Annotated in this window: 52 protein-coding genes (1 of these 52 running past the window's edge); 27 read left to right on the top strand and 25 right to left on the bottom strand. The window is 57.7% G+C overall.

Annotated elements, in window-relative coordinates:
* The 6 genes from BCY88_RS29205 to BCY88_RS29180 form a co-directional block, all read left to right on the top strand.
* A protein-coding gene (locus tag BCY88_RS29205; protein WP_259461545.1) for a recombinase family protein crosses the window boundary here: on the top strand, window positions 1-1,280 show its 3' portion. The gene continues 310 nt to the left of window position 1, outside the view; only the last 1,280 of its 1,590 coding nucleotides appear in the window; its start codon lies beyond the left edge, outside the window; the stop codon is at window positions 1,278-1,280.
* A complete protein-coding gene (locus BCY88_RS39630; protein ID WP_147408568.1) occupies window positions 1,277-1,615 on the top strand; it encodes a hypothetical protein in 339 nt (112 codons plus the stop codon). The genes BCY88_RS29205 and BCY88_RS39630 overlap by 4 nt, the downstream gene beginning before the upstream one ends.
* Window positions 1,615-2,238, top strand: coding sequence for a plasmid partitioning protein RepB C-terminal domain-containing protein (locus BCY88_RS40815; RefSeq protein ID WP_120347637.1), 624 nt, complete (start codon window positions 1,615-1,617; stop codon window positions 2,236-2,238). Before BCY88_RS39630 ends, BCY88_RS40815 begins: the two co-directional genes overlap by 1 nt.
* A gap of 795 nt (window positions 2,239-3,033) precedes the next feature.
* Window positions 3,034-4,701, top strand: a complete 1,668-nt coding sequence (locus BCY88_RS29190) for a recombinase family protein (RefSeq protein WP_120347635.1) — start codon at window positions 3,034-3,036, stop codon at window positions 4,699-4,701.
* The gene (locus BCY88_RS29185) at window positions 4,595-5,506 is read left to right on the top strand and encodes a plasmid partitioning protein RepB C-terminal domain-containing protein (protein ID WP_120347634.1); all 912 of its coding nucleotides are present in this window, start codon (window positions 4,595-4,597) and stop codon (window positions 5,504-5,506) included. Before BCY88_RS29190 ends, BCY88_RS29185 begins: the two co-directional genes overlap by 107 nt.
* Window positions 5,494-6,468 (top strand): plasmid partitioning protein RepB C-terminal domain-containing protein, encoded by a 975-nt coding sequence (locus tag BCY88_RS29180; protein ID WP_120347633.1) that lies wholly within the window; start codon window positions 5,494-5,496, stop codon window positions 6,466-6,468. The genes BCY88_RS29185 and BCY88_RS29180 overlap by 13 nt, the downstream gene beginning before the upstream one ends.
* A gap of 249 nt (window positions 6,469-6,717) precedes the next feature.
* Here BCY88_RS29180 and BCY88_RS29175 read toward each other — a convergent pair whose 3' ends face one another.
* The 3 genes from BCY88_RS29175 to BCY88_RS29160 all read right to left on the bottom strand — a co-directional run bounded on the left by BCY88_RS29175 (window position 6,718) and on the right by BCY88_RS29160 (window position 9,403).
* A complete protein-coding gene (locus BCY88_RS29175) occupies window positions 6,718-7,050 on the bottom strand; it encodes an H-NS histone family protein (protein WP_120347632.1) in 333 nt (110 codons plus the stop codon).
* A gap of 1,047 nt (window positions 7,051-8,097) precedes the next feature.
* Window positions 8,098-8,754 carry a hypothetical protein gene (locus BCY88_RS29165; protein WP_120347630.1) on the bottom strand — a complete coding sequence of 219 codons (657 nt, stop codon included), beginning with the start codon at window positions 8,752-8,754 and terminating at the stop codon, window positions 8,098-8,100.
* A gap of 160 nt (window positions 8,755-8,914) precedes the next feature.
* A complete protein-coding gene (locus BCY88_RS29160) occupies window positions 8,915-9,403 on the bottom strand; it encodes a hypothetical protein (protein WP_120347629.1) in 489 nt (162 codons plus the stop codon).
* 454 nt (window positions 9,404-9,857) lie between these two features.
* Between BCY88_RS29160 and BCY88_RS29155 the strand changes: the two genes are divergently transcribed.
* Window positions 9,858-12,719: a UvrD-helicase domain-containing protein gene (locus BCY88_RS29155; protein WP_120347628.1), complete on the top strand. Its 2,862-nt coding sequence runs from the start codon at window positions 9,858-9,860 to the stop codon at window positions 12,717-12,719.
* Window positions 12,720-13,117: 398 nt separating this feature from the next.
* On the opposite strand, the gene BCY88_RS29150 is transcribed toward BCY88_RS29155, so the two are convergent.
* The 5 genes from BCY88_RS29150 to BCY88_RS29135 form a co-directional block, all read right to left on the bottom strand.
* Window positions 13,118-14,662 carry a hypothetical protein gene (locus tag BCY88_RS29150; RefSeq protein ID WP_120347627.1) on the bottom strand — a complete coding sequence of 515 codons (1,545 nt, stop codon included), beginning with the start codon at window positions 14,660-14,662 and terminating at the stop codon, window positions 13,118-13,120.
* 54 nt (window positions 14,663-14,716) lie between these two features.
* Window positions 14,717-14,860, bottom strand: coding sequence for a hypothetical protein (locus BCY88_RS39965; protein ID WP_183081483.1), 144 nt, complete (start codon window positions 14,858-14,860; stop codon window positions 14,717-14,719).
* 290 nt (window positions 14,861-15,150) lie between these two features.
* Entirely contained in the window at window positions 15,151-16,218 is a 1,068-nt protein-coding gene (locus BCY88_RS29145) for a phosphorylase family protein (RefSeq protein ID WP_120347626.1), read from the bottom strand.
* A 58-nt stretch (window positions 16,219-16,276) separates the two neighbouring features.
* Entirely contained in the window at window positions 16,277-17,419 is a 1,143-nt protein-coding gene (locus tag BCY88_RS29140) for a porin (protein ID WP_120347625.1), read from the bottom strand.
* Between the two features lie 156 nt (window positions 17,420-17,575).
* Window positions 17,576-18,940 (bottom strand): sugar porter family MFS transporter, encoded by a 1,365-nt coding sequence (locus tag BCY88_RS29135; RefSeq protein ID WP_120347624.1) that lies wholly within the window; start codon window positions 18,938-18,940, stop codon window positions 17,576-17,578.
* A 608-nt stretch (window positions 18,941-19,548) separates the two neighbouring features.
* Between BCY88_RS29135 and BCY88_RS29130 the strand changes: the two genes are divergently transcribed.
* From BCY88_RS29130 to BCY88_RS29105, 6 genes are all read left to right on the top strand, one after another.
* Window positions 19,549-20,538 carry a LysR family transcriptional regulator gene (locus BCY88_RS29130; RefSeq protein ID WP_183081481.1) on the top strand — a complete coding sequence of 330 codons (990 nt, stop codon included), beginning with the start codon at window positions 19,549-19,551 and terminating at the stop codon, window positions 20,536-20,538.
* A gap of 493 nt (window positions 20,539-21,031) precedes the next feature.
* Window positions 21,032-22,507: a sulfatase family protein gene (locus BCY88_RS29125; protein WP_120347622.1), complete on the top strand. Its 1,476-nt coding sequence runs from the start codon at window positions 21,032-21,034 to the stop codon at window positions 22,505-22,507.
* 71 nt (window positions 22,508-22,578) lie between these two features.
* Window positions 22,579-23,226 (top strand): RraA family protein, encoded by a 648-nt coding sequence (locus tag BCY88_RS29120; RefSeq protein ID WP_120347621.1) that lies wholly within the window; start codon window positions 22,579-22,581, stop codon window positions 23,224-23,226.
* 239 nt (window positions 23,227-23,465) lie between these two features.
* Window positions 23,466-24,968 carry an aldehyde dehydrogenase (NADP(+)) gene (locus BCY88_RS29115; protein WP_120347620.1) on the top strand — a complete coding sequence of 501 codons (1,503 nt, stop codon included), beginning with the start codon at window positions 23,466-23,468 and terminating at the stop codon, window positions 24,966-24,968.
* Window positions 24,965-25,705 (top strand): dienelactone hydrolase family protein, encoded by a 741-nt coding sequence (locus tag BCY88_RS29110; protein ID WP_120347619.1) that lies wholly within the window; start codon window positions 24,965-24,967, stop codon window positions 25,703-25,705. Before BCY88_RS29115 ends, BCY88_RS29110 begins: the two co-directional genes overlap by 4 nt.
* A gap of 128 nt (window positions 25,706-25,833) precedes the next feature.
* Window positions 25,834-26,592 carry an SDR family NAD(P)-dependent oxidoreductase gene (locus BCY88_RS29105; protein WP_120347618.1) on the top strand — a complete coding sequence of 253 codons (759 nt, stop codon included), beginning with the start codon at window positions 25,834-25,836 and terminating at the stop codon, window positions 26,590-26,592.
* A gap of 67 nt (window positions 26,593-26,659) precedes the next feature.
* On the opposite strand, the gene BCY88_RS29100 is transcribed toward BCY88_RS29105, so the two are convergent.
* The 5 genes from BCY88_RS29100 to BCY88_RS39960 all read right to left on the bottom strand — a co-directional run bounded on the left by BCY88_RS29100 (window position 26,660) and on the right by BCY88_RS39960 (window position 32,368).
* Window positions 26,660-27,403, bottom strand: coding sequence for a GntR family transcriptional regulator (locus BCY88_RS29100; RefSeq protein ID WP_183081480.1), 744 nt, complete (start codon window positions 27,401-27,403; stop codon window positions 26,660-26,662).
* Between the two features lie 341 nt (window positions 27,404-27,744).
* Window positions 27,745-29,481 carry a ClcB-like voltage-gated chloride channel protein gene (locus BCY88_RS29095; protein WP_120347656.1) on the bottom strand — a complete coding sequence of 579 codons (1,737 nt, stop codon included), beginning with the start codon at window positions 29,479-29,481 and terminating at the stop codon, window positions 27,745-27,747.
* 230 nt (window positions 29,482-29,711) lie between these two features.
* A complete protein-coding gene (locus tag BCY88_RS29090; RefSeq protein ID WP_120347616.1) occupies window positions 29,712-30,881 on the bottom strand; it encodes an enolase C-terminal domain-like protein in 1,170 nt (389 codons plus the stop codon).
* A gap of 1,129 nt (window positions 30,882-32,010) precedes the next feature.
* On the bottom strand, window positions 32,011-32,223 hold the full coding sequence (locus tag BCY88_RS29075) for a helix-turn-helix domain-containing protein (RefSeq protein ID WP_120347613.1): 213 nt from the start codon (window positions 32,221-32,223) through the stop codon (window positions 32,011-32,013).
* 1 nt (window position 32,224) lies between these two features.
* Window positions 32,225-32,368 (bottom strand): hypothetical protein, encoded by a 144-nt coding sequence (locus BCY88_RS39960; protein WP_183081479.1) that lies wholly within the window; start codon window positions 32,366-32,368, stop codon window positions 32,225-32,227.
* A gap of 164 nt (window positions 32,369-32,532) precedes the next feature.
* On the opposite strand from BCY88_RS39960, the gene BCY88_RS29070 reads away from it, so the two are divergent.
* Window positions 32,533-32,724, top strand: a complete 192-nt coding sequence (locus BCY88_RS29070) for a hypothetical protein (protein WP_120347612.1) — start codon at window positions 32,533-32,535, stop codon at window positions 32,722-32,724.
* 59 nt (window positions 32,725-32,783) lie between these two features.
* Here BCY88_RS29070 and BCY88_RS29065 read toward each other — a convergent pair whose 3' ends face one another.
* The 6 genes from BCY88_RS29065 to BCY88_RS40725 all read right to left on the bottom strand — a co-directional run bounded on the left by BCY88_RS29065 (window position 32,784) and on the right by BCY88_RS40725 (window position 35,885).
* Window positions 32,784-33,521, bottom strand: coding sequence for an SIR2 family NAD-dependent protein deacylase (locus BCY88_RS29065; RefSeq protein ID WP_120347655.1), 738 nt, complete (start codon window positions 33,519-33,521; stop codon window positions 32,784-32,786).
* 118 nt (window positions 33,522-33,639) lie between these two features.
* Window positions 33,640-34,065: a putative phosphothreonine lyase domain-containing protein gene (locus BCY88_RS29060; RefSeq protein WP_120347611.1), complete on the bottom strand. Its 426-nt coding sequence runs from the start codon at window positions 34,063-34,065 to the stop codon at window positions 33,640-33,642.
* Between the two features lie 143 nt (window positions 34,066-34,208).
* A complete protein-coding gene (locus BCY88_RS29055) occupies window positions 34,209-34,406 on the bottom strand; it encodes an excisionase family DNA-binding protein (RefSeq protein WP_183081478.1) in 198 nt (65 codons plus the stop codon).
* Window positions 34,407-34,540: 134 nt separating this feature from the next.
* Window positions 34,541-34,924: a hypothetical protein gene (locus BCY88_RS40475; RefSeq protein WP_259461544.1), complete on the bottom strand. Its 384-nt coding sequence runs from the start codon at window positions 34,922-34,924 to the stop codon at window positions 34,541-34,543.
* Window positions 34,925-34,974: 50 nt separating this feature from the next.
* Entirely contained in the window at window positions 34,975-35,511 is a 537-nt protein-coding gene (locus BCY88_RS29045; protein WP_147408567.1) for a hypothetical protein, read from the bottom strand.
* Window positions 35,512-35,618: 107 nt separating this feature from the next.
* On the bottom strand, window positions 35,619-35,885 hold the full coding sequence (locus BCY88_RS40725) for a BPSL0761 family protein (RefSeq protein ID WP_120347608.1): 267 nt from the start codon (window positions 35,883-35,885) through the stop codon (window positions 35,619-35,621).
* A gap of 215 nt (window positions 35,886-36,100) precedes the next feature.
* Here BCY88_RS40725 and BCY88_RS39625 point away from each other — a divergent pair, with 215 nt between their 5' ends.
* Complete coding sequence (locus tag BCY88_RS39625) at window positions 36,101-36,316, top strand: hypothetical protein (RefSeq protein ID WP_147408566.1); 216 nt, start codon at window positions 36,101-36,103, stop codon at window positions 36,314-36,316.
* Window positions 36,317-36,323: 7 nt separating this feature from the next.
* Here BCY88_RS39625 and BCY88_RS29035 read toward each other — a convergent pair whose 3' ends face one another.
* Entirely contained in the window at window positions 36,324-36,839 is a 516-nt protein-coding gene (locus BCY88_RS29035) for a DUF6471 domain-containing protein (RefSeq protein WP_147408565.1), read from the bottom strand.
* A 71-nt stretch (window positions 36,840-36,910) separates the two neighbouring features.
* Between BCY88_RS29035 and BCY88_RS29030 the strand changes: the two genes are divergently transcribed.
* The 8 genes from BCY88_RS29030 to BCY88_RS28995 all read left to right on the top strand — a co-directional run bounded on the left by BCY88_RS29030 (window position 36,911) and on the right by BCY88_RS28995 (window position 48,362).
* Entirely contained in the window at window positions 36,911-37,189 is a 279-nt protein-coding gene (locus tag BCY88_RS29030; protein WP_147408564.1) for a hypothetical protein, read from the top strand.
* Window positions 37,190-37,737: 548 nt separating this feature from the next.
* A complete protein-coding gene (locus BCY88_RS29025; protein ID WP_120347605.1) occupies window positions 37,738-39,144 on the top strand; it encodes a hypothetical protein in 1,407 nt (468 codons plus the stop codon).
* An 806-nt stretch (window positions 39,145-39,950) separates the two neighbouring features.
* Window positions 39,951-40,559, top strand: coding sequence for a TnsD family Tn7-like transposition protein (locus tag BCY88_RS39955; RefSeq protein WP_183081477.1), 609 nt, complete (start codon window positions 39,951-39,953; stop codon window positions 40,557-40,559).
* Window positions 40,560-40,581: 22 nt separating this feature from the next.
* Entirely contained in the window at window positions 40,582-42,189 is a 1,608-nt protein-coding gene (locus tag BCY88_RS29015; protein ID WP_120347603.1) for a hypothetical protein, read from the top strand.
* Window positions 42,190-42,201: 12 nt separating this feature from the next.
* A complete protein-coding gene (locus BCY88_RS29010) occupies window positions 42,202-43,185 on the top strand; it encodes a PDDEXK family nuclease (protein WP_120347602.1) in 984 nt (327 codons plus the stop codon).
* A 52-nt stretch (window positions 43,186-43,237) separates the two neighbouring features.
* A complete protein-coding gene (locus BCY88_RS29005) occupies window positions 43,238-45,652 on the top strand; it encodes a hypothetical protein (RefSeq protein WP_120347601.1) in 2,415 nt (804 codons plus the stop codon).
* Window positions 45,653-45,898: 246 nt separating this feature from the next.
* Window positions 45,899-47,521 (top strand): hypothetical protein, encoded by a 1,623-nt coding sequence (locus tag BCY88_RS29000; protein WP_120347600.1) that lies wholly within the window; start codon window positions 45,899-45,901, stop codon window positions 47,519-47,521.
* A gap of 325 nt (window positions 47,522-47,846) precedes the next feature.
* On the top strand, window positions 47,847-48,362 hold the full coding sequence (locus BCY88_RS28995; protein ID WP_120347599.1) for a hypothetical protein: 516 nt from the start codon (window positions 47,847-47,849) through the stop codon (window positions 48,360-48,362).
* A 3-nt stretch (window positions 48,363-48,365) separates the two neighbouring features.
* Here the strand turns inward: BCY88_RS28995 and BCY88_RS28990 are convergent, their stop codons facing one another.
* Window positions 48,366-49,247 (bottom strand): LysR substrate-binding domain-containing protein, encoded by an 882-nt coding sequence (locus BCY88_RS28990; RefSeq protein ID WP_120347598.1) that lies wholly within the window; start codon window positions 49,245-49,247, stop codon window positions 48,366-48,368.
* A gap of 108 nt (window positions 49,248-49,355) precedes the next feature.
* Here BCY88_RS28990 and BCY88_RS28985 point away from each other — a divergent pair, with 108 nt between their 5' ends.
* Window positions 49,356-50,603 carry an MFS transporter gene (locus BCY88_RS28985; protein ID WP_120347597.1) on the top strand — a complete coding sequence of 416 codons (1,248 nt, stop codon included), beginning with the start codon at window positions 49,356-49,358 and terminating at the stop codon, window positions 50,601-50,603.
* A 76-nt stretch (window positions 50,604-50,679) separates the two neighbouring features.
* Here BCY88_RS28985 and BCY88_RS28980 read toward each other — a convergent pair whose 3' ends face one another.
* From BCY88_RS28980 to BCY88_RS28955, 4 genes are all read right to left on the bottom strand, one after another.
* Window positions 50,680-51,363 carry a hypothetical protein gene (locus tag BCY88_RS28980; RefSeq protein ID WP_259461543.1) on the bottom strand — a complete coding sequence of 228 codons (684 nt, stop codon included), beginning with the start codon at window positions 51,361-51,363 and terminating at the stop codon, window positions 50,680-50,682.
* Window positions 51,364-52,249: 886 nt separating this feature from the next.
* Window positions 52,250-52,843, bottom strand: a complete 594-nt coding sequence (locus BCY88_RS28965) for a hypothetical protein (protein WP_120347596.1) — start codon at window positions 52,841-52,843, stop codon at window positions 52,250-52,252.
* A 105-nt stretch (window positions 52,844-52,948) separates the two neighbouring features.
* Window positions 52,949-53,209 carry a DUF6723 family protein gene (locus BCY88_RS28960; RefSeq protein ID WP_120347651.1) on the bottom strand — a complete coding sequence of 87 codons (261 nt, stop codon included), beginning with the start codon at window positions 53,207-53,209 and terminating at the stop codon, window positions 52,949-52,951.
* A gap of 195 nt (window positions 53,210-53,404) precedes the next feature.
* Entirely contained in the window at window positions 53,405-54,055 is a 651-nt protein-coding gene (locus tag BCY88_RS28955; protein ID WP_120347595.1) for a glutathione S-transferase family protein, read from the bottom strand.
* Between the two features lie 102 nt (window positions 54,056-54,157).
* Between BCY88_RS28955 and BCY88_RS28950 the strand changes: the two genes are divergently transcribed.
* From BCY88_RS28950 to BCY88_RS28940, 3 genes are all read left to right on the top strand, one after another.
* Complete coding sequence (locus BCY88_RS28950; RefSeq protein WP_259461542.1) at window positions 54,158-55,141, top strand: helix-turn-helix transcriptional regulator; 984 nt, start codon at window positions 54,158-54,160, stop codon at window positions 55,139-55,141.
* Between the two features lie 127 nt (window positions 55,142-55,268).
* The gene (locus tag BCY88_RS28945; RefSeq protein WP_120347594.1) at window positions 55,269-56,498 is read left to right on the top strand and encodes an alkaline phosphatase family protein; all 1,230 of its coding nucleotides are present in this window, start codon (window positions 55,269-55,271) and stop codon (window positions 56,496-56,498) included.
* Between the two features lie 8 nt (window positions 56,499-56,506).
* Window positions 56,507-57,671: cytochrome-c peroxidase (locus tag BCY88_RS28940; protein WP_120347593.1), on the top strand; the 1,165-nt coding region annotated here is incomplete at its 3' end.

Raw genomic sequence — 57,671 nt, 5'->3', positions numbered from 1 at the left:
CCGCATTCTATGAATATTCCTGCCGGCGTGCGGGGGTCGATGTTGTATATGTTGCCGAACCTTTCGAGAACGACGCAAGCCCGGCGACGTCGGTTCTAAAGGCGCTGAAGCGGGCGATGGCCGCAGAGTTCAGTCGCGAGATGTCCCGCAAGGTTTTCCTGGGGCACTGCCTCAATGTTGAGCGCGGTTTTCATACGGGCGGTCCTCCCGGCTACGGATTACACCGCGTCCTTCTCGACTCAGACCGTCACATTCGGCACTCCCTCGACAGGTACGAATACAAGAGTGTTCAAACTGACCGTGTCATCATCGCGCCAGCGCCCGGAGGCGAAGCAGCGTTAGTTAGAAAAGTCTTCGAGTGGTACGCAACGCAGCCAATTTCCGCGACCGCAATAGCGCGGCGTCTCAATGACTTCGGGATTGCTAATGGCTTCGGGCGACCGTGGCAAGGCCAAAACATCCTGAGCATCCTCCGCAACGAAGCGTACATTGGCACCAACGTCTACAGCCGGACCACTTCAAAATTGGCCAGCCCATGGAAGCGGGTTCCAGAGCAGGACTGGATTCGCGTTCCAGGCGCGTTCGAGGCTGTGGTCGACAAACGCGTCTTCACCGCCGTTCAGCAGAAAATGGAACGAGCCCGGCGTAGGCCCACGAGAGACGAGATTGCCGACGGTCTGCGCAAAGTCATCAAACGAGCCGGCAAACTCAGCCAGGCGATGCTAAGGCATTACCGTAGCGCGCCGTCCGTCGAGCAGGTAATGCATGAGTTTGGAAGCCTGAACGATGCATACAGGGCAATAGGCTATGCGCCGAATCTGGACCCCGCCCGCTCGGAAAACCGCTCTGTCGAGCGCCGCATGGAAAAGCGGGTCGCTGATGTAACCATCGATGTTTTGCAAAGTCTGGGCCACGAGGTGCGATATGAAAAGCACACGGATGCGATGTGTATCGACGGCTCGTTGAGATTGAAGCTTGCTGTTCGCAGCCCTTGGCTTATTGGCGGTCACATGCCTTACTGGGTCGCGCGCTGGCCTGATTGCTTCCCTATAGATTTTCTTATATACGGCCGAATAGAGCGCGCGAGTTCGGAACTGCTCGACTTCCACATCTTCCCGCGTGGAAGTCTCGCTCCCGGGGCATACACGGTAGTCCACCGGCACGGCCAGGCACATTTCAAAGCCTATGTGCATCCGAATCTGACACCCTTGCTTGACCTCGTTGAGAGCGTCCCCCTTGAAGTATTGGTGAGCACGACATCCTGTGGGAGATTCTCTTGATGCGCCCACTTCGACCAGGCACCACCTCCTCTGGAATTAATCCAAACCCGCACGGGGAGAACGGTGAATCAAAGCCAGCAGAGCTCCAACTTGAACGTCGTCGTGCCGGCAGAAAAACGACACCAGAGGAAAAGGCCAAAGACGTTCTCAAGCTGGAACGTGCGCGGCAGCGGACTGTCATCAGACATATGCAGGCCACGCACGGCGAGATAGCTCTGACGACAAAGGTCCTGCTGGAGCTGCTGTCGGACCCGGCCTTCGTTGCGCTGTTACGCGACGAGGGGTTTACCTCGATGCCGAAGCTCCTTCGTCAAAGGCTCATGGAGCGACGCTGATGACGCAAGCCCGACCTGCTAGGTTCATACACCGCACAAACGCGGCCCAAGCCGAGTGTGAGAGACCGCCAGAGATTTGTGCCGAAGCGTTCGCCCTGGTCGTCAGGCAAACGCTTCCGAAACGGACAGTTGCAGCGCTCGCAAGGATGACGCCGGCGCGCCAGGTTGCAACTGCCCGGACGATGGTCGCAGTAGACAACCTCAGCGGAGATTTCGCTCGAGCCCTACTGGCGGCGACGCCATCAAGTGAGAGGGCCGATGATGCGCGGGGCCGACAGTCACACCCGGATTGCGCAGGCCGACTGGCCAGGATGGAACAGGGGCTCGTTCAGATACAACTCGAAGCGGCAGAGCTGCGCTCCCACTACTACGACGACCTGTTTCACCTGGCACTTGCAGCCAGTTACGTGCGAGGCTGGATGCGGAACGAAGTGGTTACAGCCTGGCTCTACTCGCACCACCAGGAGTTCGCCATTGTGCTCGACCGCCTGGCGAAGACGGCAGACTTTGCAATCGAGGCAGGGCGCCCAATGCGGCTTCCTTACTCCCCAGCTGCTAGCCCCGCAATATCGCGCAAAGGCAAATCAGGTAGACGTCCACCGGCAGGCATCCAGACCCGTTAAGACCACCGCGTACCAACAAGGTAGGTCAAGCAGTGCTGGTAGATGTTCCGCGCTGTTTCCGAACGGAAGTCCAACCTCAAGTTCTCACAAAACAGCGTGGTAACCATCTGCCGCGAAAAGACGGGCAATGGTGCCGTCTCTAGTTGTCGGGCCAGTTCCAGGGCGCGACTCGACAGCATGACTCGCTGCATAACGTCAGCGCCACCACCGTTAGTGTTTAACCACAAGATTGTGGACTCCACGACGTGGCCATGCGAAAGCCAGTCACCCGTCAGTTGCTTCGCCAGTAGGTGCGACGAAACGAGATAGGCCAGTAGTTCGGCTCGCGCCCGTAGGTCAAGGTTAAGGGGATTCGTCACGCTTTAACGCAATCAGTGGACTCATGGTGATGATACAGCGGTCATGGCCAGCGGCAGCCGCCCCGGTGGTGACTGGTTCGTGCAGCGGCAAAGAACAACGAGTCTTGTTCGCCCGGTGCCGACCAGTGCGGCCAAAGGAACGCAACCTGCATGTCATGGGTTTGACGTGCAGAATTATGAAATCACGTTCTCGTTCTTTTCTCCTGTCGCAGGCTACCAACCTTCCAGCCAGGTGCAACTTCATGTCTGTAACCACATACGCGACAGGCGCATTGGGGCATGACCGGCACGCGAATTTTCTTTTAGCGTTCTCATGGGGCACTGGTGGGTCTTGCGGTTGAGACCCTAACTCAACGTTGGAGCACCGGCATTTATCTTCCTTGACTTGGGCCACCACAGGCCTATCACTAATTACCACGCAAGACGGGAGACGGGAATGCCGCAAGCGGATGGACTATTAACCTCCCTTGCTGGCAGGCTCGCGGCGCAGTATGTGCGGATGTCTACGGACTACCAGCAGTACTCAACCGAGAACCAGAAGCTGGCCATCGCTGAGTTCGCCGCAATACAGGGAATATCCATCATCGCCACCTACGAGGATTCAGGAAAAAGCGGTGTGACACTTAAAGGCAGGCCTGCTCTGCTTCAGCTACTTCAGGATGCACAGGCTCCTACTCATGCCTTCAGCCTGGTGCTTGTGTACGACGTCAGCCGTTGGGGCCGCTTTCAGGACACCGATGAGAGTGCACACTACGAATACCTGTGCCGGCAGGCCGGCGTACAGGTTGTGTATTGCGCAGAAATCTTCTCGTACGACGGCGGCGCTGTGGCTACCTTGATGAAAACGCTCAAGCGCGCGATGGCCGGAGAATACAGTCGTGAGTTGTCCCGCAAGGTTTTCATGGGCCAATACAAACTTGCTGAGCGAGGTTTCTGGCAAGGTGCGGCTCCGGGATATGGCCTGCAACGCGTACTGGTCGACTCCGATGGGAATGTCAAAGGTCCTCTGCACCATCGGGAGCACAAAAGCATCCAGACAGACAGAGTTATCGTGATGCCCGGTGACGAGCACGAAGTGGCGCTTGTTCGCCGCATCTACGATTGGTACGTTTGTCAGGGCGTGGGGTGCAGGCGTATTGCGGACCGGCTAAACACATTCGGAATCTGCAATGCTTACGGTCGTCCGTGGAATCCACAGAACATCACCGGAATTCTGAGCGGTGAAAAGTATGCGGGGACCAATGTCTACGCCAGGACATCCAAGAAACTCAATGCGAACTGGCATAGGAATCCCCCTTCCGAGTGGGCTCGTTCAGAAGGTGCATTTCCCCCACTCGTGGACCGCGCGGTGTTCGACGCTGCTGAGAGAATCCGGACGAATCGGACACAGAACCTCAGTGACGACGAGATTCTGAAAAGACTGAGCAACTTCGTACGCTCCGCTGATGTAGTAAGCGCCAAGGAAATCGACAAGGTCCAGACACTGCCAGCAGGAAAGACTTATTCCGTACGATTCGGCTGCATCAAGAACGCGTACGCACTAGTCGGATACGAGCCACGCCATCAGTTGGGCGGCGCTGAAGTCTATCGGGCTGCACGAGCGGCCCAGCGGGAATGCATTGGAAAGATTACCGCGGCCCTGACGGTTCTCGGCCATCGCGTGGAAATTTCCGCGGACGAAACTACCATTCGGGTAGACGATGAACTGGTCATCAGATTCACCGTTCGTCCGATTCTTCATTACGACCGCCGTGGCCCACGCTGGCGAGTTCGCTGGCCAACCTACGCGTCGCCTGACCTTCTCGTCGTACTGAGGTTGGACTCCGCGTTTGAAACTCCAATCGATTTTTATATTTTCCCGCGGGGCAGTCTGGTGCCCGGTTACGATTTCTCGCTGTCCATCCGCAACGGCAGTAGCGAACCTTTCGACATGTTCCGGTTCCCGGACGAGAGGATTCTGCTTGAACTGACGGCGCGGAATCGCATGGAGGCATTCGATGGAAGCCAATCCCCTCATTCCAATCGCAGATGTCAAGATTCATCAGATTCGAGTGCTCAATCCCCGGACCCGCAGCAGGCGTCAGAAGCAGGCACTTATCGATAGCATTGCGGCGGTGGGACTAAAGAAACCGATAACCGTAAGCCGTCGGGCGGGCTCCGACGATACGGCTGTGTTTGACCTGGTCTGCGGCCAGGGACGACTCGAAGCGGTGCAGGCTCTCGGTCATGACACCATCCCCGCACATGTTGTCGACAGTGCCGAGGACGAGTGTCTCGTCATGAGCCTCGTCGAAAATATCGCGAGGCGAAATCATTCCACAATGGAGTTACTCAGGGACATTCAGAGCCTCAGGACAGCCGGGTACACGGACAGCCTCATTGCAGAGAAAGTAGGCTTGTCTGTTGCTTATCTGGAAAGCCTGATGTTTCTCCTCGACCGCGGGGAAGAGCGGCTTATAACAGCCGTCGAGGCCGGAAGCATCCCCATAGCTATCGCCATGCAAATCGCTCGGGCCGATGACACAGAGGTGCAATCTGCACTGGTTGATGCTTACGAAGATGGTACTTTGAAAGGGCGACAGCTTACGGTAGTCCGTAAGCTGCTTGAACGCCGCGGCCGGTCAGGAGGCAAGTTGCTACCTGTTTTTAAGGGCCCCAGCGCTCCGCGGCCCCGTGAACTGGCTCCCGAGCAGCTACGTCGTCTGTATATGCGGGAAAGTGACCGGCAAAGAGTGCTTGCAAAGAAAGTCGAGGTTACCCACGCGCAGTTGCTGTTCATTGTTCATGCCCTGCGTCAGCTGATGCGCGAAGAAGGTTTCATCGGCCTTCTTGAACGGGAGGGGCTCGCAACACTTCCTCGCGTGCTCGACCAGCGTATAAGGGCGGAGGCACAACCATGGTCCAGTTAACAGGGCAGCCCCTCAGGGCCGCATTTGAGCGCCAGCCGATAATGCTTCAACTGGATGCGTTGGTTTCATCACGGCCCCTGCCGCACAATGTCATATCGAGCAGGAAGTTCCTGCAGATTCTGGCTTCCATCGCCGCCGTTGGTCTTGTCGAACCAGTATTTGTGGCGCGCATTGCAGATGACGAAGGCAGGTTCCGGATTCTCGATGGTCGTTTACGAGTGGAAGCTGTTCGTCGCCTCAATTCCACAGAGGTCTTGTGTCTTGTCGCGACTGATGACGAGGCGTACACGTACAACAAGCATATAGGCCGGCTGACATCGGCGCAGGACGCACGCATGATTGCCAAAGCAATCGAACGTGGCGTTGCACGGGAGCGGATTGCCACGGTACTGGGCATCGACATCAACACTGTGAAGCGCCGGGCGGAACTGCTGGACGGAATATCCGGCGAGGCCGCGACCCTGCTCGCAGACAAAGCCTGTCCGGCGACGACCTTCAATGCCCTGAAACGAATGAAGCCGTTACGGCAGTTACAGGCGGTGGAGCTTATGTGCGGGCAGGGAAATTTCACTTCAGCTTTCGCACGCGCCATCGTGGCTGCGACACCGCCAGAGCAACTTGAACAGAGTTCCGGTACCCGAAGAAAGTCGGAAAACGAGGTGATGACACAGCTCGCCAAACTCGAACGCGAACTGGCCACGCTTCAGGACACGGTGGCTCAAACCGATGAGAGATACGGTATAGAGCACCTGCATCTCGCGGTATCAGCTGCGTATGTGGCAACGCTTGTGAACAATGAGCATGTGTCTTGCTGGCTGAACGAGCGGCATCCCGACTTCGCAGCGCAGTTCGAGGCTATTAGCAAGGACACGCGCGATGCCCGCTCCGTGTCTAACTCAAGCGGCCCGAGGTCCAAGAGTTTCCGGCGCGTCGGTGGAAATACTGCTCAACCACCTCGCTAAACCGGATTGCGCCTGAGTTGAAGCTTCTTCAAACGCAGCGGCGTGCAGTCGCTGCGGTGCATCGCGCCCAGCATGCAGTTCAACCTTGGCGCCGATGGTGCCAGCGGCCTCAATTATGTCGAGAAGCGCTGCCATTGCGCGGCCACACCCTTCATCGATAACACGACTAGCTTCGTAACGCTCTACAGCCGATTTTCTGTTGAAACCGCTCATCAGTGGACTCCGTTCATGCCCTGTACGAGCGGTGACCTACGCCGCCGTGTCCAGCTCCGAACTGTCCAATGGTGTGGCCGATTGCTTGGTCTTGATGCGAAAGGCTCTGACATCTTTGCCGTCCAACCATGCGGGCCGCTTTCCCCAGCCGTTCCATGTTTGCCTAGTCTCAGGGTCCATGTAGCGCGGTGGCACTTGAGGTCTCCCGCGCTTCCGGCCGACCAGCTCGCTCGGAACGATGCCGTATTCCCGCATTAGTGCGCGAATATCCTGAATGGCCGTCCTGCGCTCCACGGCCCGTGCTTTCTCAATCTGCTCATTAAGCGTCGCCAGCTCGCCCAGAAGCTGAACGTAAGTCTTCTCGCCCATACCGTTTATTGAAGATTCTTCGCAAGTTGCATGCGTAACGCTCTCGCCATCTGCTCAAGAATGTCGGGCAGCAAAACCTGCGTATCAAGTGGCCCTACAACGGAGTACCCTGAGCCCGCATCGCCATCGATGATGACGACGGCAGCGCACCGGGCGCCGGTCGCCTGCCTAACGTAATTACAGGGTGCATCGAACTGGTCTGCAAATTTTCTGCCCTGAACGACCTTCGCCCTACTGTTGTCCGCCATCGCGTTCTCATCAGGAAGTGAGCATTCGGCGAATATTGTATGCCTACGGGCCGCAAAGAACGCCGACATTGAAGCGAAGGGGGCGTTCGTGTGGGTCCACTACGGTCGCGAGCGCGTTACGGATTTCGCCGACGCTTTGTACAGAGACGTGGGTGGCACCTTCCCGATAGCGTTGCTGCCGCGGCGACGGGAACTGCTGCCGTCAGTAGCTGTTTGAGGACTGCTTCCGACGGCCTACACCAGTCGCCTGCACGGGAACTGCTGCCGTCAGTAGCTGTTTGAGGACTGCTTCCGACGGCCTACACCAGTCGCCTGCACGGGAACTGTTTGCAGCGACTGCCAGTCTGCGTAGGTGCAGCAGAACAGTTGTCCGCTCAATGTCGCCGCAATCCTCGATTGTTTTTTGGAGAATTATGTACAAGAGCATACTGGCCACGTTGCTGGTCGCAACCACGGTTTTCACCCTACCTACTGAAGCCAATGCGCGTCCGCGTATGGAGTGTCGGCGAGTTTGGGTACACGGACATCTTGTTCGCAGATGCAGACCGCTACCGCCGCCCAGGCGCCATCATCATCGGCCGCCTCCGCACCGTCGGCCGCCCCCGCCGCATCGCTACTGATGCTCTGTTCGCTTCATCTGTACGCCGGGTTTTTGCAGTTTTGCAGCTGAAAATCTACTCGACGTACGCTCGATTTGCCAGACTTCCTTGTTGCCCTTCGTACCGTTCAGTGTTGTGACGCTCGAGCAGATGGAAAGTGCGTTGGGCGTGGGTCCCTACTCGGCTTATCTATGGCGCAATCAGGCAGCTTCGTCCTTGGCCGGGAATGTGCCGCTCAGGAAATCCCAAAGCGCATGACGGTCGGACTCGCTCAGGTTCTTCACGTAGTAGAACGCCATCGCTTCGATGGCCCGGGTGCGCGTCACCTCGTAGCCGAACGTGGCGCGCGCCCACGCCAAAGCGCTTTCGGCGTGTTCCTCGTCAACGAGATGTACGCCGCAGAGCCATTCGCGGTAGAAGTCGAGTCCGTACCCTTGGCTAGGTGTGCCTGACACCCAATCGCGGAGCCAGCTGTCAGTAATCGGAAACCGCTCTGGCCTATAGAAGTGCAGGAATTTCGAGCCGGCCATCATGGAGTTATTCACTAGGCGCCACGCGAGGTTGAGCAACAAGTGTTCATTGCTCCCGCTGTTGAGGGCGGCTGCAAACTTCTCCGCGACTTGCATATCGACCACGTAATGATGCTCACGGCGCTTAATCCACGTGTAGACGATGGCGACGTGCTCTTTGACTTTCTCTGCGGTCCAGGCACGTTCGCGCGTGACCGCCGCGAAGCTCTCGAGGTGCCCGAGATAGGTGCGGATGTAGCAGTCATCGCGCCTTTCGCTGTCGGTCACGCTATCGATGATGTAGTGAAGCCGCTTGGCGATTGCTGAGGGATTTGCGCGGCGTGGCATGGTGGTGGTCTCCGTGGTTTGGTGGCTTCACTTTGCCCGGAGATTTTTGATGCCACAACCTGTTCGTTGTAAGCGCACAATGTTCGAGTAACAACCCGAGTTGACGAGTATCGGCGCATAAGGCAACGCGGTCACACGCCAACGAGAGGAGGCATCAAGCTCATTGCACGGGCATGTTCTTATATTTTTTGTACAATTCCAGCTCAGCCGGCGAATAGTTCTTCGCCATGGGACTGCGGTAACGCCCGATGAAATCCTTGCACAAACCAGCGACAAGCGAGTCCATGTATTGTCCGTCTCCGTGGACGGTAGACACGACTGTTCCGTCGCGTAACATGAAATACGACGGCTGCGCTCCGGTGTAACCACCATAGCTGTTCCGCGCATTGATATTGACGCAGACAACGTAGCCGAACTTTAAACCATTGGACGTCCTCCGCCATCCGGACTGCGGTGAGTTCAGATAGTCATATCGCGCGCTATCCGGGTCCTTCAGGACGTTCTCCATGTAGTCGTGAATGACATCTTGATAGTTATCTGGATAAGTGCCGTAGTCCGCCGAAGCCATCTCTTCTGACGTCGGCGCGGCAGCACACGCAGCCAGAGCAATGCAAAAGGTCGAAAGAAACCCCGCTCGAAAGAATCCCATTTTTTCCCCGTGTCGCTTACTTTCTTAGTGTCCTGGTCGATTGCCAGGTTCTCGTTTTTCGAGCCCAGAAGGTTATACGAAAGGGGCGTTGTTCGCAGCTACTTTGCCTGTGGCAACGCTATTGCCCTAAATCGTTCGCTCCAAGCACGCAATGTTCGAGTAACCACGCTTCGTCGGCCGCATATTCGCTGCCTTACCGTGAGCAGTAGGCGTCAGACTGAAAATGCTGACGCCAGCCCGTCTGCCACGGCGCCGAGGCGGATTGCGGCAGACGGGTTCGCTTTTGTCTTTCGCCTGGGGAGCCTTCGGCCGTATTGCAGCGCCACCGGAACCGCTAGGGCTTCGTGGGCTCGACGGCTTTCGTTTGCCATACAAACCCGCTACTCTACTGCTTTTGCAAAAATGCTGCTGTCGCCTGCCGAATTTTCGGCATCGCGAGTGCCGGCTAATTACAATGACCAACGCGGATAGCGAAAAGCAGTGGGTGCCCTCCCACTACGGCCAGATATTCACGAAATCGAGGAATTGGATTCTGCGCCTGGTGGATGGCGGTCTGGTTCTCTTCGTCGGTGGCAAGGTAAAAATCAGGCTCAGCCTTGATGGCAAGAACCGACCACTTATCAAGCAGGGGGTGTTTTGGGCAGACATCACCTTCAGGGCTGGCCAGCCAGACGAAATCCGCATTGATGGGCTGCCGAATGAACAGGCGAGGGAGCTCGAAGAGGCAATTGCTGCGTGCGAGCGTCCCTATCTGTTCAACCTCGCGTACGGTCAGATACTGACCTGGCTGCAGCAGGGCGGCGCTCACCTTGCCCAATGTGAGAAGGACAGACGCTGGATACCCCAGAGCTGGCAGGCGGCATTCGAGTCCCGGAGGCCGCGCCTCGAACTCTCCGATGAGAAACTCTGGGAGCTGTTCAGAGACCCTTCAGTTCGCGCCAGACTCCCTGGCGACGCGAACTATGTCGAATCAGTGCTCAAAAGCTGGCGACGTGACTGGCCAGCCTATTGGGCTCAGAAAAATGAAGAACACACGCGGCGAGAGTTGGCCGCCTGCAAGGACCTATTGGACCAGGTCGAGAACAAGCCACTGACCGAGGAGCAGGCCCGCGCGGTCATCTGTTTCGACGACCGTGTGCTGGTTGTTGCCTCAGCCGGGTCGGGAAAGACATCTACCATGGTTGCAAAAGCGGCATACGCAATCCGTCGTGGCATTGTTCGCCCCGACCAGATTCTCCTGCTGGCCTTTAACAAGAAAGCTGCCGACGAGCTTCAGGAGCGCGCTGGCAAATCGTTCGACCGGCTGGGTATGGAAAATGTCGTGGTGGAGGCGCGGACATTCCACGCGCTAGGGCTCGCTATCATCGGCAAAGCCACAGGTCAGAAGCCGGATGTGCCTGACTGGGCCATCGACGCACAACCCGGTCTGCGCAAACTAACGGAGATTGTCGACAGGCTCAAAGACGGCTCACCCACATTCCGCACGAACTGGGACCTCTTCCGTATTGTGTTTGGCCGGGACCTTCCGAAGTTCGGTGAGCAGGGTAACCCGGACGCCGTCGATTCGGATGCCAACGCGAAGATTAAGACCATCGACGGAAAGTTTGTGCGCAGTCAGGAAGAGTGTTTCATCGCGAACTGGCTGTTCTATCAGGGCGTCACGTACGTCTACGAAAAACCTTACGAGTACAACACGAGAACGGCCGAACATCGCCAGTACAAGCCAGACTTCTACTATCCGGCCATCGGCCTCTACCATGAGCACTTTGCTCTGGACGCCAACGGCGAGCCGCCATCGCATTTCGAGAATTACCTGTCCGGCGTAGTCTGGAAGCGCGAAGAACACCAGCGTCGCGGCACCCAACTCATCGAGACGACATCTCAACAAATCCGCACCGGTGCAATTGTCCGGCACCTCGAGCACGCTCTCACTTCACATGGAATTGTCCTCGACCCGAACCCGGAGCGTCCCGTCCCGAAACACGGGCAACCCCCAATGGATAGTGCAATGCTGGTCAGGCTCGTCCGGTCCTTTATCGTGCATACAAAGAGCAACTGCCTATCGGTCGACGAAATGCGCAAACGGCTGGACGGCATGCCAAAAGACGCGTTCAAACACCGGCACCGGATGTTTCTGGACCTTGTCGAGCCGATACTGGAAGCCTGGAACGCTGCCCTTGTGGAGGAAGACGGTATTGACTTCGAGGACATGCTGAATCAGGCGGCTGAGCATGTTGAAAGCGGTCGATACATTTCACCGTATGGGCTCGTCATGGCAGACGAGTTCCAGGACGCGTCGCGCGCCCGGGCTCGTCTGTGCCGTGCTCTTGCGAATGCCCGGCTTGGCCCGCTCCGGCTGACAATCGGAGCGATTCTTGGAACGGGGGGAACGAATGTTCCCACAGCACCGCTCCGTCCTGAGCGCACGTATTTCTTTGCTGTAGGTGACGACTGGCAGTCCATCAACCGCTTTGCCGGTGCCGACGTCGCAGTGATGACAGGCTTTGCAGCGTGGTTTAGCAAGTCACAGGTGCTCCGACTCGAGCAGACGTTCCGATGCCCACAGATGCTCTGCGATATATCGAGCCGGTTTGTGACGAAGAACCCGCAGCAAATCAAAAAGAACGTTCGGTCATCGACGCCTGCTACCGGCGCCGTGCTGCAGGCCTTTCAGGTCAAGACGCGGTTCCAAGTCCAGAAGGCCATCGACGATTATCTGGCGAACCTGCATCGAGGTATCCTGGACAGAAGCGTCCCACGTGCGCACGACGGAAAAATCACCGTCTTTGTTCTCGGCCGTTACAACGCGGACAAATCCGCGGTCCCGTCGAACTGGCAGGCGCGCTACGGAAGGGAAATCGTATTGTCGTTTATCACAATTCACAGCTCGAAGGGAGCCGAAGCAGACTACGTCATATTGCCGGGCATGGTCGACCGCGGGTTTCCCAATACGCGAGAGGATGACCCAGTCCTGGCTCTGGCGATGCCCGGTACCGACCCATACTCCTTCGCGGAGGAACGACGTCTGTTCTATGTAGCGTTGACTCGCGCCCGTCGTTCGGTCGCAATGTTTACGGTCGCTGGTCACCGCTCCTCGTTTCTGCAGGAACTGGTCTCCGAGGGAGCCGTTACTGTGGCGTCTACAGAGGAAGACGACGTGACGGACCAAAAGTGTCCGGTGTGCAACGCCGGCCGGCTTATTACGTGTGATGGCCGATATGGGCCTTTCCGCGCATGCTCCAATTTCCCGGCCTGCAAATACAAGCCGCCAGCGAAGAAAAATGACTTCCTGACTGATGCAGACGTTCCGTTCTAGCGGAGGCCATGCCAAAGGTTCAGTGCCAATGGTTTGAGCGATTGCCTATTCGCGGTAGTGGCGTGGCGCGGAACCCGTCCGCGAGGTGTCGAAAAGATACGGCATCTTGGATGTCGGGCTGCGGAAGATTTGCCTAAGCCCGGACATTCCGGTTCCGCCAGTGGGGCACTTGGCGAAACTCGCTGCCGGCAAGACCATGGAAAAGCCTGCGTTGCCGCCACGGCAGGCGCGAGGAGCGACCAACGTACTGTCTTCAGGGATGGGCGGGATGACGAGCTTGCCCGGCGGATACAGGCCGGACGGGTCTTCGCCCGGTCACCCTCAAGTTCGCTTGGCAGGACGAACCCGCACCATGCGCCCGTGCTCGCCATGACGGGATTGGTAAATCAGAAGCCGTTCTAGGCTGAATATTCGGCTCTCTTCAAAATCTCGAACACGAATTCGAGGTTTTCCTTCGTTGCTGATTTGTCCCGCAACCACCGCACCTCAATGCCTAGATAAGTGGCCCAATGAACACCTTGTGTGAACTCCTTCCAATTATCGTTCTTCGCAGCGAGCTCGATGTATTGATTTACGAGCAGATACTGATGTGCTCCGGCACAGTACCGGGCGCGTTCGTACGCTTCTCGAATGAACTCGTAGGCTTCTGAGTATTCGCGTTCGCGATAGTAGTAGGTACTTCGTTGCCAGGGAACCATCCACGGAAGTGTTTCCGTTAGCCCGTGATTCTCAAGGCGGATACGATAGGCTTCGATACCTGAAAGGCTGAGGTCGCGGGCCTTTCTTAAGGCGAGCCCATCCAGCAGGAGTTCTCCGAATCCATCCGGGATGGAGTGCAGGGGAGCAAAATTCTCCGGGTGTTCAAACTGGAGCGCAGCGAGTCGTCCGAAGGTCCGAGTCGCGTCGATGGCTTCGTCGACGGTGATTCGGCCGCTCGCCACCGCCTGGCTCAAGAGGTCTTGGCGCGCGACGAACTTGTTCCAATAGTCGGTGACGACATCGAACCAGACCGTATCCCACTCGTTTGCTGAGAGTTGCTCGCGAGCGATGAGTTGCTGCACGAACTCGCTGACTCTTTGCGTGTCATCCACAATGCTCTCGGAAACCAGGCGATAGCAGCGGCCAGTTTCCTGGAGTGTCTCGTCTCCGAAGTGCTTCAACACGAGCATCGAGATGTAAGTCGCGGTCCGCGACAGAAATAGCGCCGTCCGGATGCTTGTTTTCTGCGTTTCAGGAAGCGGTGGCAACCCTTGCTTTGCGAGACACCTGTCGAGCGCCTCGAACGACTCGTCGAAGTTCTTGAGCAGTGACGACCAGGATGGAAGATTGCGACCTGCGAGCCAATTTTTCGCGCTGTCGAGATTCTTACCCAGAAGCGCTAAATCGGTGTCGTCCGGACAATGGAACCGCTGGATTGAAGTTCCGGCGAGTTCGTAGGCCCAGCGCATGACGCGTTCGAGGGGCCACTGCCAGCTATTGCCGTCGCGCTTAGGCAAATACCAGAAAGCGTCTTCTGGGACCAGGAGGCCATCCGCCGCGACGTTATGCCGTTGGAGGTGCTTGGCGAGGGAAATCGCCAACCTTGGGGCGGCCCTCTCCAGCAGAAACCATTTGGCCGTCTCGGACTTTGTGAGGTAAGTGCCTTCGGTCTTCAGGGCGTGTCGATAGGTGTCAAACAGGTCAAAAAAGACATCGCCAAACGCCCAAAACTCGCGCGGTGGCAACACGCCACCCATGAGATGGCTGAATGTCACGAGAAGCTTGCCGAGATTCGGGTCGAGTTGACCGACTTCGTTGGCTAAGCGTCTCAGTGTCGTCTGGGTGGATTTCTTTCTGACTTCGTCAAAGCTCTCGCCTCGCTCGTGCTTCCTGGGCAGAACCCCGCACGCGTCGAAAACGAACTGCAATACCTCACCTTGGGTGGGGAAGCCGACAATCTTCATGATGCGGACCAGTGTTAGAAAACAGGAGCCCCGCTGAGGCGGGGAGCTTGGAGATTATTTGCTCTTCTGGTTCGGGTTCAACTGTTTTCCTCGATTTCCATTCGCCTTTGCATTGGTGGGATTCGTTCCGCTCGTTCCCTTGTTGTTGTTGAGCGCGTCGGCGCGGTGGTTGGCCTGCTGGTTCGTCTGTGTCTTCATGTTGAGTTCCCGAATAGAGAAAGGAGCTGTCATGCTAGGTAATCACTCAGACGGGAACCAGGTGAAAATTGGCGACGAAGTTTTTCGCGCCCGTGGCACCACCGCACTGATAGCAGATGCATCGCCTCCCTTGGGGCATGACAAATGATTCAATTGGGCAAGTCAAAAGTAGCGGAGTCGCACAACCCCTCGCTGAAGTGGCTCCATTTGTCGCGCTATCACACGGGCAAGACGCCAGAAATTTCAACGAAACCTGAGCGGCGCTGGTCGCTTCTGCCCAACATTGAGCGTTATTTTTCGCAACCGCCTTGCTGCAGTAGCGATGCAGGCTGTTTGGGAGTTTTGAAGAGGTGCATTTCGTATGGGTTGGTGGTCGGAGTCTTGAAGTTGCCCGCCAGAATGCTGCCTCCTTCGTGAGCAATCAAGTCGAGGATAATTTTGTTGCTAACGTTCTGGCCGACCTGATTTGCCTTGATGGGTGCATCGTCTGGCTTAGGCGGAATGCCCCGCTCAGTCTCAGGAAATTCCTTGATGCTGTCGGTAATCGTGCTAACTTCAATAAACGGGATGCCGTGCATTGTCGCGACGAGCATCGAATACCAGTCGCCATCCTCATCCATTTCACCGAACGCTGCATGAAGCTTGTCCATCAACTCGATGTTTGCAAGCCAGACCGTGGTTGTCCCCTGGATGCCATAGTAGAAGACATCCGGATGTACCCGCTTATATTTCGGATTCAGCCACTGAGGAAGATTCGTCTGGCTCGCGACACGATTCGCCGAACACGCGAGCTTGGCCAGCAGTTGCGGGTCCAGGTATAGCCGGTCGTAACGGAATTCACCATTCTCTTCATGGCTGAATTCGTGAGCGACGACATCACCGGACTTGGAATAGAAGTAGTTATTGAAGTCGACATTATCAGCGCCGAGCACCACATCGCCTGCACGCATCTCGTCAGGGCCCAGATGTGCGCCCGAAGTCCCGGGGTACAGAAACGCCCGAATGTTATAGCGATAGACCATATCCTGCGCTGCAAGGCTACGCATCAGTGTTCCGTCCATTGGTGCAACGTTGACGACAACTGGCACTCCGTAAATGGTCCCTGTCTCGTAGCTAAACGGTCCGAACTTTTCGGTCTTGCGGTCCTTCATATCGTTGAAAATCAACGAATAGTCTTTCGGGTGAACGGGCACAAGAAGCGCGAGTCGAGGCGTCGTGTCAGTTGGTTTGTCGGCGGCCACGCTACACTGCCACGGCTGCATGAGCAGAGTCGCGGCCACGAGACAGAACATCGAATACAGCATTGTTGAAAAACGTCGAATCTTGTTTCCAGAACGGCAATGATTCAGATATGTCATCGTTAATACCTGATAGAAAAAATGGACTAAACCCGCATGCACGGTCCGTCACTCAAATTTAGAAGAAGTGCTTCAGATGCCAGCCCACACCCAACTGGTTCCGACTGCTCGACGCTGCGAAGAGTGAGATTTGCGCGACAGGAGCGTCTCGTGCTGCTCTCTGATACACGATGTCCATGTACAAAATCGTTCTCCTCGATAAAAGATAGCCAATTCCAGAATTGATTTGGTGATAGACGGGATGCTTTCCCAAAGTCGTGTAACTGCCGAGGGTGTAGGTGTAACCCAGTCCGGTGTAAATGTCCGGGCGTAGGAAGTAGGTCGCGTTGACTTCGAAGTTGTCGTACACGGCATTCCCCTTCGCGAGTGCGCTGTCCACAAGTACCGACCTTGTATAGACAAAGCCAATGGAATCAACGGTGTTCCACACATAGTTGATACCGGCGCCCCCGAATTCCAATCGGCTTGCGTTGTAGAGGTTTGCGTATGGACTCGGTGTGACTACCGGTCCGGTAGTACTCGTACCATATGCCGCGGCCAAAGGATTTCTGAGTGTGGTGTAGCCCAGCGCGGCGTGCCACGGACCGTTAACGTAGCGCGCGCCCAAGCTCCATCCTGAGTTTTGCGCAAATTGGCCTGCAACTCCCCCGACGCTATATGCTGCTTCACCAGTCCAGCCCGCTATCGTAGGTGTCTCATATTTGACTGAACTGTTGTAGCGGGTGTCGATACCGAAGTTGTCGACGTCGCCGAAGTGGGCTCCATATCCCGCTGCCCAAAGTCGGTAGGAAGCTGTCAGCGGCTCGAGGTAGTCTGTGACCACATCCTGCTGCCTGCCAAGCGCAACAGAACCAGCGTTGCTTGAACGCATACCGACGTATGCCAACCGGCCAAATATCAGGCTCTGCCCCTGACCGGCTGGCTGAAGATTGCCGTTGTTGATATTGAAGGCATTTTCCAGCCGGAAGAACACGTTGGCACCTCCGCCAATATCTTCAGAGCCCGTCATACCAAAGCGATTAGCGCCTCCCGCATAGGAAAAGAGCTTCTGCTTGCCGCCAACATTACTAAGCCAGAATAGCCCGTCGTCGACCATTCCGTAGAGCGATACGCTTGACTGTGCCACACTGGCTTGTGAGATTGCCAACGCGGATAAGCCCAGCGCGCCCGCTTTAAAAATCCGACTATTTTTCAGTTTCATGTTGTTATCCACGCTTCATATTCAGGAGGCGTCTAACGGAAGATTGACGAACGATAAATACCCTCGGCGGTTGCCTCAAGGCAACCGCCGCTTCACGCAAGAGGGAGGTGAAATCAGCTCGCTGGACCGCCTTCCGGAGGCAGTTCAGGAGGGGCTTTAAAGGTCTTTCTCAATCGCTTCCAGGCTGCGACCGGTCGTTTCGCGAATGCGTAACGCTACAAACGTCGCCGCGAGCAGACCCGTACAAGTAAACACACCGAAGGCCACTGCCACGTTTGCATGCAGCAACACAGGGAACATCGAAACAATCACCATGTTCGTAAGGAAGTTGATTGTTCCTGTCATGGCCAGACCTTGCGACCGGATATTGGACGGGAGGATTTCGGTAACCAGGACCCATCCGATAGGCCCCCAGCTAAATGAGAACGCAGCTTTAAATACTGCTAGCGCACCCAATGCGATGTAACCGGAAACCGCCGTCTTCGGCATATAAGCCAACAGTCCAAGCACCGCCATGCTGGCCCCCATCACGCTGGCGCCCCCAATCATGAGCGGGCGGCGACCTACCCGGTCGACGACGCGACCTGCGTAGAACGTCATCGCGATTGACATCACGGCCAAAACCACGCTATTGAGCAACGCCAGATTTTGACTAAACCCCGTTTCTTTAAGGATAGTCGGCACGTAGTAGACGATTGCGTTTATCCCGGTTCCCGGCTGTAGCGCTCCAAGACACATCACTGTGATTACGATTGGCCGAACCGACTTCATCTTCAGAAGGTCCACGAGTCGAATCTTGTCTTTCTTCGACGTCTCGCCGCGATGCATCTGTTCTATTTCCGCGAACACCTTCTCGGCATCTTCAGGGGAATGGTTGATTTGAAGCGCCTCCAGTGCCTCTTTGAGACGGCCACGCCTGACTAGCCACCGAGGCGAGTCTGGTTGGAAGAGTAACCCGATTGCCAGCATCGCTGAAGGAATGGCCGCGAGCCCGAGCATCCAACGCCAGCCTTCAATTGGCGCGAGCAGATACCCCGCGAGATACGCAGCGAAGATACCAGTGGAGGTCGCCAATTGATTAAGGGAAGTAAGGCCTCCCCGTTTCGACTTTGGAGCGATTTCCGCCAGATACGAAGGAACCTGCGTAACTGACACGCCCACTGCTACCCCCATTAGCAGTCGAGCCACGACAAGCGAGGTAGGGTCCCAAGCCAGTGCGGCGAAGAAGGACGTGACGAAAAATAGCACTCCAGCCCAAATTAGCATCCAACGTTGCCCGATGGCCTCTGCAAGCCGGCCCGTGCAGAATGTTCCGACGATTGCGCCTGCGAGCAACGAGCCCACCACTACCCCGACGCCTTGCGGGCTGAGTCCCATTTCAGATTTGACGAAGAACATTGCGCCGGCAATGATTCCCATGTCATACCCGTGCAGGATGCCGCCCAGCGCCCCGAATATGTAGACGGCTCGAGACCGTCTCTCGCCCCGCCGCTCGGAGAATGTTATCGCTTCAGTTCGCATGCCTTGCCTATGCAATGGATAGAATGGATGAAGATATTCTGGGCGACGCCTGAAGGAGACATAGCGTCTAACAGCATCAGAATCCGCCTAGGAATCCTACGCTTATCATCAGGATGCTCTTATTTGCTTGTTGCGTTCGGCAGGTCAAGGTCCCCTCTGGAAGTTTCGTTGGGTCAGTCCCGACCGACTCGTCGCACAGATTTGCAATTTGCGCCAGTCAAGTGCGGAGATTGCAACGCAGAAGGGGACCTGTCGCCCCTGGTTCTCAAGCTCTGGTTACGGCCAAATTTCACTGCTCCTGTACGATTGGAGTGATTCATTTTACATGTAGAGTTGAGTCTAAATACTAGAAGTTTCCCCTACTCGCTGCGTATCTCAGCCTGGCTATCACTTGACTACATGTAGAAAAATAAGCGATGAATGCCTATGCAGAGCTCACAGGAAAGGTCTGTCAGTTCTTGGGACGAGGCCGCGACGTTCGTCTGCTTAGCGCTACGAACAGGAAAACCGCTCCAAAGCACGAAGCAAGCGATTGTCTTCGGCATTAACATCTAGCATCGACAAGGTGCTTACGTATCGCAGGGAGGCAAGTGGTAGGGTTAATGGGAATGACGGAACTGTCGCTGCGGCGCCTGAGACTCCGGCACATCGAACTGTTGGACAGCTTTCGCACGAATTCAACCGTTCGAGCGGTTGCAGAAACGCTTCATTTGTCTCAGCCTGCTATCAGCAAAATGGTGCGGGAAATTGAAGAGACTTGCGGCATGGAACTCTTCATTAGAAGCCGGCGGGGGATGCAGCCAACAGCGCATGGCCTCATCCTGATTCGACAGGCAGGCCATATGATTCAGCACTTGCGTGCTGCGGATGAGCAGTTCAAGGCGTTGGAGGCCGGCGCGAGCGGACTGCTGAGGATAGGTTCATCGTCGATGACTCACGAGCTCCAGCCGGCCATCGTTGAACTACAAAGGGATTTCCCAGGACTACTCGTCAGAATCCGCCAGGCTCGTCCCCGACAATTGGTCGCCGACCTTCTCGCTGGCGACCTCGACTGTGCAGTCACATCTCTACCTCCAGACTGGCTCGCCGAGCCAGAGGCTACCCAGCTTACTCTGGAGACCATCGCCAAGGACCATTTGTGCGTGGTCGTAAGCCGCAAGCACCCCTTGGCTATGAAGAAGGCGCTCGACTGGCGCGACTTGATAGGCGAGCGATGGGCGGTGTCCGAGCTTGACGGGTTGACGCGCCAGCAACTCATTTCTGTCTATCTGCAGAGGGGACTGGCGCCTCCGACACCGAGTCTGGAATCAATAAATCACAAGACTATCCTGGAGGTAGTGAGCCTTGACCCGGGCCTGTTAGGCGTGCTGCGTTGGAACCAGGCCCAACAGGATTCGGCCCTCTACGGCCTGAAAATCCTGCCGGTGGGGCCCCCTGTACCGCTTCCGGAAATCTCGTTCATTGTTCCAAAATATGCTGCTGCCGAGCCTGCCGTCGTTGAAAGGCTTCGGGCGGCCCTACTCGGACATCGCCCTCGTGCGGGCAGTGCACGACAGCTGGCACCGGGCAGAAACGCAAGGACACGAAGTTCGTCCTAGTGACTGTCCCTCAGACCGCCCGTCAAGCGCAACGTAGACGTCACGGCCAAGTTGCTTCTGCGAACGAAGCCACGTTTCACATTGAATCTGAAGGTCGTTTTAACGACCTTCATTCATTGGCGGCCGCTCTTCGAACTGCATTTCAAGCATCAGGGTGATACCGTCTCTGAAGCCGTGCGGGCCAGCCATCTCACGTTGCTCGGCTAAAAGCCACACTTCCCCGTACTTCGCATACCCAGCGCGGCAACGACGCCATCCATGGGGTGAGCTGCCATGTGCGCACCGACTTCATAAACTGAAATTCGAGGAGATAACGTGTCTTTGATACCTCACTAACGGTTATCACATCCTCAAAATAATTCACTATTCGTAATCGTTAAAGACCAACAGAATTGCCTGTGACGCACTCAGAAACGCCCAGAACCTCCCGAATCGTCCCTCGATGAAGGCGCGAGGTCACCGCGTCTGAAACGGAGATTCAAAGGAGGAGCAGTTGGCTACAAAACCACAGAACACTATCGTTATTCTGTCCGACGAGCACAGCCGGAAGGTAACTGGTTGCTACGGGCATCCCGTGGTTCGCACCCCGAATCTTGACCAGCTGGCCGTATCAGGAACGCGCTTTACGTCCTCATACTCACCGTCCCCCATCTGCGTTCCGGCTCGAGCGAGCTTCGCCACTGGCCGGTATGTCAACCATATCCGGTGCTGGGATAACGCAATTGCCTATGACGGTGAGCCGGCAAGTTGGGGGCACGAACTCATTGCCAACGGTCATGAGGTGGTATCAATCGGCAAGCTTCACTACACCCGGGGGGAAGCTGCCCGAAACGGCTTTTCAGAAGAGATTCTCCCGCTACACATCGTTGATGGTGTTGGTGACCTCCTCGGTCTAATCCGCGACGACATGGCGCCTCGAAAGGGAGCCCTGCTCATGGGACCCGAGGCTGGACCCGGGGAGTCGGAATACACCAAATACGACCGCTCTATCACTGAAGCAGCCGTGGACTGGTTGAAAAATCCCGCACGTATCGAATCAGGCAAGCCTTGGATTCTCTATGTGGGCTTCGTTGCACCTCACTTCCCGCTTGTTGCTCCCCAGGAGTTCTTCGACCTCTACAAGGACCTGGACATTGAGTTGCCGAAGCTCTACGCGAAGACGGACCGACCGTCTCATCCTTTCCTGAACGCGATGCGAGAGTGCATGGTGCACGACATGGGTTTCAAGGACGAAGCGATGGTACGCCGTGCACTCGCGGCCTATTACGGCCTCGTGAGCTTTCTCGACGACAACATCGGGAAGATTCTGAAAGCGCTAAAAGACACCAGCCTGGAATCGGATACGCGAGTCATCTATAGCTCAGACCATGGCGACAATCTTGGGGCCCGGGGTATGTGGGCCAAGTCCACGATGTACGAGGAGTCTGCTGGTGTTCCCCTGATTGTTGCCGGAGAGGGCATACCAAAGGGTCATGTCTGCGACGAGCCAGTCACGCTGGCGGACCTGTACCCAACCCTGCTCGATTCGAGCCAGTGTCCCCGGACGCTAAAGCAACAGCCTCCCGTAGACGGCGTCTCGCTGTTCCCCGTTGCCAATGGACACAAGGTGGACAGAACGATTCTCGTCGAATACCACGCCGCTGCGGCGATAGCTGCCACCTACATGGTTCGTGTGCGTCAGTTCAAGTTCGTCTACTACGTCGGGCTGCCAGCAATGCTGTTCGACCTGGATAAAGACCCCGAAGAACTCGATGACCTCGGCGCATCAACCGAGCACTCTGCCATCCGTGCCGAGTGTGAGGCTGCACTGCGCAGCATGGTCAACCCGGAAGAAGTCGACGCTCAAGCCCGCGCCGACCAGCAGAGGCGCATCGAGCAATTCGGCGGCAGGGACGCAATCGTGAAAGGCGGCACGTTCCGCTTCTCTCCCCCACCCAACGTGAACCCGGAAGTTTTCCCGAACCAGTAACGCAACCAGGTTCTGGCCGCAGGCCGCGGCTTCGTATCAGCAAACACAGTGCTATCTCAGAGGAGAATCCCATGTCCAAGCTTCTGCACCAGCTTTCTGTTTTTCAGACTTCCGTCCTTTCCGACACCCTCGATGAACTCGGTATTTCCGGCGTGCTTCCGGGACTGTACGCCCAGCGCCAGGGACAAGGCCGTGTCGTTGGGCGCGCGCTGCCTGTGAAGCTGCTCGAAAAGAAAAACGACCCCGGCGCGTACCGGTTCGGCGGTGGTGTGGGAAAGCCGCTCGAGGCAGTTCTGAAAACCATGGCGGACGGCGACATCGTTCTCATGGACCTCGGCGGCGCAAACTATGCCTCTGCCTGGGGTGGTCTGGCATCCCGACTTGCTCAGCGTCGCGGAGTGCGCGGGACCATCATGTGGGGCACTTGCCGCGATGTGGAGGAAATTCGTGAAATTGGCTATCCGGTCTGGGCTGTGGGCGTTTGCCCCAAGCGAAGCCGCAACGATTTCACGTTCGGCTCAATCAGCGAAACGATTCACATCTCCGGTGTCGCCATCTCCCGCGAAGATTACATCGTTGCCGATGAGAGCGGCGTTATCTGTATCCCTGGCGCACGCGCGGAAGAAATCGTCGAAGTTGCGACTCGTATCGCCGCGCAGGAAGACGAACTGCTCGCTATGGTCCAGACGGACGCGGTGACGAACTGGGACGAAGTGTAATACCTGTTTCCAGCACGACAGCAAGCCCGGAAGCGACAAGTTCTTTGCCTCAGAGTGAGAAGTCTGCTCCCGGACACCATTGCGCAATCGCCAGGAGCAGAGTCTGTTGGGCGAATGCGCCCCCACTGTCAGGAGTGGTCGACGGGCCCCACTGATTTGAGACATCGCTTGCGGGTGAATACGCGTCACAAGGTCATCCTCGAGTGAGGACTGAAGAATCTACCAGCAGGAAACTCGACATGCTTCAATCGTTTGACGCCCGCAACGGCCGGCCAGTAGGCAAACCCTGGTCACCGTCCAGTCCCGCAGCCATTGACGCCGCAGTCGCAGCTGCCGCTGAAGCCGCCGATTTCTTCGGCTCCCTGCCGGCCGCGAAACGCGCAGTGCTTCTGCGTGCGCTCGCCGACGCGCTTGAAGGGGAACACGGAACCCTCGTACTCCTGGCCGACGGTGAGAGCGCCTTGGGTGTGACACGTCTGAAGGGTGAGCTTGTCCGTACCTGCTTTCAGCTTCGTGGATTCGCCGAGTTTCTGGAGGCTGGTGCGGCTGACGTGGTAGTAGACGACCCAGCCGTCGCCGGGCCGCCTCCGGCGGGCCGACCGCACCTGCGCCGCGTGCGCGTTCCGCTCGGACCGGTGGCAGTCTTTGCTGCAAGCAATTTCCCTTTCGCCTTTTCCGTGCTTGGAGGCGACACTGCGTCGGCCCTGGCTGCAGGCTGCCCGGTTATCGTCAAGGCGCACCCGGCACATCCGGCTCTATCGCAGATGACTGCAAAGCTCGCGCAGCAGGTCGTGGCGAACTGTGGACTGCCCCCCGGCGTATTCCAGTTTATCGAGGGCGCCGGCTTCGACACAGGTGTTCGGTTGATGGGGGCTCCCGCGATTGCGGCCGCAGCGTTTACGGGCTCCTTTGCCGGCGGCACCGCGCTCGCAAAAATCGCCGCTGAGCGGAAGAAACCCATTCCGTTTTACGGCGAACTCGGCTCTGTGAATCCGGTTGTGGTATTGCCCGGCGCGTTCCAACAGGAGGATGCGGCCCAGGCACTGGCCGCCTCCATCGGACTGGGCGCCGGGCAGTTCTGCACCAGCCCGGGTGTGATAGTGGTGGAACAAAGCGCGGCAGGTGACGCTTTTGTCAACGCGCTGGCCACGGCAGCGAAAGCCTTGCGTCCGCATGCGATGTTGTCGGCTGGTATCCGTGCCGCCTTCGAGCGCGGCGTCGCCGTGTGGAGAGGGCACGACCGGCTGGAAGTGTTAACCGGTGAGACGCCGTCCAGCGTGCCCGAACCATGTACATTCCTTGCGCAAGTTTCGGCAGCTGACTTCATCTGCGACGACCGCCTGCATGGAGAAGTGTTCGGCTGCGCAGCACTTGTGGTCCGAGTATCTTTGCCCGCAGAGACGCTTGAAGTCTTGCGCGCCATCGGCGGCTCATTAACGGTTACCCTGTGGGGCGTACCACCCGGCGAGCAATTGCCAGGGGCTGACGTTCAGGAACTTGTGCGAACGGCTATGAAGGTGGCCGGTCGGGTGCTGTTTTCGGGTGTGCCGACGGGAGTAGCCGTAACCACGGCTCAACAACACGGCGGCCCGTTCCCGGCCAGTACGGCGCCGATGACGACATCAGTCGGCTACTCGGCCATGGAGCGCTTCCTTCGGCCAGTGGCGCTGCAGGATGCACCGGCTTGGCTGACCCGCGACGCACGTGCAGAACGCGAAGCAACAAGGGAATTCTGCTCATGATTGAAAACCAAATCCTGGTGCCTGCTGCCGACGGCAACATGCCAACATACGTCGCCATGCCTAGCGTTCCGAACAAGGCGACCGCGGTCCTGATTTACATGGATGGTTTCGGGCCGCGCGAGGAGCTCTACGCCACCGCCAGACGGTATGCGACACGCGGCTATGTTGCGGTGCTTCCCCATCTGTTCTATCGACTCGGTAGCCCAACGTTCCTGCCCACAAATATTAAAGGTCAGAACCTTCAGCCCGAACAGGTCGCAGCCAACGATGCGACCACGCTTGAACTGGTCCGACGAGACACCCTCGCATTATTTGACTTTGCGGCGAAGGGCGGTCTGGGGAGAACCGTTGAGCGCTGGGGCGTCATCGGTTTCTGCATGGGTGGTCGACATGCCGTGGCGGCAGCGGCCGCGTTTCCTGGTTACGTCCGGGCAGCTCTTTCAGTTCACGGCGGGCGCATGGTGAACAACAACATGCATCCGGATGGCTCTTCGCATCTACTCATACAGCAATGCCTCGTTCCAGTGCACGTCGCGTGCGCTAGAGACGACCCTTCCTGCCCGCCTGAGCATCAGGCTATTTTGTCAGCCGAGGCCGCGAAGACCAACGGACTGGTAACTGTCGAGACGCTGGATGCGTTGCATGGCTGGAGTTTTCCGGAAAGATGGTGTTTCGACCGGAAAGCATCAGACTGGATTTGGGAAAAGAGCCTGAACATGTTCGAGGCAGTTTATTAAGGCCGGGTGGGACGCCTCAGGCATGCCCATCATCAGCACCAACTTTGCACGACCTTTTTGACGCGTTAGCTGGCAACCGGCTCGACCGATTTGCCGCGCTTCCGGAACTGGAAGCTTAAGGAGACACGATGGAAATCAGAGGCAGGAGCGTAATTATCACCGGAGGTTGCGGCGGTATTGGGCTTGGCATCGCAAGGCTTTTTGCCGAACTGGACAAGCGGGTAATACTGGTGGACCGCAACATCGAACCGGGATTGGAACTCGCGCGAGAATTTTTGAATGTAGAGTGCATTCAGCTGGACATGGTGGACCATCATGCCGTGGAAGTAAGGCTTGGCCCGGTACTTAGCGCCGAAGACGCTCCTGAAGTGCTGGTGAATGCTGTTGGCTGGTCTCCGAAATACGATTCGGACGGAAAGCCGTGGAAGCCCTGGACAATTCCAATGGACCATTGGCGTGAGGTCCAGTCGGTCAACGTGGAGGCGCCATTCAACATGTGCAGGCTGGCGCTGCCGAAAATGATTGAGCGCCGCTACGGAAGAATCATCAACATCGCCTCGGTCGTCGCCCGGAACGGTGGAGGCGTCGCACCGCTGCACTATGTGACCAGCAAGTCCGCCGTCCTCGGGCTGACAATCGGAGTTGCGAAAGACGTCGCTGAGTTTGGCATCACCGTGAACGCGGTGAACCCTGGCCGCATTGACACACCGATGATTCACGACGTATCCGAGGAGACGAATCGGTTCCTGATGTCGAGGATTCCGCTTGGTCGTTTCGGCCAACCTCGGGACGTTGCGGGCAGCGTGGTGTTCCTTGCGTCTGACTACGCTGACTACATTACCGGCACCGCAATCGAGGTCAACGGCGGTCTGTACGTCGGCCCGTGACAGTTAGCGCGGCGTAAGAACCACTGAACAGGTCTGACGTTAAAACAGTGCGCAGTGAGAGCGGTACTTACTGCGCAACTCTCTTCTTGTCCTTTTTCGCTGACTGGGAGGTATCCAGTCCGAGAAACGTGGTCGCGCGCTTTGCTGAGAGCTGTGAGCTGACGCGCATCACGTGGGCACTAGCCGCTGCGCCCGCAGCGGCACTATCTCGAGCCGCAATAGCTTGCAGCAACTCGCGATGGTCAGCCAACGCCTGCTGGGGTCCGGTCGGAACGACTCGAGCAATCATTGCGGTGCTGATTCGTTCGTAGACTTGCGCCAGCATCTCCTCGAGAGTCGGATTAGCCGCGGCCATCAATACGACACGATGAAACTCCATGTCAATATCGATATGCCTCTCCAACTCATCGTTTTCGATAGCTTGCGCCTCGGCGTCGAGAATTGTGGTCAACTGCCTGATGGTGTCGTCAGATGCTCGTTCTGCCGCGAGCGCGGCCGCCAGCGCTTCAAGCGCGCATCGAACTTCATAAAGCGGAATGAGTGTCGAGGGACTAAAGGAAGTCACAAACGCCCCGCGCCTCAACTCCTCCTTCGCCAGACCTTCCTGTACCAGACGCTTGATTGCCTCGTGAACCGGACTTCTGCTGGTTCCTAGCTGCAACGCGAGCGATGGCACGCTAAGATGGACGCCCGCAGCAATTTCGTGGCGAACGATGGCCCGTCTGAGCGTTGCGAAAACTGCGTCCGCAATTCGCGCCCCAGGCTCAACATGTAGCTTCTGAACCGCGTATTGCTTGGTAGTGGGTGCCATCGACTCGATGCTGTAACGAACGTTGAAGTCTGACGATGGCAACAAGCCATCGCATCTGGGGCAGATGCCGCGCTGGAATCTGCCAGGCTTTCGCCGCAATGCCTTAGTGGACGACCCTGCAAGCGCACATTTAAGTGACCCGCCACTTGTACATTCTACATGTAAAGTTATCGAGCGTTCCATCGTCGCTTCGTGAATGGTGCAATCTACTTGCGAGCGCGAGGTGTGCGGGAAACTGACTGCGGTCGGGCCTGACCCGCATCCCATTTTCGTAAGCTGTTGACGGCATCGCGTTGCTGCCTAGCTGACGGCAACATCGCGCCCCGAAAGTCACACGACACTTAATGTGTAGTCGGCGTTATACGCACATACGTATCGAGAAGCGCCGTCTTATGCACCACCCCTAAAATCGTGGGCGATTCTGACTGCTTGTCCACCACAGGGAGGCGTTCACCTGGAAAGGTCAGGAACAGTCGCAGGGCCTCTCCGAGCGTCATGTCCGGAGTAAGTACGTGAAAATCCGGAAGCAGATAGTCGACTGCCTTCATATGTCGCGGACTCCGCAGCGAAGCGAGGTCGGCTGCGACGCTATCGAGTGGCACAACGCCGCAAAAGCGTTTCTGGTTGTCCACCACATACAGGTACTTCACCGGATGCTCGAGAAACATGCGCGTCAGTTCTTCAACACTCGTGTTGGGGGCGACGATTGTCTCGGCGGGCTTTAACAGGTCCCGCATCCTGGTGGCGGCCACGCGCATACGGTCCTTTTGCGCAAGATTTCGCCTTACGGTGACCTCGTACATTGACGTGTGCTCGGCGTTGCGCGCGATAAAGTATGCGATGACGCACGATAATATGAGCGGCAATACAACCTGGTACGACGATGTCATCTCGAAAATCATGAGAATGGCCATAAGCGGAGCGTTTGTGGCTGCGGCAAGAAATGCCCCCATCCCTACAATTGCGTAAGCGAAAGGCTCTGTTGTCATCTGAGGCCAGATTCCGTGAACTCCGATTCCAAAAATGCACCCGACCACCGCTCCAACGAAAAGTGTCGGCGTGAAGACGCCTCCGATTGCTCCGGTGCCGGCCGTGGCCAGTGTCGCAATGACCTTGAGAACGAGCACGATGAGGAGTGTCGTCCACGTCCAGGGTTCGTGCAGCAGGGAGTTGACCACTTCGTATCCGTTGCCCCAGACTTCCGGCGCCCAGACAGAAACGATGCCAACGATGAGACCGCCAAGCCCGAGCTTCAGCGGTAAGGGCAACCGCACTTTGCCAAAGCCCGTCTTCGATGCGGCTAGCAACTGGAGAAAGCGCGGCGCCATTACGCCGCAAAGCAGCCCCAACACGGTGAAAGGCAACACTGCCACGCCAGTGATGGCCGGAAACACCGGCATCTGATACGGCGGCTGGTAGCCCGCGAATTCGCGCATCGTGATATTCGCCACGACCGACGAAATCAGAATCGGGCCGAACGACTCCATCGCCATAGAGCCGAGAACCAGTTCAGTGACGAAAAAGGCACCCGCAATCGGCGAACTGTATGCCGAGGTAATTCCCGCGGCCGCGCCACACGCGACAAGCATGCGCAAGCGTGCTGGGTCGAAGCGCGCCCAACGTCCGATGATGGACGAGCATAGGGCCGCCAGTTGAACCATCGAACCTTCGCGGCCAATCGAGCCGCCACTGGCAATGGTGAACAGTGAGGAGATACTACGCCATAAACTCTGCAATACGGGCACAACGCCGTCACCAACCGTGACTGCCTCCATGTAGTCGGCACCAGACTTTAAAGAGCTGCGGTGTGCAAACACGAGGCAGAAGCCGGCAACCAGCCCACCGACCGTTGGCAGGGCAACGCGGGCGGCCCAGGGCATGTGCCGAGCCGTCTTGACGAAGTCGCCAGGCTCGCCCCAAAAATATCTCTGCAGCAGGTCGATGCCTTCGCGAAAAGCTGCAGTGGCATACGCGCCCGCGACCCCGGCGACTACAGCCCACAACAACATAGCGTGCTCATCAGGGCGACGAAGTGTTCTGGAGATGCTGGCCTTGAGAGCGGAAAGACTTTGGTTCATGTCGAATGCGCGCTCAAAAAAATGCCCGAAGCCGCTACCGACTTCGGGCAAGCACCGATTTCAGGGCTAGTTACGGCCCTTGCCCCCGTCGTCTGGGCAAGCGCTCAGACGACAAGCTCGGCACGCACACTTACCACCTTTGACACTGGAAGAACCGGCGATAGCAGGGCTGCGTCGTGATTGCATAGACCGCGACGACTGGCCACTACCGCAGACTCACGAACGGTTGATTACTTGAAGACCTTTCCGTCAATCTGGTGCGCACGGATGAAGTCCCAGTCGTACTTGACGCCCATGCCAGGACCTTCCGGCAGCGACACATTGCCTTCAGCGTCAATCGAAGTCAGGCTGTCCCGATAGCCGCAAGCATAAATCTCCTGGCAGCGGCCAATCTGCGACGTCTTCGGGTGGACCAAAGACATCTCGTAGTAGTTGGAATTTCGGAGAGCCGACATCAACTGGCGATGCATCGGGCCCGGACCGTGAATTTCGACATCGAGACCAAAACCTTCCGCGACGTGCGCGATTTTCATGGCGCCAGTAATGCCTCCGTCGTATTCGGCATCCGTTCGAACGATGTCAGTACCACCTGCGATGATGAAGTTCGTGTGCTCTTCAACACCGCGGATATGCTCGGTCTGGCAGAGAGGCGTCTTGAGCTTTTCACGAAGCATCTTGTGTGAGAACGACGAAATACCGGTGTCACGGTATGGGTCTTCGTACCAGAGGTAGTTAGCTTCGTCGCAGGCGCGACCAACTTCCAGCGCCTCCACGAACGTCTCGAGTTTGCAAGCCGGGTCAAGCATTAGATGCATCTCATCGCCAACTGCTCGCCGAACTGCGCCGATTGCCTGAACCAGTTCCTTCACCGAATAGTCATCCCAGACATGGAGCTTGTAGCCCTTGTAGCCGAGCTCCTTGCACTCGACAGCGAAATCCGCAAACGCCTCGGGACTGTCGAGACCGCCATTGCGGTCACCCGACATCGTCGACGCGTAAGCAGGGAGGCTCTTGCGCCATCCACCCAACAACTCCGACACAGAAGCGCCGTAGAGCTTGCCCGCCAGGTCCCAGAGCGGTAGGTCAATCATGCCGATGCCCATCTTGTCGAACTTCCTCAGGCAGCGCTTCAAGTCGTTATAAATAAGCTCGCGCTCCAGTGGATTCTTGCCGATGAGCGTGTCTGCGAACTTGCTCATCTGTGCGAGTCCGACTGCATCGCCGCCGACATATTCGCCGACCAGACCGTCGCCGCAGTCAACGCGCACAGCGAAAGTCTTTACCGACTTGGAGCCACCCGGCTCCCAGACCAGGCTATATCCTGCTTTGTCGACGCCCAAGTCGGGCAGTTTGAACTGGGAAACAACGACTTCGATGGAGCGAATGATTGGATGGGCCATGGCGTCAGGAAAGGAATAGCGATAGAGGCGTTTGGAAACGGGAACCAAATCAGGCAGGCTATGAGAGACGATATTACATGTAACATCGAATCCAGACTAGACCTAACAGCCATGGTAATTACCCCAATATCCGAAAGGTGCTTACCCTTGTCTTAAACTTACATGTAATATTGCTTGCGAAAAAAGCGGAATGCCTGTAGCGCAGCTGCTGCGCTCTCACGCAAGATGGGTTTCCCAATACGCAAGACGATGACCGGTCCTTGCGATGGTGATGCCCGGTAGCGCCGCACGGTCCTCAGGAATGAGCGGGATGACGAGCTTGCCCGGCGGACACAGGGCGGACGGGTCTTCGCCCGCTCATCCTCAAGTTCACGCAACAGGACGAACCCGCACCATGCGTCCTCACCCGCCATGACGGGATTGGTAAATCAGAAGCCGTTCTAGGCTAAATATTCGGCTCTCTTCAAAATCTCGAACACGAATTCGAGGTTTTTCTTCGTTGCTGATTTGTCCCGCAACCACCGCACCTCAATGCCTAGATAAGTTGCCCAATGAACACCTTGTGTGAACTCCTTCCACTTATCGTTTTTTGCGGCGAGCTCGATGTATTGATTTACGAGCAGGTGCCGATGATGTCGGTAGAGGACACCTCCAGCTGGTCCGCTTGGGCCAAGCGTTGGATGGCGTCAAGGATAGCTGCCGGGCTCAATCTGCTCAGTATCTGCTCAAATTTGAGCAGATACTGAGCAGATTGTCGGGGGCGAGCTCGTTTGAGCAGGTTGTCCGCACCAATAACCCGTTGAGTTCCCGGAGCACCATGTGCCGTAGGAGCTTACGGAGTTATTGCCAGACATAGCGCGTGTTTCGCGCGAAACGGTGGTTGGAATCGAGAGTCATGCGGCGGTCGTTGCCGGTGAGCCCTCCCGGCGCTGCAATGGAAAAGAGTGAGCGCGCGATTTTGGCCAGGAATTGACTGCAATTGATGCTGTGCTGAAGACGGCTGGAGTCAATCTCCAGCGTCTCAGGCAATAGATACTTGTCCAGCCGCTCGCGCTAGTGAATTATTCACGGTGCGTGGCATGGAGGACCTCGAGAGGTCCCTCGTTGGCGTGGGATAGCGAGTTCAGGCTCATAGTCCGAGAGGGTCGCTGTCTTCGGTTTGCGAGTCGAAATACGCGCTGGCAGCGCTCTTCCTTTCCTTTGCATATTTCTCGACCGATGCATCATCGATGACATAGCCCCCTTGCTCAGTGAGCGTGCCAGTTATGTCACCACGTTCAAGCAGGCGTCTCACATGAGGGAGGCTTACGAAGAGATACCTGGCAGCCTCATTGATGTTCATATCAAATCTCCTGGGCAGCCATATCGCTAGAAGATTGGACATAGCGCCGCTTAATACGAATCACAGCCAGAGATAGCACGAACCCGATTGCCGGCACGTGCAGCGGCAGCGCTTTATGGATGGCGACGTCCAGAAAACTCGTCATGGCATCTCGACCTTAAGCAGTCTACCCACGCTGAGATTATGGCACCGACTCAAAAGGGGCTTCCATCTGGACACACACGGCATATCCGGAGAGGGGCTATGGCTGCGCGGATAAAATCAAATTCATAAACAGACGACAACTCAACTAAGCAACGGAGGTTGCTCATGCGTCACGTCGTCGTCGTTCTCCTCGTTATTGTCCTTTCCATTCAACCGGTGCAACGGTATGCGCTGACGGCGGACCGAAGGGCTCTCAGCGTTCACGTCGGTAGCTTTGTCGACGCCTATGGAGCTATTGCTACCGCGAGAGAAGCTCGTCTGCCCATCGACAACGAAGAGGTTCTTGCCATGGGCTAGAATCGTGTGAACATCGCTTACTAACGGCTGTGCCCAGCCTCGGTCTTCTTGGGCGCAACCTACAAGAGTGCATCGAGTTGTTTGAGGGTTTCAGCGGCTCCCTTACCGAATCCAACACCATGCAACGGGTTTGCGTCCGGCTCCCGAACATTTATTCGAATGAGCCGTTGATGCGCGTTTCGCTCGCTGAAGCGCCGCACTGTGGGCAATGTTTTGCCTGCGCCGAGTTCCACGACAACCAGCCGTGGAACGGTTGCAATCCAGGCCTCCAGGCGCTCCCGTTGCTTTTCGTATGGCACATCAATCCACGCCCAGTCTCCGAACATCAGGATGTTTGGACGCGCGAGAGCGCCGCAACGTGGACAACGCGGCATCGGGCTCACCAACTTAGATGTCTTCCCATTCACGAGCGGGTGAAATTTTTCGGCCGGCCACGTATCGTTCGAGCAGACATTTAGGCATTGAAGTGCGTGGATAGACCCATGGCATTCGTGGACCCGGTCTTCGGGAAACCGCGCCTTTTGGAACTGCCCGTCAACATTGCTCGTGAACACGAATGCACCACGCGGCATGCGGTCCGCCCATCTCCGCAAAATCGCGAAGCCCTCGTGCGGGACGGTCTCACGGTAAAGCTTCAGGCGGTGTCCGTAAAAACCCCATACAAGCTCCGGATGCTCCGCAAACCTGGCTGGATTTGCCATGTCCTCGAACGAGAGGCCTTGCTGCCGGAGCGCTGGATAGGCGCGCCAGAAGCCTTCTCGGCCACGGAAGTCAGGAAGGCCCGAATCGACGCCCATCCCGGCGCCCGCAGTGATGAGCAGCCCGTCGGCTTCTCGTAGCCAGCCAGCAGCTTTCTCCAGATTTTCCTCTTGCGAATGGGACACCTATGCTCCTCAATTGGGTTGCGACGGCTGGCTACGCGCGCAAGTGCCACTCACCGAGGCCGTATTTCCCGCTTCGAGTATCAACGTCACGCTTGTAGCCGAGTTCCTTCACGAAGCCCAGTGACCGCAACACTTCGCGGGTGCGCATGAGGTCCTGAATATCAGCCCAGTCAGGCGTGTAGACGCAGATGACGTGGCCATCGCGGCTCATGCTGCGCAGGGCGGTGGACACCTTGGCACACATTAGCTGGTCATTCTCGATAGCGCCTCGAATTTTTCTCCATTCCTCGTCCACTTCGGCGCAGCTTACAAAGATGCACCATTTCCCTGCCGCATCTGCAGAGGCAAAGTCATTGTGGCTCGGGGATTTCTTGTAGTGCCACATGCAACTCATGTCCTCAGAAGGCTTGTCCGATTTCCTGAACAATCGCTCTTCCGCATCAATTCCCTCCTTCATGGAAGCCGCCTCGCGTCTGGCGCCACTCCATCGCGGCGGTAGTTGCCTGAATGGACTATCGTACGGCCTCCATATTTATCGCCCGCCCACGTGAAGATTTTCATCTTGCGATTCGGACACCGCTACGCTCTATTAGATTCAGCTTATTCGTTCTCAACTGCCGAAGCTTGGTAGGCTTTCGCCGCAGCATCCAGGTACGCCTGATAAGCCAGCACTGAGGCCTTCGTCAGGAACCGGTTGTTCCGAGTCGTGTGGTGTAGCTTCAGTTTTCCTTGTTCAAGCAGCTTCACGACATGTGGACGAGAAACGAATAGCAGTTTGGCCGCGTCGGCTGTGGACATAAAATCATCGGCTTCCGTTGGCCGCGAGATTTTCGTGTTCCTCGACATTGTGGCTAACCTTCCTGTAAAACAACCATCCGAACTCGCCCGATTTCAACTGTGCGAGCCCCTGACCGCCTAGCGTCGCGTTGGCTTTAATTCGCCGACGGTCGCGCGGCGCGCAATTTCTCCAGCTCTTTGCTGAGAGCGTCGATTTGCGCTTGCATGCCAGCCGCTCGTTTCAGGAGCTGCCCGACTTCATACCAGTAGGCATATCCTAAATCGCCGTCCTCCAAGCCTAATTCGTGGAACTTGCGAAGCGCAATATCGAGGTCAATGCCGTTGTTCGTGCTCATCTCGCCACTTCCTGTTTCTGAGGGATGGTGAACGTGCTCCCCGGAAGACGAGCGCCAAAACAAAACGCCTTCCTTCACGTACCGCCTTTTGATGCGCAGGATAACCAAGCTGAGTACGAAGCCGCATGCCGGCACGACCAGAAATGCCAGATACTTGAGAGCGAACTGCCAGATTGCTTCCATTACCTCTGTCGGGGTTAAGGTGTCGCGGCCAATTGCCGACGACACATTCCTCATTGCTTGGCGAATTTCGCAGCGACGCGCAACACTTCCTTACCGTCGCCATAGAAGAGCGCTTGCAACGGCGTCAGGTCATCCAGCGAGCTATTGGGCATTGTGAAGAAGCCCCACTTGTCCCAGCCTGTCAAATCACCGAGCTTTCGCACAACCTTCGCTAGGTCCTTTCGTCGAATTTGCTCAACCAGGAAGAATGCGGGGAAATACGCTTCATCGTCGATGTCGACACTGAAGATGCGCTGAGCAGCGACTTCTTTATTGACCCGTTGAGGGGTGAATCCGATGACGGCACAGAAATGAGAGAAGTGTACTAATCTTGCGTTGGCAACTAGGCGTGCCGGCGTCGATTCTCCTTGATTCGCACCACGCTCTATCCGCCGTTGCGCACTTTCTTCACGAATCGAACGTTGTTCTACGTTCAACACTGTGGCTAGCCCCGCAACTCTCACAAGCGCACGTTTGAACCGTCTCCCGAGTTCGGCGTCTGGAATTTTAAGAAGCGCTCGAGCTCCAATTGGGTCGAACAGGGTCACGGCGACCGCGGCGCTTCGCAGAAGCTCTAATACGTGGGAATCCTCAGACGGCGAGTCACTTGTCGGGTTGCTTTGACGGGGCGGCATGGTTAACCTCGCTCGAACAGCTATTCGTCAGTCCTTGCCGCGAACAACGGAGCGACGCGAGCGCGTGCTGTAAGTTCGCCGAGTCGTTCTGCAGTGGGGCGGGCCCAGATTTCCGGAAGTGCGCTCGCTGACGCGTCCAGCTCGACATCCAATGGGTAGTGCCTCAGCAGACCAATCGCGACTGATTGCACCAGACCGCGAATCGTGACCTCTTCTGCATTGCTAAGCAGTTGCAGAAAATTCCGTGCATCGACCACAGCTTTCGTGCGTTCCGCTGGCGTTGTCATGTCTTTCCCTCCACGAACACACCGGTTGAGACGTAGGTTTGTGCGCGCTATACAGACTTCGGCGCACCAACGCTCGGAGATATTTCGGCCATCCGCTGGGCACCTTCAGAACAGACGGTGACTCGCATCGAAACCCCAGAGAGCGTACTGACTGTGGAATCGTCACACCGGTTGCAGTCGACGTCCGACAAACTGGCCGCGTGCTGACGTCGACAATGACAGTCTCCGCGCGCAAGTGCCCGAAACTCAACTCCACCCCGACTGATACGCATATGACCCAGCGCGGCAACCTCTGCGACCTCAACTTAGCCAGACCGCTCGACACGAACTTGTCCGGCCGGCAGGCGACCAAGGATGGCAAAAAAAGAGATTCAAATGCGTCCGTTTTTATTTTAGGAAAGAAAATCGCGATGGCAAGAAAATGGTTGTGAGACGCTCCTACGAGCGTTCAGTAGCGGCGGAGCGACCGACCGCAATCAGGTCGCGGTAATCAATGTAGAGGTCAAGGCTCGAGCTGCCGAGCGCGAGAATGCTTTGGAGGAATTCAGGCAGGGAGATGTTGCCTTGGTCGATGTGCGAGGCCAGCGTCTTCTCGCTCAGACTGGCGCCGAGTTGCACCATGCGCTGTGCGAGGTCATCGACCGACACGGTGGGATGTCGAGATAGTTCAGCTTCGAGAACCGCTGTGGCACGGGCCTGCCAGCTATCGGACCGGGAAAAAGCATCGAGCCAAAGTTGGGGTATCACGGAGTGCGTGACATGCAGAATCTGAAGCAACATAGACAGCTTCACCCGACCACGCGTCACGCGAAGCGCCAGTGACCGCTCGCTCTCACTGACATCGACGGCCTGTAGCGCCGTTGCGAGTTCGGCATATCCCATCCCCTTTCGCGCCAGAATGACGCGCACTATTCGCGCGGCCATATCCGCCCAACAGGTGTCGACGTGGCTCACAAGGCTCCTTGCAATCGTGCGATGCCGGACTAAACTAAACTGAAGTAAAAGTCGCCAAATCTCACTTCGTATTGAGCAACATCAATACGGCGAGTGGCGGAAAAAGAAAGGTGTCTGTGGACGATTGTACTGTGCCCTGGCTCTTCAACAAGAACGAGAAAACGAGCGAGCGAACTGACCTGAAGACCAAGAAGATGTTCGGTATCGGCAACAGCGGGCGCTGGTACGAACGAGGGGAAGAAAAACAGAACAACCGGGGGAGTCAGTTATGGCGTCTAAACGCTACAGGCGTGCGCAATCTCGCACAAATGTTGCTGTGCGAGGTCTCTGACGGTACAATGTGCGGCTAATTTACCGTTTAATAGCCGATTTGTCAACTGACGGTCCCGGGCAAGGCGCCACCGGCGCCAGCTACCTTTCGCAGGAAAGGAAATGGGGCGCCACCATTTCAGGATTTTGGAGGTCGTAACGCTGATTCAACGTTACAAATAAAAACGGGGCGAAGAGAGTTCGAGTCTCTTCGCCCCGCTTCCGGCGGACCCAACAGAGCCCCGCCGCAACATTACGCGCGCGTAATCTCTCACATTGGGTTCGTGTTGTCAACCCCTGCCTGCTCACTTTTGCAGGCTCAGGGGGGAGAAAACTCGCCCCTAATTTTGTGTGAGACCCGTATGAACACGCCCCTCAGTCGTGGCGCCGGCCGCGCTTACTTGTCGCGCGGTGAGCCTTGCACCCCCGATGCGTTGAGCCTTGATAGCCTGCGTCGTCGGTTGTCTCATCAGACCTGCTTCGCTGAACGCGCCAACGTGTTTGACGCGAACATAGGCCACTGCGGTTTTGAGTGTGCTCCTTCGCTGTTGTCCATCCAAGGCTGGTTCGGCGTCGATGGGGGGCTCGTATGAGCACCGAAATCGTGACCTCAACCGAGAGCGTTGAGGCGCCCCTGCAGCTGTTCACGTACTTTGCGCAGCCAGGCGAAAATCCGGCGCTGTCGCGCGCGCCGGCGCTTGCGACAAGTGCAGAGGCGGCCGCTGCCGTTCAATTCCTTCCCGACCTCTCGCGCGACAGTGGAATCGAGCCCGACAACCGCATTCTGATACCGTCGAACGTTCATCGCCGTCTCTTCATGGACGTTGCGCAGTCGGTAAGGGCGAGCGCCGTCGAGCGTGACCTTTCCAATCCAGCGTATCGCTCCAAGGTAATTGCGGCACACCGATTCATCAACCATCGGCGAGACACGCATGGGCACTCGGTGCTTGCCTCGGACGTGGCCCTCCCCAAGGTGTCGACTAAAGTCCATCTGGTCGTCGTCCCAAACGGCATCGGCCAGCATGCACTTATCAACGCATGTCAGCGTGTCTTTCAAACAGAGAACATGCTCTTCGAGGTTCCGCTTGAGGGGCGACCCAAAGGCATTCGGTTCGCTCGAATGGACACTATCGCCGTTCCCTTTCCACCGGACGGCAACCCCGCTAAGTTTGGCCGTACGCTCGTGAAGCAGGTCTCACCCATCTTTGACGTAAGCCACGCGTTGAAGGCCATACGAGAAGATGAAGTCGGCACGGCGGTGCAGTCGCTGCTTCTATCGCTGAATGTCGGAATGGTCATCGTCGGCCCTGTGTCGAATCACATGTCTAAAGCTCGGACAGCCGCCGGCATGTGGTCGATGCTGGGACAGATTGCAGCGGCGACGGGTATCCCGTTCGTCATCGTCGCAACACCCGGGGCCGCAATTAACCTTCTCGAGCAAGGCGACGCTGAAGCCGCGCTGACATCTCGCGGCGTCTACTGCATCGAACCATTCTCACTTAACTCTACCAAGTGGGCGCATACATCCAGCACAGTCTGGCTGAAATACTTCCGTGCTGCAGGCGCAACGCAGTCGCCGTGGTTCTCCGCTGCGCTCCATGCCGTGAGTCTCGGCCGGGTTGAGCTTGCGTTAAAGGTCGGAGCCTTCGTTGCCGGAACGTGGGCAACTGGCGGCAAGGTCGAGCTGTCGAAGGCACAGTTCTTCGCATACGCTCATCAGGCGCTCCTGTTGCAGCAACCGATGCTCGAGGCGGTACGTCGCGCGCGGCGCTCCGGTACGTTCACTCTCGGTCGTATCAGGTGGTTCAGCGATTGGCTCGAACTCCCGACGGTCGTGCAGTCAATTCTTGCGCTTGACAGCGACAATGACTCTTCTCAGAGCGGCTCCGTCATGACCGCAGCGGCTCTCATCAATAGACTGATGACGGATGTGAACCGTGAACTCGCACAGTCTGGCAGCCCGCCTGCCAGGAAGCCCGAGGAGACGGACGCGTGAGCACGTACACATTCTTCGCCGCGGCCGAAGCCGAGAGCGCCTGTTCCATACTCAAAATGGTTGCTCAAACGACCGATTCCCGAGACGCGAAGCTCGCCTACGCGTCGTTCTGTCGGCACTCAGCCCCTATCGCGAACTCGCTGCCATGCAGGGCCAGTCGGTTCTGCGCAATAACCGAGAACTACTACGGCCCACCGGCCGTTGTCCTGGTTGCCAACAGCCTTGCCGAATGGCACGCCATTGGCATGACGGCACTGTCGCGTGAGGCCCTAATGCGTGCGCTTACCGACGGCCGGGTCCGCACTCCATGTCCCTCGCTCGATGCGCTTTGTCAATGCGGCAACCGTACCGAGCTAGAGTGCCCAGAATGCGCGCGATTGGACCAGCGGCTTCTTGGTCGTTCGGCGAACCATACGACTCACTGCATCGACTACGTCACGCGATGCATTCACCATGACGCGTTGCTTAGGTGTGGCGGTGCGGGAAGCCGACTTGAAGCGCTACTCATACATCCCGTGTCTGAGGCCGCGCACCAGAACTCGGTGAGATACGCGCGGTGGGCGACTGACCTAGCGACTCGCTCATTCAACAGGCAAACGGCTTGGTCGGAAATTGCACGACTTCTCACCGAGCGCCGCTACCTCAACGAGTCTAACCGTTGGAGTCTAGCCAGCCTGCGGAGCGACTTTCAACGCTTCTTTTCTTCTGGATTCGAAGACCCGCGCCTTACTCACATCACAGAAGAAGGAGACTACGTTGAGTCTGCTATCCGCAATGCAGCACGCGGTCGCCCCATCCATCCGACCATGGTTGTTCTGCTTGCGATGTTCGGGACCGAGGCCGACACGCTTCCCTTGCGTGCACGACGTACTCGACCGCTCGCACCACAGACTGCGAAGGAGCAGAGGGAGGTCGAGGAGCACCGGTCTCAGTGGCTCTCCACGTGCGCGCAGCACAAAGGCACTTCGCGCTCATCGATTCGTCGCCTCTCGTCGGCGGCCTGGGCTTGGTTGTATCGCAATGACCGGGCGTGGCTCAAGCTCAACGAGGTATCGAAGATTCGTTGGCATGGCGGGAGACGGTTGAAGGCGCCGCCGACCGCGGTCGAGACGTTCATTTCATCGACGCCGGAGGATTATCGCGCATCGAAACATGGCAGGCCGCCGCTTCCATCTTCGTATCAGAGCCGGCTCGCCTTCGGAATGCGTGACCACGCTTTTGCTCAAATCTCTGAGCGGCTAGGCGGGGCCGGCCCCCATGCTCAGCTTCCTGGAAGGAAGCGCATTTTCGTTACCCGCAGGGTGACGCATGCATTGAACACGGTCGCTCCGGGTGCCTGCGCTCAAGCCGATAGCTCTATCGCGCGCATCGCCAATCTTCGCCCGGAAACCGTCCGCGCGCACACCAAACGCTAACGGGCCGCTTGCCCAGCAATCGATGACAGATTTTAAACTCCCCAGCGCCTACTTCCCGATTGAAGAGGGTGAACTACTAACAAAGTATTTTTCGAGAACCAGTGCGAATGCCCATCACGATGTGGTGACCCGAACTTGGTACGCGCCGAGCGGTCTTGACCGCTACATCGAGCCCTTCAAAGATGTCATCGGCACGTTTGAGGACCTTCGCGGGCACCACACCTTCCTGCCTCTGCAACTGAGGACGACTACCCCAGAGCAAACCGACGTGATTATCAAACACACTCAACATGAGTACGCGCCCGGAATCATGGCGCCTCTAGGCATGAATGGTCCAAACGGTGGCAGGTTTCGAGTGCTTCCTACCCTGTGCCCTGAATGCGCAAAGTCGAACATTGCCCTCTGCGGTACACCATACTGGAACCGGGCCAACATGGTGCCGGGACTGCTGTTTTGCTCAGAACACAGGCGCCCATTGGAGGTCGGATGCGAAGAATGCGCGGTCACACAAAACCACAACAAACTCGTATGGCCCGGGAAGCATTGTGGCTGCGGACTCAAGCCACTTGATGAAGTATCGGGGATGTCGTCGTCCCAGGAGGAGCATGAGATAGAGCTTCATCGAGTTACTAAGCTGTTGCTCTGCCCCGACTACATGCCTGGCTTGAATCGTGATTCGATTGGCGAAGTGGTCCGACGTCGTACTCGAGAGTTGGGGCTTATTGAGTTTGACGTGAGGCAGACGAAGCTCGCCCATGCCTACCTTTCCAATCATTCGACAAAGAGACTTCTTGAACGGTGCGGCGTTCTGTCTACCGAGGGCCTGTCGAATGACCATCTCACGGGGAAACTCGTTTACTTAAATCCGTTGCAAAGTTCCGCGCTGCTGATGGCTCTTTTCGACGGTTGGACTAACGTCGAAAACGCTATCGAGGAAATGAATGCAGACGACATTCAATTCAGGCCGTTGAAGCGGAAGCCGGGAGGACAGCGGCTTGAACTGGAACTTCTCACATACACATCGCGCAAGACCCGTAGCTTTGTCGAAAGAAATCGCGAGTCGTTGGCAGCGAGAGCACAACTCAAATACATCGCCATTCGCGAAAACATGCCGCATCTCAACCATAGGGGGATTCGGAAGGAGCTGGCATGCCCCGGACAATACGCGCCAACAGTCAAATCGCTCAGGGCCGCCGGAGAAAGCGTGCCAGAAATCACCTTTGACTCCGACAGAAACAAGGTGATTGACAAACTACTATCGGAGCGGGTAGTAAGTCTCGCCCTGAAATTCGCGCGAAGTGGATGCGGAAGGCAAGTTTCGACGAAGAGACTTCTGGCTGGCACTATCCTTTCCAAAAAGACCCAGTACCGTCATCTCTTCCCGCTGACCGACGAAGCGTTGACGAACCACTCCGAGAGTCATGATGACTGGTGCACCAGAGTGGGCCGCCCCGTATCTACGAAAGGGACAGAAAAAGTGCGTGCACTCGAAAGGACCGATACGGCAAAGCGGCGTCCGCGAGAAAACCGACGGCAGCCGAACCAGAGTCCGGTTGCGCCCTTGGTTGACTTTCTATTGTGTAGCGACGCACAACAAGATGTGCCTAAGGCGGCACAGGCATTCGAATGATGGGCGCCAGTTATGCGAAATCTTTCAGATAAACAGCCTGAGTTCGATTTTGTGCTCGACGCTTACAAAGAGCCGGCCCGCAAGCCCCGTGCGACGGGCTACCATCGTCAGCCTTACATTCGTGAGGCTGCGACCATCATACCGAAGCCTGAGACTGCGCAGACTAGCTCTGATTGCTCTTCAGAGCACGTAAAGCTAATCGAGCAGACCAAATTCGCGATTCTTGATTTGCCACGTCCCTTCGCTACACCTCCTGGCCTTGTGGTCGAGCCCTTCGATGAATACAACTGGGAGACTGGGGAGCGGTACGAATCGATACTGGAAGCACGGAAGCCATCACTTGCAACGCGCGGAGTGTTACCAAGCCTCAAAGAAAATCGGCTTCTACAAGCCCTTTCGATGGGTGAGTTCACAATTCAGCTCGCGTTGATGTTCCATCCGTACGTGGTCGACATTCGTGAGCAGTATCCGTACTACACCGAAGAGGCATATCTACGAGCGCAGGCCGCGGGTAAAAAGATGAATCGCTCGGACTTGCTCACGTTTGATTTGGTGCTCACTTATTGGCATCCGAATCTGCGCACACAGCGCTACCACGTCGTGAGCGTTAAGCACGCTCGCCACATTCTTAAGAAGAAGGATGAGGACCGAATAATAAAGGAGCGCACGCTCTGCGCTGGCCGGGACTGGACGTGGGAGATGCTGCGCTCCAACGCAATTCCGAGCCGCGAGCTCGCGAACTACGCCGCGCTGTGGTCAATGGCAAAGAGCGAAAAGGTGCGCCATCTTTATGAGCGCTCCAAACGGTTTGCAGACAACCTGATGACTCATAGCGTTCGCGGAACCCTCGAAGCTGTACTGGAGCGTCGCGCGGAGAGCATGGGCGTCAGCATGAACACAGTGGTTCATCTTTTCGTATCGGCTGTGTCGCACGGATTCGTAACGTTGGACCACTCGAAGCGCGTCGACACGCGACTCCCGATTCCGCTCGCTTAAACGTTTTCATTCAGGCCGGCGCTTCAGACGGCCGTGCTTCAAGGAGAAGCTCATGCGCTCGCATATCATGCCTCCCGCGGCGAAGGAAAGCTCGCCCGTTCCTCCGCCTCGCATCATTACGGACGAAGCGTTCGCAGCACGCATCATTGAAAGCTACCATCGGCGAGCATGGCCCTCCGGGCTGGTTCCAATGAAATTGTTTGCCCGCAGACGTGATAACGGGGGGGCCTTTTATCGGGCAGTAACGTGGGACGCAAACAATCGCCACCTCTATGTTCTCCGTCTGGTCGCGGGAAGCGGAAGCGGCACACTATACGGAGGTGGTCATTGGGAGCGATGGATTCTCGACGGTGATGAAGACCCACTGAACGATGTCTACTCCATTTCAGACATTTTCACGCCGGACGAAATCCAAAAGGAGTCTATTCCTGTCTCCGATGCGAGCTTGTTTGGCCTTGACCGTAGGAAGTCTATCGTCAAGGCCTATTCGGATGTTACGGTCGACTACAACGGTGCACCAAAGGACATGTTCAATCCGTACATCTTGAGCGACCCGAACGCCAGGAGGGAGGCGCTGCGTCACGTCTGGCAGAACATGGGGCAGCCTCCAGGTTACCAGTCCACAATCCTCGAATATTTCTACAGACACTGCGCTTACGGTGGCGTACCGCGCGCACTGATTAAACGAACCGACCGTAGAGGCGGAGCAGGCCAACAGCGCATAGCAGTAAACACCCGGCGTCCCGGCCCGAGCACGCGGTTGGAGAAAATCGCCGACGACAAAACTAAGTACCTGGGGCATCCGCGAATGATGCGCAAAACCCATGTGCGTCCAGCAGACTTCGTCAAATTTGTCGCAGCTATCGAAAAATACTTCATCGGCGAAAAGATGACGCTCACGAACACGTACAGCGCGATGGTGAGCGACCAGTATGAGAAGTATCCCGAGCGCCTGATTCCCAGCTGGAAGCAGTTCCTCTACCACGTCAACAGATACATCCTTGCGGCGACGGACGCCAAACGCAGACAACTTGGTCGCCGGCTGTCGCGGAAATATCTATCCTCAAAGTCCGGGCAGGCGACGCACCTGACCCTGGACATGAGTCTCGAAATTGTTGACGTTGATGGCTTTGTTGCCAAGGTTCCTGTCGCGGCGCTCGTCGCTGATAAGATTGAACCAATCTTCGTGACCATCATCTTCGCTGTCTCTCGGCGGACTGGAGCTGTGGTCGGGTATGAAATCGCGATGAGTGGCGAGGACAATGAATCCTTTCGCCGATGCATAGCATCCATCTATATTGACAAAGCCCCGCGTGCCCGGGAACTCGGTCTCCACGACGTCGAGGACTTGCCGCATGGGTCTATCGATGGCGTCTTTGTCGACAATGGCGCAGGTGCGAGCGACGACGTTATCGACACGGCGTGTAAGGAGATGCATCTCATCATGTACCTGGCGCCCCCTGCAGCAGGCGAGAAAAAGGGAACCGGTGAGAGCCTGAACGGCATCATGTTACGGCTTATGGCGGAAGCGCGCGGTGCCTACACTCGACAACGCGATATTCTCTCGAAGGACCTTCGCGACCGCGCAAGAAATGAAACCCCCATCACGGTGGAGCAATTGGAGGAGTTGGTCCTGCTGGCCATCCAGCACGTCAATCGCTTTGCAAAGAAACGCAATCTGCGGAGCGAGACCATGCGCATGAACGGCTGCCACCGTATCAATCCTACCGCTCTCTGGACGTACCACCAGACCGCGCGCATCGGCGACCAAAAGGTCGAACTTACTGAGCGCGAGGCTTGGGAGAAGTTCATCCCCTGGCGTGACGGTACGGTTCGCGGCGGAAAGGTTGCTTACCTTTCGATGCGATGGAGGTCTGATGAGCTTGACAACTACTACGATGACTTTATGGCCACCCGGGTTGGCAAGTCAGAGAAGTTGAAAATTGAGTACAAGCGTGTCGGAGTTCATGCGACGACGCTTCAGTGGCGGGACAATCGCGGTAACCGCGGCGAGTTGAGACTTGTGGAGCAAGATGAGTTGATGCTCGAAAGGGTTACCTGGAAAGCTCTTGAGCTTCGAAACTTGGATGACGCTGCACTTATGACAGAGGATGAAGTTGAGAAAGGCAGGCATCGCCACCAAATCAACGTGCTCACCAACAAGGAGCAGAAGAAGTTAAGTGACCACCACCGGCGCTCTAACCAGACGGTGGATACCGTTCTCGAAGCCGAGACCATTCGCGGAGCTCGCAAGAACGCCAAGATTCGTCAGGATAGGAAGCGCTTTGCAAGAGCGGAGGGCGTGACAGCAAATGTCGATGAGGCACAGGAGCGGTACGAGGCGGTAAAGTCGGAGGTGTTCCTCACCGAAGATGGCACGGTCGTTATCGATGCTGACTTCGACGATGAATACGACGCAATCTTGGCCGCACATTTGCGCGCCGCATCGCAACGCCTCGGCGCGTAGGCGTCCAGCCCCGCCTCCAGCGAGCGTCCCAGCGCTCACCTCGGGGGCGGAGCGGTATGGAGGCAATCGACGAGTTGCTAGGCATACTGTGACCGCGTTCCGCACGAATTCTGACGACAGAAATCTGAGAACATCTGTCAAGCAATTGTTTTTAAACAATATTTTTGACGGCTCAAACAAAAATTTGCGAGCCGCAGTCACTCCGCCTTATGGTTATAAATTGCGCTCTGTGACAGGAAATAAGCAATGAGTGATGAAATCCTTGAACTGCTGGCTAAAGAGGGGCCGCAGTTAAGCAGCCAGCTTGCTGTCGGTCTTGAAACATGGTTGGGCATTACGCCCGCAGCAGCTCGAAAGAAAGTCGAACGGCGAAGCAAGTCAGTGCGCGAGCTGAAGCTGCCATTCGCCCGCCGTGCCAAGTTTCTGTATACCGCTGCGCAATACGGGAGCACTAAATTCTGGACGCGATTAGCCGAAGCGCTTCAAGAAGGTAACGGGGCCTACGCGCGAGTGATTCGAGCCCTTGGTGCGCGCGGCGGCCTACTTCCGCTGGCACATCTAGCATCGGCGGCAGGCATCTCGTCCGGCGACCGGCAAATCTCGTTCGAACGTGTCTGGCAGGACCTTGTGGACACCAAGTTGTTCCAGACCATAGAAGTGCCAGGCTTGGGCGAGTGCTTCGCATTCGCCAAGAAGGACACGTCGCTTGATGAACTGCTCCCTGGGATACGCGCTCGACTTATAGCGGAAACCGTGCTGCTCGAGTCCGTTCAGGAGTGGGCGGCGAAGCTGGGGCTCGGCAGCTACGGGAGCTTCAAGTTGCGAAACTGCCAAGTGGGCGCCGCACCTACCGTCTCGGTTTTTCAGTGGGACCTGACGGCGCCGTCATATGTCAGTGCGCTTGCGACTTGGAGCGCCGGCCGCCCAAAACCCGGTTTTATGGTTCTGGACGTGCTCTTGAAGGATGAGGTCGGGTTGAACGACCTCCAGCCCTTCATATACAAATGCAAAACGCTACGCCAGGTGCGCAACGTTCGCACCCTGCAGTTCTTCGTCGCCCACCGCTATACCCGCGAAGCCCTCGAAGCTATCCGGCGCGAAGGAATTATTCCCGCGACCACAGAGTCGTTGTTCGGTACGGACGTAGCCCGAGCACTGATGGAATTGAGCGGCACGCTCGTGCAAGCAGCGACAGAAGCAATCGACCCAGAAAAATTCTCTCAGCTGTTCGACAAGCTTGGAAAGGTCGGGGGCGCCGCTGGCACGCTCCGTGGGGCGCTGTTTGAGTTCATCGTCGCAGACGTGATGCGGAGGACGGTGGCCAACGCCAGCATCGCCATGAACATTATTTATCGTAAGGGTGGCAAGGACGTTGCGGAAGTAGACGTCAGGGTAGGCGTGCCAGGCCAGGAGATTCGATTCATTGAATGCAAAGGGCTGATACCCGGCAATCGATTGCCGGATGAAGAAATTGAGGCCTGGCTGACCAAGCGCATCCCGAGCGTCCGAAGACAAACGCTCGACAATCCCGAGTTCCAGAATCTCACGCTCACTTTCGAACTGTGGCTCACTGGCGAGCTTTCGCCGGAATCTCAAAGAAGAATCGCGGACGCACAGGCAAACGTGGACCCGAGCCGGTACAACATCAAGGTCGTGCTTAAGCACGACATCGAAGAATCGGTGAAGAAGTTCCCCGACCTTCGGAAGGTCGTGAAGCAACACTTTCTGGAGCATCCGATGGCGGCTCCGATTGATGTCATCAATCCGGTTTCGAAGCGGAAGATTTCTCAGGCTGCTGCCAAGTTTTCACACCTCTCGTTCGACGATTTTATGGGCGACCCCAACGAGGCAGACCAGAGTCCGGCCTGACGAGTTCAAGCTTAAGCATAACTGTTAGAACTGCGCTAACTGAACGGACTTTCCCAGGTACAACACGGGCGCGTTCGCGGCAGCAAGGTTGATGGTCGAGCGGGCCGTTGATTTATAAGAATTTTTCGAACCTTTAAGGACAATTAGCGCCTTTAAGTACAACTGTTAGAAGCTGCCACTAGTGTTCCTGGATGGGCTTCTTGTGGGTCTTCCTTTGTCGAACTACCCAATAGGGATGCGTCGAACGTGAGGCAGGTGGGCGAAGGGCGCCCCCTCGCACAACGGAGCCTCTCCAGCCAAGGAAGAAATGAACGGACCTACTGCAATGGACGACCGGTTTGATAGACGAGAACTGCTGCTTCATCTCGGCGATGTGCTCAATGCCTTGAATTCCCTGGTCACGGTGGACAAACCTGCCGCACCGATAGCGCACCTCGTGCAACACGAAGCTTCCTTGCAGCGCTTCGAGTTCCTCCGGACGCTGGCGCCAGAAATGACAGTGGCCGAATTTACCTCGCGCGTTGCGAGCGCGTTCTTCGGGTGGCCAGGAGAGTTGCTTGAGGCGGAGCTCAACCGGGAGGGACTGGCGTCGACGGTTCAGCGCGAACTCTTTGCCGGCAACCCGAAAGGCTGGGCAGCCTACGCCGCGCAATTGCAGAAAAAGGTGACGTGGTTTGGAGTGGGGCTGCCGACAGTCAGAAAAGGCGCTCGCGCCGGTTCGTTGCACGACGGCAAAGATGAGACGGCTCCGCAAGCGTCGCCGGTCACGGCCGTGCCGCTCCCGGATGCAGATGCGCGCATCGAAAAGAAAGGCTGGCCCTGGCCCGAACCAAGGTCGTGACCCTCACTTCGCCAACCTGGATTTCACCCAGCGGTAGAACTGGCTAATGGCGTCTTCTCTAGGATGCCCGTCGCGCCAGGTGAAGAAGTAGTCGAGCGACGCCGGAATCTGCACCTGTCCCAAGCGGACCAGTTCGCCGCGTTCGATGAAATCCCGAGCCATCTGAAGACGAGCCGTCGCGACGCCCTGACCGGCGACGGTTGCGTGCAGGAGCAGGCCCGGGTCGTCGAAAATGGGGCCGCGCACCGGTTCCGAACCCTGAATCCCCGCGGCTTCGAAAAAGTCGCGCCAGCCTCGGCGTGAGAAACGCAGCAGCGGCATGTCGACAAGCTGCTCCAGGCGGAAGTCCGGGTACCGGGCTAGCAACGCCGGGCTGCATACGGCGACCACCTGATCATCCAGAAGCTTGCGAATCTGGAACCCCGGCTCTTCGACACGCCGATGCCAAATCCCGATGTCGAAAGGATAGGGGTCGGGCGGGGACACGTCCGCATGCATGTGCAGCGACAGGTCGACGTTCGGATAACGCTCATAGAAGTCACCCAGCCGTGGAATCAGCCAGACCGAAGCGAAGTCGGACATGACGCTTAGCTCGAGTCGCGTCACGCTGTTGACGCCGGGGCGGGTGGCCTGAAGCGCATCCCGCAAATCGTCCAGGCTGCGGCGAACGCGGTCGGCTAGCTGCGCACCGGCGGCCGTGGGGATCATTTGCGTGCCCACGCGCTTGAACAACTCGACACCCAGTTCGGTTTCGAGCGCGCGCAGATGATGGCTGATCGCGCTGTGCGTCAAATGTAATTCTTCCGCAGCGCGGCTGAAGCTGCGGCGTCGGGCAGCGGCTTCAAGCGCTCGTAGCGCCTGCAGAGGTGGGATATCGCGTGGCATGACGTCAAATTCTACTCACAATTGCGTCGCAAATCTCTCGCTGGCTCGACGCACTGTGATCGCGAATAATCGGTAACCCAGCGTTTGTCTCCGGGTTTTGACTGCATCATGACCGCCACCAGGTTGCGCGTTTTCGCCGTGTTCGCGCTCGGCTACTTCATTTCCTACCTTTTTCGAGGCGTCAATCTCGGCTTTGCCCCGTTTTTATCCCACGAGATGGGGCTCACAGGGACCGACCTCGGAACACTGACGAGCGTCTACTTCCTCGGCTTTGCAGGCGCGCAAATTCCCGCAGGCGTCCTGCTCGATCATTACGGCGCACGCCGGGTCACTGCGTCTGTTCTGTTGTTCGCAGCAGCGGGGGCCTTGATTTTCGCGCTGTCCCATAGCATGACCGGCATGATGGTCGGGCGCCTGCTCATCGGCGTGGGCGCCTCTGTGTGTCTTGGCGGTGCATTCAAGGCCACGGCGCAACATTTCCCCGTTGCTCAACTCACGCTCGTCAATGGTCTTGTGATGGCGGTTGGAGGCCTCGGCGGCGTGGCAGTCGGCGCACCGCTGACCTTCCTGTTGACGTTCGCACCGTGGCGAACGGTGAGCCTCGGGCTCGCCGCATTGACCGCTTGTGTCGCCGCAGTCATCTGGGTTGGCGCACCCGCCGCCGGCCAGAACGCCACTCAGGCGAGCGTGCTGGACCAGTTGAAGGGCACGCTCCATATTCTTCGCAGCCACGCCTTCTGGAAAGTCGCGACGTTTTCCGCGCTCACTCAGGCCGTGTTTTATTCAATGCAGTCGCTGTGGGTCGGCGCGTTTCTGCGCGACGTCGCGCCTGCCGGCGCCGCGAGCGGCACGGCACGGGTGGGCGCGCTCATTTCGGTGCTCGGGGGCGCTTTCATCGTTGGCAACATCTGCTTCGGCGCACTTGCCCGGGCATTCGAGCGGCGTGGCGTTCGTGTGCAGACCTTCTCGGGCGTCACCATGGCGCTGTTCGTCATCGTTCAGGCGCTGCTCGCCGCGCGCGTTCCGCTTCCCGAGCCGCTTTTGTGGGCGGCTTACGGGGCCTTGGGCGGCACCGGCATTCTCACCTATGCGGTATTGGCCGAGCATTTTCCAGCGCGTCTGCTGGGTCGCGTGAATACGACGTTCACGTTGGTCATCTTCGTCGGAATCTTTGCGGCGCAAATCGCGATTGGCGCAGCGCTTGGGCACTGGACCGCAGACCAGGGGCGTTACCCGGTCGTCGCGCATCAAATGGTCTGGGCGGCTCTCATCGTCGTTCAGAGCGTCGGAGCATTTTGGTACTTTGCTCCTGGCCGACGAAAGGGCATCGAAGCGTACGCGGCCGAGCCACAATAGACACGCCTCGGATCGTGGCGGCTGAATCGGTTGGCCGCCTCAGCGCATCTTCGGCGTGCCCTTCCGTGCGGTCGACTCAGCGTTTGTCCTTGTCGCGAACATTAGCTGATGGTTTCACGGTGCTTCCGCCGTTTCTCCTGCGGCGCTGAAAGAAAGCACCGAATCCAACCGCGACGATCAGAGCCGCCATCAGGCCCCCGCTCATGCTGGTCATGCCGGTTGTGCCACGCGATTCACTCGCGGCCGAGGGAGCAGACGCGACCGTTGGCGAAGAAGCTTGAGGTTCCACCGGTTTCGGAAGCGCCACGCCGGCGGCGCTCCCCTGGCGCACAAGAGAGGCTTCCGATGTCGCTAACGCCTGGGATGCGGGAAGAACGACTGCTTCCGAAGCAGGTCCGACAGGGGCCATGGCGGTAGCCGGGGCGATAACCGGAGCCGCTGCAGCGTAGGAACGTGTTTCGACCGACCTGGCCATCGCTTTCCACTGCGCGAATACGGTGTCGATACAGTGGACGTCGCTGCAGGCGTTACGCGATTGCCGCCACTGGGCCAGTTGTCCGGGCGAGAGTTTGCCGCCGCTCAGGAGAGCCTGCTGTTGCGCGGCGATGTCGTCGTATTCGTTGTTCAGGATGGCGTGGTCGCATATCACGCGCTCCGCCGGTTGCCGCGTGGTCGCACATTGAATATCACTCGCCCATGCAGCGGTCGAACCCAACGCGGCCATTGCCAGCAACAAGACCACATGTCGTCTCAGATGCACCCGTCCTCCTGGAAAGTAATTGCTGCTATTGCATCAGCGATAGCCTGGTTAGGTTTGAGGATTTCCCGCCGCCGAGTTCCCTTTTTTCTCGCCGGCGCGACTTCTGTCACGAGGTCGGCGCAAGTTATCGCGTGAGAAAACGTCTCGAAACACACGCGCTCACCGATTGCTTCACCCCTCGTGAAAAGAGGACAGTCGCGACGTTTGCAGAGGTGAGCACAAAATGGGCCTGCGGGCTTTCACCGTTGAACAGCAGGGGTGCAGTCACACGTTGTGGCGGGTTCGAGCGAGCGCTGGGTTAATGCTGGCCGGCATTCAGTAGCAACCAGATTTGCCGCGTCGGTGGTCCGGCAAGTATTCGCGCAAACGCCGCACGGCACCGGACACAGGTGTAATGCTCTTCTATTCGAGCGTCCTTCACCGCGCCGACACCGCTGAGCTTGAGGTGAGGGTGCGGAAGCTCTGTCGCCGACTTCCCGTAGAGATCGGCACACTGTGCACAAGGTTGAATCCAGAGGTCCATTTGGAGGGCGTGTGGATGAAGTCTGTCAGAGCGGCAAGCATCCAATAGTCTGGCGGCCGGCGTATTGACCGTTGACGAATCGGCAGTTTGCGTTAGGGCGATAAAGCCGGGAGACATCGATGAACTGCATCCCGTTGATGGTTTGAACTCCTATCATTGGTGAGCGGACTTCAAAAACCTGGCCGCAGTTTGTCATTGTGCCTGCATGAGTATGTTTGCGCTTTTCGAGAACGCGCTCCTGCGCCTGCTCTCAAGGCCGGCTTTCTCCGCGTCGCTGAGAAACCGTACCTGACTCAAGCCTGAATGCACATCGGCAATAGCGCGATGGTTCCCGTGACGGCCTCGACAGCACACCTCACTCGCTCATTGCCTCACCACCTCCACCGCGGCGGCCGAAACGAACTCCGCCCGCACGCTGTCGCCGACCTTCAACTCATTGAGCGGAATGCTCGCTGCCGCCCGCAGTACCTGCTGATGCTTCGGTCCGCGCAGCGTCACCATCCGGCTCTTGCGATCGATCTTCAACACGGTCGCGACAATCTGCACGCGGTGTGCCGACGACGCATACCCCGCTGAAGCCGGCATCGCCACCGTTGTCTCGATGCGTTCGCGAACACCGCGGGTCGTCACCTTGTCGACGTGAAGCAGCAGCGCCTGCTGGTATGCCACGTTCAACCTGTCGCCGACCCGTAGTTTTTTGACATCGGCCAGTTGCGGATTGACGTCGACATCCGCCAGATGGCCGTACGGACCACGCAGCGTGACGCTGTTGGTGGCGGGGTGGATCGCTACGACACGGACCTGGGCGTGCACGACCTCGGCTTTTCCGAGCGCCGTTTGGCTGGCATAGGCGCTGGTGTCCTGTGCGAGGCCGGACTGACAGAAAGCGGCTGTCGTCAGGGCAGCCGCACACCAGACAACCAGGGCTGATGGGCCCATTTTGCGCAGACGAGTCATTCGTTGCTCCCGAAGTGAGCACCGCAAAACGACAAATACGGGTGACCAACCTGACCGATCCACCTGACCAGGCGAGACAACCCGAAGCCGATCACGCTTGCGCGTTCACAACTCCGGACGCGCCAGGTCGCTGGTCACGATGTGTTCGCCATATACCTGCGCCGCCGCGAGGGCTTCCAGCCTGGTCGCGTAGGGTCCGAGTTCCGGCGCGCCGTCGAACGGGAACAGCACACGGCCGTCGGTGGTTCGAACCACTTTCAGCACGCCGAAAAAGCGCCGGTAGCCGGCCAGTTTCGACGTCGCCGACACTTCAAACTCGTCCTCGGACTTCGCCGGAACACTGGGAATGAATGCGGTCTTGCTCATACCTGAAAACATCTCTTGTTCAATGGGCCGGTACCTGCCGAAAGGTCGAGGTGCGCCCGGTTGTCCCGGGAAGATATTCCCGGGCGGTCCCCATTGTCTCAAATCCCGGCGCATCGAACCGGATCCCCGTTCAGCCAGCCGGCCATCGCCTGCGTTGCGCAGGCTGGAGCGCCACGGCAGGTCCGGCGGCCGGCATCATCCAGCGGCCTTGAGCGCGGCCTCATGTTCGGCCGCTAGTGCGACATCCCCCTCATCCACTTTCACGAAGCTCGGCCGCGAGCAGATGCGCTTGACGTACTCGAGCAGGACCGGCGTCTCAGGCACCAGCTTGAACATCATTCCCCAATGCAGCGCGATGCCCCACAAGATATCCGCGGCCGAGATCCTGTCTCCGAGCAGATAGGGCGACGCCTGCAACTGGCTTGTCACGGTCCCGAGCATCGAATCGAAATCGCCGTACGGCGAGGTGGAGGGCGGCGCCGGTTCGCGCTTCATCGCCCTGTCGACCAGCGCCGGCTCGTAGCATGCCGCGTAGTAGACCAGCCAACGCAGATACGGCCCGCGTGACGGATCGTCGAGTGCGGGCGCGAGGCCCGCCTCGGGAAACAGGTCGGCCAGATAGATATAGATGGCGACCTGTTCGGTAATCAGCGCGTCGCCGTGAAGGATCGCCGGCACCTTGCCGAGCGGATTGATCGCGAGATACGGCGCCTTGCGCTGCTCGCCGGCCTTCATGTTCAGCACCTTCAACTGATATGGGGCGCCGAGCTCCTCGAGCAGTGTGAGTGCGCTGACCGAGCGGCATTGCGGTGAGTGGAACAGCGTGATCGAGCGGTCGGTGGTCATGGTGGGATCCCTCTGAGTGAGTGTCTGACAGGAAAGGCCAGCGCTCATCTGGCGCCGGATGGCCTCATGCTATGCGCCCATACCTGTCAGTTTGTGTCAGGTATGACTAAACTTGTCGGCATGAGAGCCAGCCGCCTTCTTTCCATTCTGATGACCTTGCAGGCACGCGGACGAGTGAGCGCGCAATCGCTCGCTGATGAATGCGCGGTCTCGCTGCGCACCATCTATCGCGATATCGACGCCCTGAGTGCCGCGGGCGTTCCCGTTCAGAGCGAACGTGGCGCGGAAGGCGGTTACCGTCTGCTAGACGGGTACCGAACGCGTCTGAATGGCCTGTCGTCGCAGGAAGCCGAGGCGCTGTTCCTCGCGGGCTTGCCAGGCCCCGTGCAGGCGCTCGGTCTCGGGGCCGTGATGGCCGGCGCGCAAACCAAGCTGCTGGCCGCGTTGCCGGTCGAATTGCGCTCGACGGCGGAGCGCATGCGCTCGCGTTTCCATCTCGACGCCCCGGCCTGGTTCGCCGATGCGGATCAGCCCGCGAACCTGCCGTTGATTGCCGGCGCGGTGTGGGATCAGCATCCGCTGCAGATTCGGTATCAGAGCTGGAAGGCCGAAAAATCTCGCCGGATCGAACCGCTCGGCATCGTGCTGAAAAGCGGCGCCTGGTACGTGGTTGGGCGTGTCGGCACGGACAACCGTATCTACCGAATTTCGCGCATTCTCGAGTTGAGCAGACTGGACGAGACTTTCGAGCGGCCACCCGCTTTCGATCTGACCGCTTTCTGGCAAGACAGCACGCAGCGGCTGTCTGAGGAGATGCATGCGAGCGAGGCAACGTTGCGCCTGTCGCCGTGGGGCATGCAGATGCTCGAAGTCTTTACCTCACCGTTCGCCCGCGCTGCCGCGAAAATCAGCGAACCGGATCCGGCCGACGGTTGGCGCATGGTTACGTTGCCGGTCGGCTCGATCAGGCAGGCCTGCGCGGAACTACTGCGCTTCGGCACCGAGGCCGAGGTGCTGGCGCCGCCCGAGTTGCGCGCCCATTTCGCCGAAGTGGCGGCAGCCTTGCACCGCCGGTACGCGCAGTAAGCGCTCGCCTCATATGCGGCGTTGAATGACCGACATACTGCAGGTATGAGGCGTGATTCACGTAGACGTCATACGTGCTGCCTAGAGTTTGCCCGCGAATAAAACTCTAATCCCCAAGGGCAAAAACATGTCACAGCGCAGTGGGTTGCGTGCTTTCTTCATGGTCGTTTGCGCGGCCTTAATTGGTCTGATCGTGGCCGCGTGCGGCTCGTCATCCTCGTCGCTCAAGCCGACCGGACAGCCGCAGATTCAGCACGTCTTCGTCATCACGCTCGAAAACGAAAACTATGCGACCACGTTCGGCGCTAACAGCAAGGCGCCGTATCTGTCGCAGACACTGGCTTCGCAAGGCGCGATGGTCCAGCAGTACTACGGCACGGGCCACGTGAGTCTCGACAACTACATCTCGATGATTAGCGGTCAGGCGCCAACGCCGGAAACGGACAATGACTGCATCACCTATCAGGACTACAAGCTCACCGGTATGACGCCGGACGGCCAGGCGATCGGCTCGGGCTGCGTGTACCCGGCCAGCGTCAAGACCTTGCCCGATCAGTTGACGGCCGCGGGCTACACCTGGAAGGGCTATGAAGGCGACATGGGCAACGACCCGACACGTGAAGCGGCGACGTGCGGGCACCCGACGCTCAACACGACCGACCTGACCCAATCGGCCGAAGCGCCGAGCGCGGCCGTTCCGCTGGGCGATCAATACGCGACGCGTCACAACCCGTTCATGTACTTCCATTCGATCATCGATTCGCCGGGCTGCGGCCAGAGCGTCGTGAACCTGAACCAGCTTACGACCGATCTGCAGTCGATCTCGACCACCGCCAACTTCAACCTGATTACGCCGAACCTGTGCGACGACGGCCATGATTCGCCGTGCGTGAACGGCCAACCGGGCGGACTGACGAGCGCGAACACGTTCCTGCAGAAGTGGGTGCCGATTATCACCGCCTCGCCGGCCTTTCAGAAGGACGGTCTGCTGATCATCAACTTCGACGAAAGCAGTTACGCCACCGTGACGCAATCGGCATCCGGTGAGGACCTGATCTTCGCCGGCTCAACCTGCTGCAGCCAGCAGCCGGGTCCGAATCTGCCGGCGTTCCCGCAGACTTCGTCGCTGGCGTACAAGGGTTTGACGATCAATCTGACCAAGCAGAGCTTCGGCGGCGATCAGACCGGCGCGGTGATGATCTCGAAGTTCATCAAGCCGGGTACGGTGTCGACGGTGCAGTACAACCACTACTCGATGCTCAAGAGCATTGAAGACATCTTCCAGCTGGGACATCTGGGCTACGCGGGGCAGGCCGGTCTGGTCGGGTTCGGCAACGACATCTTCACGAACCTGTAAGCGATCAGATGCCGTTTTTTGCAACGCGATTTACCGGACGCACAGCCACGCGGCTGGCGGCGCTCGCAGCGCTGATTGGTGCAGCGAGCTTGCCGTGCGCGGGAACAGCCGCGCCTGCGCCGGCGGCGGCCGGCGCGAAGCCGGCCTACAGCGATGCCGCGGCGCTCGGCAAGCTGATGTTCTTCGATGCGTCGTTGTCGGCGTCGGGCAAGATGTCGTGCGCGAGCTGTCATAGCCCGTCGCACGCGTACGGGCCGCCTAACGGGCTCGCCGCGCAATTCGGTGGGCCCGACATGCACCGCCAAGGCACGCGCGCCGTGCCAAGCCTGCGCTACGTGCTGAACCGCACGCCGATGTGGAGTCACGCGCAGGCAGCGAGCCTGTCCGAGCGGCTGAGCGAGACGGACAACGCGCCGGTTGGCGGCTTCGGCTGGGACGGGCGCTTTAACCGCCTGCACGATCAGGCGAGCTTCCCGCTGTTCAACCCGGACGAGATGGCGAACAAGGATCCGGCGGCCGTGCTTGCGAAGCTGGAGCAGGCGCCATATGCCGCACGTTTCAGGGAAGTGTTCGGTCAGAACATTTTCGCCGACCGTACGAAAGCGTTCGCCCAGGCGATGTACGCCATCGAGCGTTTCGAGCTTGAAGACCCGAGCTTCCATCCTTACACCAGCAAGTTCGATTACTACCTCGACGGCAAGGTCCAACTGACGGCACAAGAGTTGAGAGGCAAGAAACTGTTCGATGACCCGGCGGGTGGCAATTGCGCCTCCTGTCACATCGACCAGGTGGGTGTCGACGGCTCGCATCCGCTTTTCACCGACTTCAACTTTCAGGCGCTCGGTGTGCCGCGCAATCCGGAACTGCGTGCGAATGCAGACCCGAAGTACTTCGATATGGGTCTATGCGGGCCGCTGCGCACCGACCAGTCGAGCGACACGAGCAACTGCGGACTTTTCAAGTCAGTGTCGCTGCGTAATACAGCAACGCGGCAGGTGTTTTTCCACAATGGCCGCTTCCATACGCTGAAGGACGCGCTGCGTTTCTACGTGCAGCGCGACACGAATCCGGCGAAGTGGTACCCGAAAGACGCACACGGCAGAGTCGATAAATTCAACGACCTGCCCGTTGCGCTGCGCGTGAACGTCGATACCACCGACGAGCCGCTTACGC

The organism is Paraburkholderia fungorum (assembly GCF_003610895.1).
In the GTDB taxonomy this organism is placed as follows: Bacteria; Pseudomonadota; Gammaproteobacteria; order Burkholderiales; family Burkholderiaceae; genus Paraburkholderia; species Paraburkholderia fungorum_B.
Note: the sequence above shows the minus strand (reverse complement) of the source record. Positions and strands in the feature narration are given on the sequence as shown.

Coding starts and splice junctions, on each gene's coding strand:
- BCY88_RS29025 (WP_120347605.1), top strand. CDS start 37,738: ATGAGCACCGAAATCGTGACCTCAACCGAGAGCGTTGAGGCGCCCCTG.
- BCY88_RS29155 (WP_120347628.1), top strand. CDS start 9,858: ATGACCAACGCGGATAGCGAAAAGCAGTGGGTGCCCTCCCACTACGGC.
- BCY88_RS39960 (WP_183081479.1), bottom strand. CDS start 32,368: ATGACGAGTTTTCTGGACGTCGCCATCCATAAAGCGCTGCCGCTGCAC.
- BCY88_RS28985 (WP_120347597.1), top strand. CDS start 49,356: ATGACCGCCACCAGGTTGCGCGTTTTCGCCGTGTTCGCGCTCGGCTAC.
- BCY88_RS29100 (WP_183081480.1), bottom strand. CDS start 27,403: ATGGCACCCACTACCAAGCAATACGCGGTTCAGAAGCTACATGTTGAG.
- BCY88_RS39965 (WP_183081483.1), bottom strand. CDS start 14,860: ATGAAGACACAGACGAACCAGCAGGCCAACCACCGCGCCGACGCGCTC.
- BCY88_RS29175 (WP_120347632.1), bottom strand. CDS start 7,050: ATGGGCGAGAAGACTTACGTTCAGCTTCTGGGCGAGCTGGCGACGCTT.
- BCY88_RS29185 (WP_120347634.1), top strand. CDS start 4,595: ATGGAAGCCAATCCCCTCATTCCAATCGCAGATGTCAAGATTCATCAG.
- BCY88_RS28960 (WP_120347651.1), bottom strand. CDS start 53,209: ATGAGCAAGACCGCATTCATTCCCAGTGTTCCGGCGAAGTCCGAGGAC.
- BCY88_RS29130 (WP_183081481.1), top strand. CDS start 19,549: ATGACGGAACTGTCGCTGCGGCGCCTGAGACTCCGGCACATCGAACTG.
- BCY88_RS39625 (WP_147408566.1), top strand. CDS start 36,101: ATGACAGTCTCCGCGCGCAAGTGCCCGAAACTCAACTCCACCCCGACT.
- BCY88_RS29010 (WP_120347602.1), top strand. CDS start 42,202: ATGCGAAATCTTTCAGATAAACAGCCTGAGTTCGATTTTGTGCTCGAC.
- BCY88_RS40475 (WP_259461544.1), bottom strand. CDS start 34,924: ATGGAAGCAATCTGGCAGTTCGCTCTCAAGTATCTGGCATTTCTGGTC.
- BCY88_RS29110 (WP_120347619.1), top strand. CDS start 24,965: ATGATTGAAAACCAAATCCTGGTGCCTGCTGCCGACGGCAACATGCCA.
- BCY88_RS29055 (WP_183081478.1), bottom strand. CDS start 34,406: ATGTCCACAGCCGACGCGGCCAAACTGCTATTCGTTTCTCGTCCACAT.
- BCY88_RS28955 (WP_120347595.1), bottom strand. CDS start 54,055: ATGACCACCGACCGCTCGATCACGCTGTTCCACTCACCGCAATGCCGC.
- BCY88_RS39955 (WP_183081477.1), top strand. CDS start 39,951: ATGGTTGTTCTGCTTGCGATGTTCGGGACCGAGGCCGACACGCTTCCC.
- BCY88_RS29190 (WP_120347635.1), top strand. CDS start 3,034: ATGCCGCAAGCGGATGGACTATTAACCTCCCTTGCTGGCAGGCTCGCG.
- BCY88_RS28965 (WP_120347596.1), bottom strand. CDS start 52,843: ATGACTCGTCTGCGCAAAATGGGCCCATCAGCCCTGGTTGTCTGGTGT.
- BCY88_RS29150 (WP_120347627.1), bottom strand. CDS start 14,662: ATGAAGATTGTCGGCTTCCCCACCCAAGGTGAGGTATTGCAGTTCGTT.
- BCY88_RS40725 (WP_120347608.1), bottom strand. CDS start 35,885: ATGACAACGCCAGCGGAACGCACGAAAGCTGTGGTCGATGCACGGAAT.
- BCY88_RS29095 (WP_120347656.1), bottom strand. CDS start 29,481: ATGAACCAAAGTCTTTCCGCTCTCAAGGCCAGCATCTCCAGAACACTT.
- BCY88_RS29060 (WP_120347611.1), bottom strand. CDS start 34,065: ATGAAGGAGGGAATTGATGCGGAAGAGCGATTGTTCAGGAAATCGGAC.
- BCY88_RS29165 (WP_120347630.1), bottom strand. CDS start 8,754: ATGCCACGCCGCGCAAATCCCTCAGCAATCGCCAAGCGGCTTCACTAC.
- BCY88_RS29005 (WP_120347601.1), top strand. CDS start 43,238: ATGCGCTCGCATATCATGCCTCCCGCGGCGAAGGAAAGCTCGCCCGTT.
- BCY88_RS40815 (WP_120347637.1), top strand. CDS start 1,615: ATGACGCAAGCCCGACCTGCTAGGTTCATACACCGCACAAACGCGGCC.
- BCY88_RS28990 (WP_120347598.1), bottom strand. CDS start 49,247: ATGCCACGCGATATCCCACCTCTGCAGGCGCTACGAGCGCTTGAAGCC.
- BCY88_RS29115 (WP_120347620.1), top strand. CDS start 23,466: ATGCTTCAATCGTTTGACGCCCGCAACGGCCGGCCAGTAGGCAAACCC.
- BCY88_RS28950 (WP_259461542.1), top strand. CDS start 54,158: ATGACTAAACTTGTCGGCATGAGAGCCAGCCGCCTTCTTTCCATTCTG.
- BCY88_RS29000 (WP_120347600.1), top strand. CDS start 45,899: ATGAGTGATGAAATCCTTGAACTGCTGGCTAAAGAGGGGCCGCAGTTA.
- BCY88_RS29065 (WP_120347655.1), bottom strand. CDS start 33,521: ATGGGCGTCGATTCGGGCCTTCCTGACTTCCGTGGCCGAGAAGGCTTC.
- BCY88_RS28995 (WP_120347599.1), top strand. CDS start 47,847: ATGGACGACCGGTTTGATAGACGAGAACTGCTGCTTCATCTCGGCGAT.
- BCY88_RS29070 (WP_120347612.1), top strand. CDS start 32,533: ATGCGTCACGTCGTCGTCGTTCTCCTCGTTATTGTCCTTTCCATTCAA.
- BCY88_RS29075 (WP_120347613.1), bottom strand. CDS start 32,223: ATGAACATCAATGAGGCTGCCAGGTATCTCTTCGTAAGCCTCCCTCAT.
- BCY88_RS29145 (WP_120347626.1), bottom strand. CDS start 16,218: ATGACATATCTGAATCATTGCCGTTCTGGAAACAAGATTCGACGTTTT.
- BCY88_RS29160 (WP_120347629.1), bottom strand. CDS start 9,403: ATGGGATTCTTTCGAGCGGGGTTTCTTTCGACCTTTTGCATTGCTCTG.
- BCY88_RS28945 (WP_120347594.1), top strand. CDS start 55,269: ATGTCACAGCGCAGTGGGTTGCGTGCTTTCTTCATGGTCGTTTGCGCG.
- BCY88_RS29135 (WP_120347624.1), bottom strand. CDS start 18,940: ATGCGAACTGAAGCGATAACATTCTCCGAGCGGCGGGGCGAGAGACGG.
- BCY88_RS29140 (WP_120347625.1), bottom strand. CDS start 17,419: ATGAAACTGAAAAATAGTCGGATTTTTAAAGCGGGCGCGCTGGGCTTA.
- BCY88_RS29120 (WP_120347621.1), top strand. CDS start 22,579: ATGTCCAAGCTTCTGCACCAGCTTTCTGTTTTTCAGACTTCCGTCCTT.
- BCY88_RS29090 (WP_120347616.1), bottom strand. CDS start 30,881: ATGGCCCATCCAATCATTCGCTCCATCGAAGTCGTTGTTTCCCAGTTC.
- BCY88_RS29180 (WP_120347633.1), top strand. CDS start 5,494: ATGGTCCAGTTAACAGGGCAGCCCCTCAGGGCCGCATTTGAGCGCCAG.
- BCY88_RS29015 (WP_120347603.1), top strand. CDS start 40,582: ATGACAGATTTTAAACTCCCCAGCGCCTACTTCCCGATTGAAGAGGGT.
- BCY88_RS29105 (WP_120347618.1), top strand. CDS start 25,834: ATGGAAATCAGAGGCAGGAGCGTAATTATCACCGGAGGTTGCGGCGGT.